Origin of the sequence: Nocardiopsis gilva YIM 90087, from assembly GCF_002263495.1 — a bacterium.
Taxonomy (GTDB): domain Bacteria; phylum Actinomycetota; class Actinomycetes; order Streptosporangiales; family Streptosporangiaceae; genus Nocardiopsis_C; species Nocardiopsis_C gilva.
In genome coordinates, this window is record NZ_CP022753.1 from 729,079 (window position 1) to 786,749 (window position 57,671).

Annotated in this window: 43 protein-coding genes and 1 pseudogene (2 of these 44 only partly in view); 25 read left to right on the plus strand and 19 right to left on the minus strand. The window is 69.5% G+C overall.

Annotation, left to right across the window (positions count from 1 at the left end; translation table 11 throughout):
- Positions 1-46, minus strand: the beginning of a protein-coding gene (locus CDO52_RS03650; RefSeq protein ID WP_017621424.1) for a CPBP family glutamic-type intramembrane protease. Its footprint begins 758 nt before the window's first position; only the first 46 of its 804 coding nucleotides appear in the window; the start codon lies at positions 44-46; its stop codon lies beyond the left edge, outside the window.
- A 218-nt stretch (positions 47-264) separates the two neighbouring features.
- On the opposite strand from CDO52_RS03650, the gene CDO52_RS03655 reads away from it, so the two are divergent.
- Positions 265-978: a Mut7-C RNAse domain-containing protein gene (locus CDO52_RS03655; protein ID WP_017621423.1), complete on the plus strand. Its 714-nt coding sequence runs from the start codon at positions 265-267 to the stop codon at positions 976-978.
- Between the two features lie 456 nt (positions 979-1,434).
- Here the strand turns inward: CDO52_RS03655 and CDO52_RS03665 are convergent, their stop codons facing one another.
- A complete protein-coding gene (locus CDO52_RS03665) occupies positions 1,435-2,502 on the minus strand; it encodes a hypothetical protein (RefSeq protein ID WP_017621421.1) in 1,068 nt (355 codons plus the stop codon).
- 996 nt (positions 2,503-3,498) lie between these two features.
- On the opposite strand from CDO52_RS03665, the gene CDO52_RS03670 reads away from it, so the two are divergent.
- Positions 3,499-4,776: an MFS transporter gene (locus CDO52_RS03670; protein WP_094932201.1), complete on the plus strand. Its 1,278-nt coding sequence runs from the start codon at positions 3,499-3,501 to the stop codon at positions 4,774-4,776.
- A gap of 85 nt (positions 4,777-4,861) precedes the next feature.
- Here CDO52_RS03670 and eccCa read toward each other — a convergent pair whose 3' ends face one another.
- Positions 4,862-8,785: a type VII secretion protein EccCa gene (gene eccCa, locus CDO52_RS03675; protein WP_232524468.1), complete on the minus strand. Its 3,924-nt coding sequence runs from the start codon at positions 8,783-8,785 to the stop codon at positions 4,862-4,864.
- Between the two features lie 276 nt (positions 8,786-9,061).
- Between eccCa and eccD the strand changes: the two genes are divergently transcribed.
- On the plus strand, positions 9,062-10,399 hold the full coding sequence (eccD, locus tag CDO52_RS03685) for a type VII secretion integral membrane protein EccD (protein ID WP_026126152.1): 1,338 nt from the start codon (positions 9,062-9,064) through the stop codon (positions 10,397-10,399).
- Between the two features lie 38 nt (positions 10,400-10,437).
- Here the strand turns inward: eccD and CDO52_RS03690 are convergent, their stop codons facing one another.
- On the minus strand, positions 10,438-11,676 hold the full coding sequence (locus CDO52_RS03690; protein ID WP_198345823.1) for an MFS transporter: 1,239 nt from the start codon (positions 11,674-11,676) through the stop codon (positions 10,438-10,440).
- 152 nt (positions 11,677-11,828) lie between these two features.
- Between CDO52_RS03690 and CDO52_RS03695 the strand changes: the two genes are divergently transcribed.
- The gene (locus CDO52_RS03695) at positions 11,829-12,806 is read left to right on the plus strand and encodes a GlxA family transcriptional regulator (RefSeq protein WP_017620614.1); all 978 of its coding nucleotides are present in this window, start codon (positions 11,829-11,831) and stop codon (positions 12,804-12,806) included.
- An 88-nt stretch (positions 12,807-12,894) separates the two neighbouring features.
- Here CDO52_RS03695 and CDO52_RS03700 read toward each other — a convergent pair whose 3' ends face one another.
- The 3 genes from CDO52_RS03700 to CDO52_RS03710 all read right to left on the minus strand — a co-directional run bounded on the left by CDO52_RS03700 (position 12,895) and on the right by CDO52_RS03710 (position 15,934).
- Positions 12,895-13,671 (minus strand): LuxR C-terminal-related transcriptional regulator, encoded by a 777-nt coding sequence (locus CDO52_RS03700; RefSeq protein ID WP_094932203.1) that lies wholly within the window; start codon positions 13,669-13,671, stop codon positions 12,895-12,897.
- A gap of 497 nt (positions 13,672-14,168) precedes the next feature.
- Positions 14,169-14,897, minus strand: a complete 729-nt coding sequence (locus CDO52_RS03705) for a hypothetical protein (RefSeq protein WP_157745402.1) — start codon at positions 14,895-14,897, stop codon at positions 14,169-14,171.
- Entirely contained in the window at positions 14,894-15,934 is a 1,041-nt protein-coding gene (locus CDO52_RS03710) for a DUF6895 family protein (RefSeq protein WP_017620617.1), read from the minus strand. Before CDO52_RS03710 ends, CDO52_RS03705 begins: the two co-directional genes overlap by 4 nt.
- A gap of 508 nt (positions 15,935-16,442) precedes the next feature.
- Here CDO52_RS03710 and CDO52_RS03715 point away from each other — a divergent pair.
- Positions 16,443-17,138, plus strand: a pseudogene (locus tag CDO52_RS03715) (class I SAM-dependent methyltransferase).
- A 184-nt stretch (positions 17,139-17,322) separates the two neighbouring features.
- On the opposite strand, the gene CDO52_RS03720 reads toward CDO52_RS03715, so the two are convergent.
- On the minus strand, positions 17,323-18,453 hold the full coding sequence (locus CDO52_RS03720) for a glycosyltransferase family 4 protein (RefSeq protein WP_094932794.1): 1,131 nt from the start codon (positions 18,451-18,453) through the stop codon (positions 17,323-17,325).
- A 150-nt stretch (positions 18,454-18,603) separates the two neighbouring features.
- Between CDO52_RS03720 and CDO52_RS03725 the strand changes: the two genes are divergently transcribed.
- Both CDO52_RS03725 and CDO52_RS03730 read left to right on the plus strand, forming a co-directional pair.
- Complete coding sequence (locus tag CDO52_RS03725) at positions 18,604-19,809, plus strand: glycosyltransferase (RefSeq protein ID WP_094932205.1); 1,206 nt, start codon at positions 18,604-18,606, stop codon at positions 19,807-19,809.
- A 61-nt stretch (positions 19,810-19,870) separates the two neighbouring features.
- Positions 19,871-20,911 carry a lysylphosphatidylglycerol synthase transmembrane domain-containing protein gene (locus CDO52_RS03730; RefSeq protein ID WP_017620622.1) on the plus strand — a complete coding sequence of 347 codons (1,041 nt, stop codon included), beginning with the start codon at positions 19,871-19,873 and terminating at the stop codon, positions 20,909-20,911.
- On the opposite strand, the gene CDO52_RS03735 is transcribed toward CDO52_RS03730, so the two are convergent.
- On the minus strand, positions 20,871-23,003 hold the full coding sequence (locus CDO52_RS03735) for an MMPL family transporter (RefSeq protein ID WP_017620623.1): 2,133 nt from the start codon (positions 23,001-23,003) through the stop codon (positions 20,871-20,873). The two genes, CDO52_RS03730 and CDO52_RS03735, sit on opposite strands and share 41 nt — an antisense overlap.
- Before the next feature lie 454 nt (positions 23,004-23,457).
- Here CDO52_RS03735 and CDO52_RS03740 point away from each other — a divergent pair, with 454 nt between their 5' ends.
- Genes CDO52_RS03740 through CDO52_RS03755 form a run of 4 tightly spaced genes read left to right on the plus strand, consistent with a single transcriptional unit; the run spans position 23,458 to position 27,824 of the window.
- A complete protein-coding gene (locus tag CDO52_RS03740; protein WP_017620624.1) occupies positions 23,458-23,745 on the plus strand; it encodes an acyl carrier protein in 288 nt (95 codons plus the stop codon).
- Between the two features lie 43 nt (positions 23,746-23,788).
- Positions 23,789-24,916 carry a hypothetical protein gene (locus tag CDO52_RS03745; RefSeq protein ID WP_017620625.1) on the plus strand — a complete coding sequence of 376 codons (1,128 nt, stop codon included), beginning with the start codon at positions 23,789-23,791 and terminating at the stop codon, positions 24,914-24,916.
- Positions 24,913-26,649, plus strand: a complete 1,737-nt coding sequence (locus tag CDO52_RS03750; protein ID WP_017620626.1) for an AMP-binding protein — start codon at positions 24,913-24,915, stop codon at positions 26,647-26,649. Before CDO52_RS03745 ends, CDO52_RS03750 begins: the two co-directional genes overlap by 4 nt.
- Entirely contained in the window at positions 26,634-27,824 is a 1,191-nt protein-coding gene (locus tag CDO52_RS03755; protein ID WP_017620627.1) for an aminotransferase class I/II-fold pyridoxal phosphate-dependent enzyme, read from the plus strand. The genes CDO52_RS03750 and CDO52_RS03755 overlap by 16 nt, the downstream gene beginning before the upstream one ends.
- Positions 27,825-27,835: 11 nt before the next feature.
- Here CDO52_RS03755 and CDO52_RS03760 read toward each other — a convergent pair whose 3' ends face one another.
- Positions 27,836-28,597, minus strand: a complete 762-nt coding sequence (locus tag CDO52_RS03760) for a phosphatase PAP2 family protein (RefSeq protein WP_083920040.1) — start codon at positions 28,595-28,597, stop codon at positions 27,836-27,838.
- 9 nt (positions 28,598-28,606) lie between these two features.
- Entirely contained in the window at positions 28,607-29,668 is a 1,062-nt protein-coding gene (locus CDO52_RS03765; protein ID WP_017620629.1) for a MupA/Atu3671 family FMN-dependent luciferase-like monooxygenase, read from the minus strand.
- A gap of 44 nt (positions 29,669-29,712) precedes the next feature.
- Between CDO52_RS03765 and CDO52_RS03770 the strand changes: the two genes are divergently transcribed.
- From CDO52_RS03770 to CDO52_RS03785, 4 genes are all read left to right on the plus strand, one after another.
- Positions 29,713-30,699 (plus strand): NAD-dependent epimerase/dehydratase family protein, encoded by a 987-nt coding sequence (locus CDO52_RS03770; RefSeq protein ID WP_017620630.1) that lies wholly within the window; start codon positions 29,713-29,715, stop codon positions 30,697-30,699.
- A 370-nt stretch (positions 30,700-31,069) separates the two neighbouring features.
- Positions 31,070-31,516, plus strand: a complete 447-nt coding sequence (locus CDO52_RS03775) for a MarR family winged helix-turn-helix transcriptional regulator (protein WP_017620631.1) — start codon at positions 31,070-31,072, stop codon at positions 31,514-31,516.
- 17 nt (positions 31,517-31,533) lie between these two features.
- Complete coding sequence (locus tag CDO52_RS03780) at positions 31,534-32,955, plus strand: MFS transporter (RefSeq protein WP_017620632.1); 1,422 nt, start codon at positions 31,534-31,536, stop codon at positions 32,953-32,955.
- A gap of 112 nt (positions 32,956-33,067) precedes the next feature.
- On the plus strand, positions 33,068-33,658 hold the full coding sequence (locus tag CDO52_RS03785) for an isochorismatase family protein (protein WP_017620633.1): 591 nt from the start codon (positions 33,068-33,070) through the stop codon (positions 33,656-33,658).
- A 247-nt stretch (positions 33,659-33,905) separates the two neighbouring features.
- Here CDO52_RS03785 and CDO52_RS03790 read toward each other — a convergent pair whose 3' ends face one another.
- Complete coding sequence (locus CDO52_RS03790) at positions 33,906-35,303, minus strand: MFS transporter (RefSeq protein ID WP_051060880.1); 1,398 nt, start codon at positions 35,301-35,303, stop codon at positions 33,906-33,908.
- A gap of 114 nt (positions 35,304-35,417) precedes the next feature.
- On the opposite strand from CDO52_RS03790, the gene CDO52_RS03795 reads away from it, so the two are divergent.
- The gene (locus CDO52_RS03795) at positions 35,418-35,726 is read left to right on the plus strand and encodes an ArsR/SmtB family transcription factor (protein WP_017620636.1); all 309 of its coding nucleotides are present in this window, start codon (positions 35,418-35,420) and stop codon (positions 35,724-35,726) included.
- An 11-nt stretch (positions 35,727-35,737) separates the two neighbouring features.
- On the opposite strand, the gene CDO52_RS03800 is transcribed toward CDO52_RS03795, so the two are convergent.
- Positions 35,738-36,466, minus strand: a complete 729-nt coding sequence (locus CDO52_RS03800) for an ArsR/SmtB family transcription factor (RefSeq protein ID WP_026126156.1) — start codon at positions 36,464-36,466, stop codon at positions 35,738-35,740.
- A gap of 121 nt (positions 36,467-36,587) precedes the next feature.
- On the opposite strand from CDO52_RS03800, the gene CDO52_RS03805 reads away from it, so the two are divergent.
- The 5 genes from CDO52_RS03805 (at position 36,588) to CDO52_RS03825 (ending at position 43,309) form a co-directional block, all read left to right on the plus strand.
- Complete coding sequence (locus CDO52_RS03805) at positions 36,588-37,466, plus strand: ThiF family adenylyltransferase (RefSeq protein ID WP_017620638.1); 879 nt, start codon at positions 36,588-36,590, stop codon at positions 37,464-37,466.
- Complete coding sequence (locus tag CDO52_RS03810) at positions 37,463-38,455, plus strand: methionyl-tRNA formyltransferase (RefSeq protein WP_161627265.1); 993 nt, start codon at positions 37,463-37,465, stop codon at positions 38,453-38,455. Before CDO52_RS03805 ends, CDO52_RS03810 begins: the two co-directional genes overlap by 4 nt.
- A 164-nt stretch (positions 38,456-38,619) precedes the next feature.
- Entirely contained in the window at positions 38,620-40,707 is a 2,088-nt protein-coding gene (locus tag CDO52_RS03815) for a molybdopterin oxidoreductase family protein (RefSeq protein WP_026126157.1), read from the plus strand.
- On the plus strand, positions 40,704-42,092 hold the full coding sequence (locus CDO52_RS03820; protein ID WP_094932206.1) for an FAD-dependent oxidoreductase: 1,389 nt from the start codon (positions 40,704-40,706) through the stop codon (positions 42,090-42,092). Before CDO52_RS03815 ends, CDO52_RS03820 begins: the two co-directional genes overlap by 4 nt.
- Positions 42,089-43,309, plus strand: a complete 1,221-nt coding sequence (locus CDO52_RS03825; RefSeq protein ID WP_017620642.1) for an NAD(P)/FAD-dependent oxidoreductase — start codon at positions 42,089-42,091, stop codon at positions 43,307-43,309. Before CDO52_RS03820 ends, CDO52_RS03825 begins: the two co-directional genes overlap by 4 nt.
- Before the next feature lie 481 nt (positions 43,310-43,790).
- Here the strand turns inward: CDO52_RS03825 and CDO52_RS03830 are convergent, their stop codons facing one another.
- The 5 genes from CDO52_RS03830 to CDO52_RS03850 all read right to left on the minus strand — a co-directional run bounded on the left by CDO52_RS03830 (position 43,791) and on the right by CDO52_RS03850 (position 53,659).
- Positions 43,791-47,630, minus strand: a complete 3,840-nt coding sequence (locus tag CDO52_RS03830) for an ABC transporter ATP-binding protein (RefSeq protein ID WP_232524373.1) — start codon at positions 47,628-47,630, stop codon at positions 43,791-43,793.
- On the minus strand, positions 47,630-48,811 hold the full coding sequence (locus CDO52_RS03835) for a lanthionine synthetase LanC family protein (RefSeq protein WP_232524374.1): 1,182 nt from the start codon (positions 48,809-48,811) through the stop codon (positions 47,630-47,632). Before CDO52_RS03835 ends, CDO52_RS03830 begins: the two co-directional genes overlap by 1 nt.
- Positions 48,808-52,260, minus strand: coding sequence for a lantibiotic dehydratase (locus tag CDO52_RS03840; protein WP_094932208.1), 3,453 nt, complete (start codon positions 52,258-52,260; stop codon positions 48,808-48,810). The genes CDO52_RS03835 and CDO52_RS03840 overlap by 4 nt, the downstream gene beginning before the upstream one ends.
- A 17-nt stretch (positions 52,261-52,277) precedes the next feature.
- The gene (locus tag CDO52_RS03845; RefSeq protein ID WP_232524375.1) at positions 52,278-53,273 is read right to left on the minus strand and encodes an LLM class flavin-dependent oxidoreductase; all 996 of its coding nucleotides are present in this window, start codon (positions 53,271-53,273) and stop codon (positions 52,278-52,280) included.
- Between the two features lie 206 nt (positions 53,274-53,479).
- Positions 53,480-53,659 carry a hypothetical protein gene (locus tag CDO52_RS03850; protein ID WP_017620645.1) on the minus strand — a complete coding sequence of 60 codons (180 nt, stop codon included), beginning with the start codon at positions 53,657-53,659 and terminating at the stop codon, positions 53,480-53,482.
- 363 nt (positions 53,660-54,022) lie between these two features.
- On the opposite strand from CDO52_RS03850, the gene CDO52_RS03855 reads away from it, so the two are divergent.
- Positions 54,023-54,844: a lipase family protein gene (locus CDO52_RS03855; RefSeq protein ID WP_017620646.1), complete on the plus strand. Its 822-nt coding sequence runs from the start codon at positions 54,023-54,025 to the stop codon at positions 54,842-54,844.
- A 137-nt stretch (positions 54,845-54,981) separates the two neighbouring features.
- Here the strand turns inward: CDO52_RS03855 and CDO52_RS03860 are convergent, their stop codons facing one another.
- Positions 54,982-55,833, minus strand: coding sequence for a TetR/AcrR family transcriptional regulator (locus tag CDO52_RS03860; protein ID WP_026126159.1), 852 nt, complete (start codon positions 55,831-55,833; stop codon positions 54,982-54,984).
- Between the two features lie 193 nt (positions 55,834-56,026).
- Here CDO52_RS03860 and CDO52_RS03865 point away from each other — a divergent pair, with 193 nt between their 5' ends.
- The 3 genes in view from CDO52_RS03865 to CDO52_RS03875 are tightly spaced (each overlapping or abutting the next) and all read left to right on the plus strand, a layout consistent with a single transcriptional unit that may run on beyond the window.
- Positions 56,027-56,707, plus strand: coding sequence for a GTP cyclohydrolase II (locus CDO52_RS03865; RefSeq protein ID WP_017620648.1), 681 nt, complete (start codon positions 56,027-56,029; stop codon positions 56,705-56,707).
- Entirely contained in the window at positions 56,700-57,515 is an 816-nt protein-coding gene (locus CDO52_RS03870) for an inositol monophosphatase family protein (protein ID WP_017620649.1), read from the plus strand. The genes CDO52_RS03865 and CDO52_RS03870 overlap by 8 nt, the downstream gene beginning before the upstream one ends.
- On the plus strand, positions 57,502-57,671 hold the start of the coding sequence (locus CDO52_RS03875; protein WP_198345825.1) for a CDP-alcohol phosphatidyltransferase family protein. The gene runs 625 nt beyond the window's last position; 170 of the gene's 795 nt are visible here — the first part of the coding sequence; the start codon lies at positions 57,502-57,504; its stop codon lies off the right edge, out of view. The genes CDO52_RS03870 and CDO52_RS03875 overlap by 14 nt, the downstream gene beginning before the upstream one ends.

A 57,671-nucleotide genomic window follows, 5' to 3' on the forward strand; every position in this document is an offset into this window, starting at 1 on the left:
ACCATCCGGGCCGGTCAGCGGTGGTCGCTGGAGGTCTGTCGGTCATCGGGCCAGCATAGGAACGCGGCAGTTGGCCGAATGGCGCCCATTGACCAAGGAGCCGCCATGTTCTCCTCAAAGATCGGGCAGAACCCGTGTCCCCCGCGGGTGCGAAACTGAAAGACGAGTCGAACAGGTACCCCCGCGACGCCGATGCGACGTGGCATCGGGCTCGGGACGGAACTCCGAGGAGCGGCAAAGAGAGACAAGAAGGAGGACGCCGCGATGACCCTCACGCTGCGCTTCGCCGCGGAGCTCCGGTTCTTCCTCGCGCCTCGGCACCGTGCTGGCGTGGTCCGCCTTGACCACGACGACACCGCCAGCCTCGGCCACATCGTGCAGTCCCTGGGTGTCCCCCTGACGGAAGTCGGCACCCTCCGCATTCGCGGCCGCGAGGTCGGCGCTGACCACCGCCCCCGTCCCGACGACCTCATCGACGTCGGGGTGCCCGCTCTCCCGCAGCCGCTCCCGGTGTGGCCCCCGCGCTTCGTGCTCGATGTGCACCTCGGGACCCTGGCCCGGCGTCTCCGCCTTGTCGGCGTCGATACCGCCTACCCCGACGACTTCGACGACGACACCCTGATCGACCTCGCCAACGCCGAGCAGCGCGTCCTGCTCACCCGCGATCGCGGCCTGCTCTTCCGCCGCTGCCTGCGTATGGGAGCACATGTCCGCGCCCATGCCCCCGACGCGCAGCTCACCGAGATCCTGGAGCGCTTCAATCCACCGCTCCAACCATGGACCCGCTGCCTGGCCTGCAACGGTCGGCTCAACGGAGTCGCCAAGGCCGAAGTGACCGACGAACTGATGGCGGGCACGCGTGCCACGTACGACACCTTCTCCCGCTGCACGTCCTGCGGCCAGGTGTACTGGCCCGGTGCCCACCACCAGCGGCTGCAGCGCATCGTCGAGCGCGCCCGGCGCGCCGTTGCCAGCTAGCGCGGAAATACATGGGTTCCCGTTCGCGAACCTCGCGGCACCCGACCGTGCTCCCTTCGGAAGGCGCTGGCCGAGGTCGGTATACACACCAAATTTTCGCGTTCCGTAATCGCATGACGACCGTAAGCAGTATTGTTCAAGGGTCATCATGTCCTGCTGCTCTGCACCGGGAGGAATCCCCCCATGAAGAACACGATGCTGCGAAGCGCGGTACTGGCTGTGGCCGCCGCAGGGGCCGCCCTCGTCGCTGTTCCCGCCGACGCGTCCCCTTTCCCTCACGGCGACATCATCCCCGTCACAACCAACGTCACCACCTGCGATACGTATCTCCCGGTGGTGTCCGTCCCTCTCATCAACCGGAGCGCAGAGGGCTGCGAGGGAGAGAATTGGGACGCTGACTAACGCTTGGTCAGGCGGCGTGCTTCCCGCTCCCGCGAGCCGTCCTCCGGGAGCGGGTCAGGTTGCCCAGCCCGCGACCAAGGGATAGCCGTCCATCGAGGCGTCGCGCGGCGCGGGGAAGTTGGCCGCCCGGCTCGGCTTTCCGCCCTTCAGGTCGACCCGGTACCAGGTCGAGTCGGTCTGCAGCAGCACCCCGTCGCGCTTGGGCGCGGGCGCGTACTGCACCACCACCCCGTCACTCGCGTCGAGCAGCTGAGTGGTCGTGTAGCCTTGGCCGGTGTCATCGAGGGTGACGAGCCGCGCCCCTCCTTCGCCGTCCGGCACGCCACTGCCCTGGTCGGCCGGGCCGACGACGATGTTGCCCTCGCCCCAGACGGGGGCGGAGTCCAGGCTCTGCCACTGCTGTCCGCCCGCCGCGAGTGTGGCGTTCATCAGGTGCGCGCCGTTCTTGCGGACGGTCAGCGAACTGCCGTCCTGGCCGGTCATCTGCGAGATCGGCACCTGTTCGCGGATGTGCACCGCACCATCGGGCGTCAGCTCCCAGGAGGCGGGCTTCCCACCCTCACCGAGGGGCAACTGCCCGGCCTGCTTCGGCGACGCGGTCGGGTCGTCCAGCGGGACCGACATCACCCGCGCGCTCTGCGGGTTCCCCGGCGTCCGAGCGGAGAACCAGATCCGGTCCCCCTGGATGCGCGGTTCACCCCACTCCTCCGAGGCCTGCGGGCTGATCGCCGTGACCGGCTCATAGGCGGTCTGATCGGCATTGAGCCGGGCCAGCTGCACGTCTTTGGCGTCGGGCGCCGAGTAGACGAAGTACTGCCAGTCGTCCGAGAACATCGAGTACGCCGGAATCCCCGACACCATCGGATCCAGCGCGCGCTCCGGCAGTGTGACGGCCGCCTTTTCCTTCCCGCCGTCGGGATCGACGAACACGAGCGCCTGACTCTCCTCAGGATCGCCCCCCTCGTACCCGCGAAAGACCAGGGCCAGCCCGGTCAGCTTGGTCTCCTTCGCCGAGCCGTTCCCGCCGCCCCCGCCCGTCGTCCCGGCGGTCCCGCTACAGGCACTGGTGAGCAGCAACGCGACCGCAGCCGCAACCCCGACCAGCGCACGCGCGCGACGCATACATCCGCCTTTCCGAACGAGGAACCTCAGAGCTCCGACCCTCGACACCCGAGGGAGGAGGAGACCAGCGGAGCCGCCACCTGGCAGCGCTCCGCCCCCAACGCCTCAATGAGACCAGAGAGTCCAGTATGACCGTGCTCCCTGACAACCGACGAACTCGCCAGGAATCCGCCATGGCCGGTGACTCTCGACCAATCGACCACCGGCCGCTGTTCTGGGAGTCGACACCAGCTGAGGCCGTGGCCGCATCAGGCCACACCACGACGTGCGTGGTTGCGCGCACGACATGAATCACCGCCCTTCCAATGCGGCGTCATCGCTGACGCCCGGCGGGGTTGACAAAGGGTGGCGAACACTAATGCGCACAGCCATGCTGGAATGCTGGGCTTCGAGACTCCGAAAGCGAGCAGAACTCGAAGGCCGACGCGACTCCCCCGGCTGGAGAAAAATCCGCCAGCAGCTGATTGGCGCCGACGCGTGAATGGGTGAAGCGGTTTTCGTTGACTTCGTGAGTATGAGTCCGCTCTTCTCATGGCCGGATTCGGCCATGCCTCAGGTGGAGCTCGTCGGCCGCGTGTCGCTCGGGTGCTGAGTCCCCCGGCACGGGTCGCCGTGGGACTGGTGCTGGCCTCGGGATTCTGTGGTCGCGTCGCACGACTGTGGACGGGGTTCGCCTCTGTCTTGTCAGGTCAGGCGCGATTATTTTGCGTTTTTCCTGGTCAGTCGTATTCCTTTGATGGCGGCTGGGGTCGATTCTTGTGACCTGTTGCACATTTTCTTGTGCTGCGGGACGTTGAATGCTGGAGATGTCCAAAATTGTCGTGTAGTGTCACTTTCAATCGAAAGGTCGAAGTTTGCCGCGCGTCAAAGAATCCTCGTGCTGCCCTCGGGGGTTTCGTGCGGCCAGATGAATGCTGACTGGGAGCACAACGATTTCCCCCAACGTTCCTCGGGATCTGTTCAATTTGTATAACAGGATCCTCGGCCGGGTGCTCGATGCGGGCTGACGGCCACACGTGGCGGTGGGCCGGATACACGGCCCTGACGGCGTGCTTCCTCATCGGGTTCTTTCACCGGTTCGCACCGGCGACGTTCGCGGACACCATCGCCGCCAGCCTCGGAGCTTCGGCCACGGGGCTTGGGATTCTGGCGGCCGGCCACTTCTGGATTTACACCGCTGCGCAGATACCTGCCGGAATGGTCCTGGACCGGTACGGCGCACGATCCAGCGTGGCGGTCGCGTCGGCCCTGGTCGCCCTCGGATCGGTCCTCCTGGCCACGGCCGGAGGCCTGGTTCAGGCGACCTGCGGACCGATCCTGACAGGGCTGGGGATGTCGGCGGTGTTCGTCGGCGTGATGCGCTTCAACGCCGAGGCGTTCCCCGCCCACAGGTACGGGCTGGTGACCGGCGTGACGATGCTGATCGCCAACGTCGGCAGTATCGCTGCCGGGTCACCGGCGGCGCTCCTGTTGGAGCACTGGTCGTGGCGGACCGTGTTCGGCGTCGCCGGGCTGGTGTCGGCGGTTCTGGCGGTCCTGGTGTGGGCGGTCGTTCGGGAACCGCGGGACCATCCGAGCGCGATCGGCGTCACAGCGTCTCCAGCTCTCGCAGAGGAGGACGCAGGGACGGCAAGGCGGTCCGCGCGGGCGGCATGGGTTCCTCGTGGAGTGTGGCCGATCTTCTGGGCGACCATCGGTACCAACGGCACCTTCTATGCCTTCTCCGGGTTGTGGGGCGTGCCGATGCTCACCGACGGATTCGGGCTTTCGGTCACTGAGGCCGCCGCCTACACCACACTCGCCCTGACTGTGTACGGGCTGGGCGCGTTCGCCATCGGTGCGGTGTCGGACCGCGCCGGTGTCCGTAAGCCCTTTGTCGTGGGGTGTTCGGTGCTCGCCTTCGCGGCTTGGGCGCTTCTGGCACTGGCACCATGGCAGCCAGGCTGGAGTGGCTTCCTCCTGTACGCCATGACCGGCCTCGCCGCCTCCCAAGTGACGGTCTCCTTCGCCACCCTGAAGGAACTCGTGCCCACACGTGTGGCGACGGCGCTCGCGGTTGCCAATACCGGTGTGTTCGCGGCGTCGGCCGTGATCCAGCCCGCCTTCGGGTGGGTCCTGGACCACACATCGCGTGACCTGGGTGGGTACCAGGTCGCTCTGGCGCTGCCCATCGCGTTGGCCGCGGCCGGGCTCGTGGCGGCGTGGACAACGACAGAGACGCACTGCCGCGAGCAGACCGTCGGCGTCTCGGACTCGGCCCGACGATCGCCCTGAACCACGCTGTGCAACGCGAACCCGCAGGGTGCAAGCCCACCCTGCGGGTCGGAACGGCGTCCTCGCTTTGAGCCCCGCGGCGCGCCTACTCCGGCGGGTCGCTCCACGGGGCCTGGAGTTGTTCGGGGCGTTGGCCTCGACGGGCGAGGAGGGCGCGGCCGGGGGGGAGGGGGCGGGAGGCGACGCCGTTGGCGAGGCGGCCTTCCATGCGGTCGCCGGAGAAGAGGACGCCGGTGGTGGCCGCGTCGGTGAGGGCCTGGGGGATGGGTTCGAAGAGGGCACGGCCGGCGCCGCCCGTGCGGCGGGCGGCGATGAGGTGGAGGCCGAGGTCGGCGCCCTGGGGGATGAACTGGGCCAGCGGGGCCAGGGGGTTGCCCTGGCGGTTGCTGATCAGGTCGAGGTCGTCGACCACGACGAACAGTTCCAGCCCCTTCCACCAGCTGCGTTCCCGGAGCTGCTGCGGGGTGACGTCGGGGCCGGGCAGGCGCTCCTTGACCGAACCGGCCAGCTGGCCGGCGATCTGCTGGGTGAACTGCGCCTCGGTGCAGTAGGCGAGCAGGTGCTCCTCGCCGACCACGCCGAGGTGGGCGCGCTTGAAGTCGACCAGGACGATGCCCACCTCCTCCGGCGGGCGCTGGGTGAGTTGCCGCAGGAGGCCGCGCAGCAGGGTGCTCTTGCCCGTCTGCGGGTCGCCGAAGACCATCAGGTGCGGCTCCTCGGACAGCTGCAGCAGGGCCGGTTCCAGGGTCCGCTCCGCCATTCCGAGCACCAGTTCCGGGCCGTCGTGCGTCCGCGTCAGCTCGTCCAGCTCGACCAGGTCCGGCAGCGTCCGCACCTGCTGCACGGCCCGCGCGGTCCAGCGCTTGGAGACCTGGGCGACGAGGTCGCGCACGCCCTCGCCCAGGTCCTGGTCGTCGGCGACGCCGTCGACCCGCGGCAGGGCGATGTGGGCCATGTTCTCGTCGGCGAGAAGCGCCCGCCCCGGGACGTCCTTGGGGATCTCCTCGGCGACCTTGCGGCCGATGCCCGAGTCGAACGGGTCGGTCAGCCGCAGCTCGATCCGGCCGCCGAAGAAGGCCGCCAGCTTGCTGCGGACCTGCGAGCTCGCCGCACCCGTGAGGATCGTGTGCACGCCCAACGACGGGCCGCGGGTGACGATGTCGAGCAGCACGTCGTCGGCGTCCTCGAAGTTCTCCCGGACCGACGACCACCCGTCGATCATCAGGAACACGTCACCGGCGATGCCCTCGGGCACCTTCCCCTCGGCGCGGGCCTTGCGCAGCCCGGCCGGGGAGTCCAGGCCCACGCTCCGGAACACCTGCTCGCGCTGGTCGAGCTGGGTGGACACGTCGGAGAGGATGCGCTGCACCCGCTCGGGGTCGGCCCGGCCGGCCACGCCCGCCACGTGCGGAAGCCCCTCCAGGGCCGCCAGACCGCCACCGCCGAAGTCGACCGCGTAGATCGCCACGCGGCCGGGCGGGTACCGCCACGCCAGACTGGCGATCATCGTGCGCAGCAGGGTGCTCTTGCCGGTCTGCGGCCCGCCGAGCACCACGATGTTGCTGTCGCCGCCGGTGAAGTCCACCGCCGTCGGTTCCTGCCGCTGGTCGCGCGGGATGTCGGTGAGGCCGATGTAGGCGCACATCTCGGCGGCGTCCGGTTCGGCCTCCTCCTTGTCGGCCGCGCTGCCGTCCTCAGTGGCGACCTGCTCGAAGAGCGTGTCCAGGGTGAGTGCCGTCGGCAGCGGGGGCAGCCACACCGGGCGCACCGGCTCCGCTCCGGCCGCGACCAGGCGGTCCACGGCGACCTGCAGGACGCTGCGGGACGATGACCCGTCGCCGCCCGACTCGTCGGCGTCCTCGCCCACGAGGTCGGACAGGCCCAGCAGCGCCCCGACCCCGTTGTAGGAGATCACCGGGAGCACCGGGTCATCGTCGTTGGTGGCCTCCGCGGGCGGGATATAGGGGCCGGAGACCATGGCGGCTTTGAAGCGTTCGAAGACCGAGGTGTCGACCTTGAGGTAGCCCGATCCGGGTTCGGGGGGCAGGTGGTAGGCGTCGCCTACGCCGATGGCCTCGCGGCTTTCGGACTCGGAGAAGGTGCGCAGGCCGATGCGGTAGGACAGGTGGGATTCCAGGCCCTTGATCTTGCCTGATTCCAGGCGCTGGGTGGCCAGCAGCAGGTGGACGCCGATGGAGCGGCCGATGCGGCCGATGGCCACGAACAGCTCGGCGAAGTCGGGGTGGGCGGTGAGCAGTTCGGAGAACTCGTCGATGATGACCAGGAGGTGGGGCAGGGGCTCCAGGTCGGGCTGCTGGGCGCGCAGGGCTTCGTAGGCGTGGAGGTTGGGCAGGTTGCCGGCGTCTTTGAGGAGTTGCTGGCGGCGGGTGAGTTCGCCGTACATGGCCTCGCGGAAGCGGGCGACGAGGGTGTCGTCGTCGGCGAGGTTGGTGATGAGTCCGGCGCTGTGGGGCAGGCGGTCGGTGTCGGCGAAGGTGGCGCCGCCCTTGAAGTCGACCAGGAGCAGGGCGAGGTGGTCGGGGGCGTGGTTGATGACCAGGGAGGCGACCAGGGTGCGCAGCATTTCGGATTTGCCCGAGCCGGTGGCGCCCACGACCAGGCCGTGGGGGCCCATGCCCCCGAACGCCGACTCCTTCAAGTCCAGCAGCACCAGGTTCCCCGAAGGCCCGATGCCGATCGGCACCCGCAGGTAGTCGCTGGTGCTCCGCGGCCGCCATGTCTGGCGCGCGTCGAGCTGGGCGACGTCGGGCACGCCCAGGATCTCCGGCAGGTCGACGGTGCTGTGCAGCGCGTCGGCGCCGTCGGTCGCGGCCAGCCGCATCGGCGACAGGGTGCGCGACAGGGAGGTGAGCAGAGCGACGCTCGCCTGGTCGGCGGTGCCCTTCAGGGGAGCGCGCGGCGCCTCGGGCTCATGTCCCATGGCACCGCTGCCACCGGCGCTGTTGGCGCCCTGGGCGGAGTCGTCGGTGTCCTCGGTGAGCTCCCCGTCCGCAGTCACGTACAGCCGCATGTCGACCTGCTCGGGCTCCTCGCGCCGTTCGCCCAGCAGCATGATCAGGTGGATGCCGAGGTCGGCCAGCGAGGCGACCGGCGGCTCGGCGGACAGGCCGGACAGCGTCGCCTGGAACTCGCCGTCCACGATCATGACCAGCCGCTGCGTTCCCGGACCCGGCGGGCGCCCGCGGCGGCGCTGCATGTCGATGGTGCGCTGCTCGATCTCGGCCGACAGCAGCTCCGCCATCTCGACGGTGTTGCCCGCGACCAGCCGCGCCGGGAGCGGCCCGTCGGTGATGTCGTCGTGCGCGTTGTGCGGCAGCCACTTCAGCCAGTCCCACTCGGGCAGCAGGCGCGCGTGGCGCACCACGCCCACCCGCACGTCCTCGGGCGCGGAGAACGTGGCGAGCTGGGCCACCAGTGAGCGCGCCAGTGCCCGTCCCGCCGCCCGGTCGCCGATGACCGACACGACGCCCAGCTCGCGCAGCGGCATCACCAGGGGTTCCTCGGGCACGTGTGCGTAGAGTTCGACGAGCTGGTCGGCCAGCCCTTGGCACACGGGGTCGTAGACGACCAGCGGATTGGAGGCGTCGACCTTGAGGCTGAGCGGGCGCGCCAGGGGCCGGGTGCCGGTGCCGACGCGCAGGTGCAGGAAGTCGGGGTCGGACGCCCGCCGCTCCCACCGGCGGGCCGGAAGCCGGGCCGGCTCGGCGAGCAGGTGCGGCGCGGGGTGCCGGAACGCGCTGCCCTTGCGCTGGGTCGCGGCCACGTCCCGGACGGTGTCGCGCAGCTGGTCGAGGTAGTCGAGGTAGCGTTCGCGCTGCTCCCGGATGCGCTTGCGCGGCCCGTTGCGCTGGGACAGGAACATGGTGACGCCCACGGCGATGCTGGCCAGCATGACGAGCATGGCCCCGGCCGCGTACAGCGGACGGTTGCCCATGGTGACCGCCATGAGCAGCGACCCCGACCCGCTGATCACCGGCATCAGCATCATCGACATGGAACTCGAGGCCGGGGGGTTGTCCGGCAGTTGCGGCGGCGCGGCGATGACGAGGGGATCGGACCCGGGGTTGGGAACGGAGTGACGTGCGGGGCGGTGGACAAGCGTGGTCGCCAAGGCGATCTCTCCGGTGCACCTGAGAATTGAGAGGAGTGGGAAGTTGCTACGGTAATGATCCCGCAACCAGGTGGAATCGCCTAATCGGGTTCCGAGGGCGGGAACCGCCGCATACGCACGCTAATCACCACGATCACGAGGGATAACACGGACGTGAGTGGATACTGCCGAGTGACGGTCACCGGGCCGCAGCGCTGGGCCGACCTCGCCCTTCCCGGGACGGTCCCGGTAGCCACCCTCCTCCCGCAGGTGATCCGGGTCATCTCCCCCGACACCGAGGGCACCGAACCCGCCGGATGGACGCTGACCACCAGCGACGGCGAGGAAGTCCACCCCGAGGCCTCCCTGGAGAACGCGGGCATCGGCGACGGCGACGTCCTGCTGCTGGAGCGAGTCAGCGCGCGTGGCCGCCCGGCCCACATCGACGACGTGCGCGGCGCCGTCGAGGACGAGATCGACGAGGCCGCCCGCTTCTGGCGCTCCTCCACGACCTTCGCCTTCGGGATGCTGCTGGCCGCCATCGGCCCCTTGATCGTGCTGGGTGTCATGACCTATGTCCGGCCCAGCCCCGGCAACCTGGCGATCTCCGGCATCGGCGCGCTCTACACGCTCGCCCTTGTCATGTTCGCGACCCGCCGCTCCATGGCCGGAGTCGGTCACGTGCTCTTCGGGGCGGCGTGCGCCTGGGGCGCCGCCATGGGCATGTTCGCGGTGCACGTGGTGAGCCCGAACGCCGACTTCCTGGTCCTCGCCGCGTTCGGCGGTGTGGGCGCCCTCCTCATCGCCGGTATCGGATGGATGATCAACGCGCTGGGCCTGTCCTACCTGGCGGCGCTCGCCGTGGTCACCGTCGCCGGCGGCGTGGTCAGCGCCGTCGGCATGTTCGTCGACGGGGCCCAGGGGGTGCGCGCGCTGGCGGTGCTCCTGGTGCTGGGCGTCGGCGCGCTGCCCCGCATCGCCCTGGCGATGGGCGGGCTGTCGAGTCTCGACTACGAGGTCCGGCACTCCGGCCAGGTGGACAGCGAGCGCTTCGAGGAGAGCCTGACCAGCAGCGACCGCCTGCTGCTCGGCGCGGTCCTGGGCTTCGCGGTCAGCGCCGTCGGCACCGTGCCCCTCCTGGTGTTCATGGGCCGCGGCCTGCCCGACTTCCTGCTCGCGGCGCTGCTGTCGCTCCTGCTGATCCTCCGCTCCCGGCTCTTCGACCGGATCAGCCACGTTCTCCCGCTGCGTGTCGGCGGGGTGGCGGGCCTCGGGATCACCCTGATGGCCTCGATCAAGCTGCTCCCGGCCCTGGGGCCCTGGATCCCGGCCATCGCGTTGGTCGTCGGTGTCGCGGTCTCGGTCCTCAGCTGGATCCGCCTGGCGGATGTCCCGCGCGCCTCCCTGCGCCGGGTCATCAACGGTGTGGAGATCGTCGTGGTCGTGGCCCTGTGCGCCACCACCGCCTGGGCCATGGGGCTGTTCGACCTGGTCACGTCGTTGACGGCATAGGAATCGCCGATGGAACCCCGCCCTGCGCCGGAGCGCCGTCAGGACTTCGCGAGGTCGCGGGGGCGGTCATCGGCGCGGTCCTCAGCCGGGGTGGCGGCGCGCGGCCGTCGCCCCGCGGCCTTCGGCCCGGTCGCCAGGGTCCCCACCGCGACCGCCGACGCGATCAGGAACGCCGTGCCCGTCCCCACCTGGTCGGCGGCGGCCCCGAAGACCACCGGTCCGACCACCGTGCCCACACCGAGGAAGAACACGGTGGCGCTGAACCCGGCCGAGGGGCGCTCCGGGAAGACCCGGTGGCTCCAGACGGCCAGCAGACCGGATATCGCCATGAACGCGGCGCCGTAGGCCACGGCCGACGCGGCGACGGCGGCCACCGATCCCGGCGCGATGCCGACGAGGGCGACCGCCGTGGCCAGGGCGCCGAACAGGACGGTGTGGGCGCCGCGCAGGCCGGCACGGTCGATGAGCCTCCCGGTCAGGACACCGGCCGTGCCCGCCGCTCCCATGAGAGTCCAGAACAGGGCGGCGGTCCCCGACCCTGAGTCCGGAGAGCCGGACACCGCCTCGACGGCGAACGACCAGAAGACCGCGCCGACCAGCCCGTAGGAGAGGGCGCTGGCGTACAGTGGCGCGGCCGGTCGGCGCATCAGCCAGGCGAGCCCGGTGCTGGAGCGATCGATCGCGGGCCGAGCGGGGTCCGGGCCGCCGGGCAGCACCCGCGCGTTGTAGGCGGTCACGGCGACGGCCGCCACCGCGAAGAACACCCACACCCACCGCCACGCGGCGCCGGGAACCGTGAGGGCCAGGACACCGGCGACCACGGTGGCGAACGCCGTTCCCGTCGGCAGCAGCGCCAGCACGCCCTGCCGCCGCCGCAGCGGCAGCATCCGGTCCACCGCGTCCGAGTAGGGCGCCCACGCCCAGCCCGAACTGGTCCCGGCCAGCACCAGCCCCACCGTCAGGACGACGACGTCCTGGGCCAGGGCGACCAGGCCCATCCCCACCGCCGCGGACAGCCCGCCGATGACGATCAGCGGGCGCGGCCCGGTGCGGTCCGCCAGCACGCCCACCAGGGTGAGGGCGGTCAGGTAGCCGAGGTAGGTGGCGCTGGACACGGCCCCCACCAGCGTCAGGGACAGCCCGAACGCCGTGCGGATCTCGGGCAGGAACAGGCCGTAGCCGTAGCGGGCGAACCCGAAGGCGACGCCGATGCCCATAACGCCCGCCAGGGCGAGGCGGACGTGTGCCGTCGCCTCGTACTCGCGCTGATCTTCCACGGTGGCCGTCCCCCATTGACTCGCATCGGTCGTTGTGCCGATGACCAGCATCGGGGTCGGTCCGCCGCGCGACCATTGGCAAAAATGTCAGGTACCACTAGATTTGCGCCATGCGCGATGGAACGGGAGACGGTGAGCGGACGCGCGGGGCGGTGGAGTCGGCGGGGATCCGCACGGTCGTGCCACTGCTGGCGGACTGCCCGCTCTTCGAGCTGGCCGTGCCCTGCGAGGTGTTCGGCAAGCCGCGGATGGGACCCGACCACGGCTGGTACGACCTGACCGTGTGCGCCACGGGCCCCGACCCGCAGCCGGGGCCGGACGGGCTGGCGGTCGCCGCGGAGCCGGGGCTGGACGCCCTGCGCACGGCCGACCTCGTGGTGGTTCCGGCCTGCCGCATACCCCACTACCGGCCTCCCGGCGCCCTCATCGCGGCCCTGCGGGAGGCCCACCGGAACGGCGCCCGCATCGCCGGCCTGTGCTCCGGGGCGTTCGTCCTCGCCGAGGCCGGACTGCTCGACGGCCGGGCCGCCGCCACGCACTGGATGTACGCCGAAGAGCTGCGGCGCCGCCATCCCGCCGTGCGCGTGGACGGCGACGCGCTCTACGTCGACGAGGGCGACGTGCTGACCAGCGCCGGGTCGGCCGCCGCCATCGACCTGTGCCTGCACATCGTCCGCTCCGACTACGGGGCGGCCGCCGCCGCGGAGGTCGGCCGCCGCATGGTCATCGCGCCGCACCGCGAGGGCGGCCAGTCGCAGTACGCCCCGCCCCCGCTCGCACGCGCTCGGTCCGGGCTGGCTCCGGTCCTGGAGTGGGCCGTGGACCACCTGCACGAGCCGCTGACCATCCCGCGGATGGCGCGCGAGGCGGGGATGAGCACCCGCACCTTCGGTCGGCGGTTCAGCGAGGAGGTGGGCACAACCCCGCTGGCGTGGCTGAACCGACAGCGTCTGGCCCGCGCCCGGGAACTCCTGGAGACGACCGACCTGCCCGTGGCGGCCGTCGCCGAGCGCAGCGGACTGGGCTCCGAGGACGGTCTGCGCCAGCACTTCCAGCGGGGAGTGGGGACGACGCCGTCGGCCTACCGCCGCACGTTTCGACGGCCATCAGTTCGCGGTTCCGGCCAGTGAACATGTTCTACCGGGAGAAATGCAGTGATTCCGTGCACGAGGGAAGACAGGAGGGGAGAAGGGCGCGCACTGGTCTCCCAGGGCGTCGTTATCCCTCGACGGCGGGTTCCCGACCCGAGGGGTCGGACCCCAGCAACGGCCGCGCCACGGCGCCGTCCGGCTGCTGGTCCGGCACGACGGCTCCGGTCTTGAAGGCCCGGACCACGAGCTGCACCCGGTCGCGGAGCCCCCACTTGGCCAGGACGTTGGAGACGTGGGTCTTGACGGTGGTTTCGGACAGTCGCAGGATGCGGGCGATCTCGGCGTTGCTCCGCCCGGAGGAGATCAGCGCGACCACTTCGCGCTCCCGCGACGACAGCCCGGTGTCCCAGGGGGCCCGCTCCATGGTCTGGTACGTGGGGGTGGCGGACGCCAGCCGCACGAACTCGTCGACGACCCTGCCGGTCACGGCGGGGTCGAGCACGGTCCGGCCGTCGCTGACCGCGCGGACCGCGTCGGCGAGGCTGGCGGGCTCGCTGTCCATGAGGAGGAATCCGCTGGCTCCGGCGCGGAGGCTCTCGAAGAGGTACTCGGGGTCGTCGCCGCGCGCGCGGTGTGCGGTGTCGTCGGACATGGTGACCACCAGGACCCGTACCGAGGGGGAGGACAGCGCCGCCAGCTGGCGGATCGTGGCGATTCCATCGGCTCCGGCGTGCCGTACGTCGATGAGGACGACATCGGGGCGCAGCTCCGCGGCCCTCCGGACGGCGCTGTCGCCGTCGCTCACCTCCCCGACCACCTCGATATCGTCGGTGGCGTCGAAGACGGCCCGCAAGCCCAGGCGGGCGACAGCCTGTTCGTCCGCGATGAGAACACGGATCCTCACTGGACGCACCTCATTCGCAAGGCCCCCTAATGCGTGCACAGCGGTTTTGGTTAAGTGTCGTGCCCGTAACGTGACCGACCCCCGAACAGGTTTCAATGCAATCGGTGATCTTGTCAATCCGCCAGATTGGGGTGGCCGAACTCGGCCAAAGGCTACGGAATACGTTTGTCGCCGACATTGTGTTCTTGCTCACGATGCGAGTTTTTACTCTCTCTTGACTGGCTGGCCACGATGGTTACGCGGCGCGACATCACGCCCCGAAATTAACGCTCCGTGGTCGATTGCGGGGTCATTTCGGGGGCAAGCCGGAGATTCATGGGTTCGCATGGCCATGTTTATGTAATTATCCGGACAAGGGTGGAATGTCCTGAGTGAGAAAAAGGTAAAGACACGATTCGTGATGGGAATCGTGTCCATGCCATTCGCGACCGGGTGGCCGGTGGGGAGATCTCGCCTGAGTTACGGGTCAGCGTCGATCTCTCCTTTCCGCGCAGCCGCTACCGGGCGAACGCCTCGGCGGTGACTCCGGGGCGCCGCAGCTCGGCCAGCGCCCACACGCAGCTGACGGTGAGGGGCAGCCGGACCGCGGCGTCACCGGGTGCCTTGGCCTCCGCCGCCGCGCCCCCGAACCCGCCGTCGGGCCGTTGGCGTGCCGTGAGAAAGGCCCCCGCCCCCTGCGTCGCGGCATGGTCGGCCAGGCCGAGGAAGACGCTCGCCCGCAGCAGCGCGGCCCCGGCGTCCAGATCGTGCCCGCGCACCGCCGTGGCCAGCGCGATCGGCAGCACCTCCGACCACGCTGAGCGCGTGTCGTCGGCCATGCGGCCGAGATCCGTACCGAACGCGGTCGCGGAGCCGACCTCATCGGCGGCGCGCAGCAGAACGGCGGGGTCGGCGCGGAGGGCGTCGAAAGGGTGGCCGAACGCGGAGCGCCCGCCCTCCGGAGCCGTCTGGAGCGCGGCGAGCACCTGCCGACGCAGGCCGCCTGTCACCGGCGCTGCGGAGGTCGGACGTGATCCCGACCGGTCCTGCCCGTGCGGCGGGGCCGGGCAGGACCGGTCGGCCAGCCAGATGCCGACCGCACGCTGCGCCGCACCGGCGGCATCCGTGTCGGCGGGCGGCCAGGGCCCTGCCGACAGCCAGTGGCGGCCCCGGGCCAACGCGCGTTCCGCCGCGCGGTCGCTCCAGCGCCCCGCCGTCACCGGCCCCGCGTCTCCGCCCGCCGTCACAACGTCTCCCGATGTGCCGCGGCCAGCGCCGTGACCAGTGTCGTGTGGTAGCAGGTCCGGAACACGTAGGCGTCCGCGGCGGCGCCGGTCCGCTCCGCGAGCACGGCTTCCTGGAACGGCGGACCGGGTATCGAGCCGTCCTCCCGCTGGGCGGCGGTGATCCGCCGCCACGCGTGCCGCACCAGCCCGTCGGAGACATCCCCCGCGATCTCGGCGCACATCACCAGCTCCGCCGCGAGGTCGTAGTGGTCGGTGGCCAAGTGCACGCCGAGTAGCGTGTGCAGGGCCTCTCGCAGCCGACGTTCCGCCTCCTGCCCGCCGCAGGGCGGTGCCGGCCGCCCGCCGAGGTCGGTCGCGTACAGGAGTGCGTGGGTGAGCGCGTACACCTGGTTCTCGGTGGCGCTGAACGGATCGACCCGGTGTACGCCGCACGCCGCGTAGAGCTCGTCGGTGCTCGGCAGGGAACCGGGGATCTCGGCCAGATCGAGGATGTAGCGCAGTTCGAGGAGGTGCGGCATCGCCCAGTCGATGCCGCTGACATCGCCGCCGCGCGCCTCGACCAGTTCGCGGGCGACGGCGAGCGGGCCGGACACCGGTCGGCCGAGCCCGTGCAGCAGGGCGAGCAGCCAGACGCGGTAGCCGAAGTCGGCGTCGGCGCGGTAGAGGTCCTCCAGGAACGCGGGGCGCTCCACCATCTCCTGGGCGACGTCCGACGCCGCCTCGATGAGGTCGGCCGACGCTTCCGCGCGCGGGCCACGGCGCAGCACACGGCACAGCAGCAGGAGCTCCAGCACCGTGGCACCGGGGAAGTCGCGCTGCGGGAAGAACTCGTCCCACTTCGGCCCGAACCACGCGACGTGGGAGGTCAGCCAGTCCAGCGCCCGGTCGAGGACCTCGGTGGAGCCGGGCAGGGGGCCGGTGGGCGGATCGCAGACCGGAGCCCACGCGGGGAAGCCCTCGACGCTCCCGCGAAAGCGGTCGTCCGGCCGCAGCCGACCGGGAAGCGCGCCGGGCGGCGACGCGCCGCCAGTCATCATTGCACCCTTTCGTTGATCTGCCGCGCGGCCGCGGAAAATATGGATGCGCTGTGCACGGATAAAACCCTAGAGCGAACATTGTCTACCCGCTTCGGTCCGGAGAACCAATTTCCGCCCCTTCCGATGGATCGTTCGGCAACGGTACGTGAGGAGGAGCCTCCTCCTTTCGTAGGAGCCTGCGAGAGAAGTCCCGGTGGCGCGGACTCTTCGGAAGGGGAGATGGCCCTGAGGGCGTCCGATGGGAGCCGTCTCCGCCCCCCGGAGTTCGGAGTATCGAATGCGGGGCGGAACGCGGTGAAATGTCGAGCGCATTCGCTCCGTGAAACGACAGGCGGCAAACGCGTGCCGTCCGACCTTGCCGCGGTGTCGGCCGACGAATAGCGTGAGCGGGGCGATAATATCGAGGCGGCCGGTTGATCCGGCAGCGGTCGCGGTACGCGGCGCCGATGGGGCGGCCGCCGGGAGCGGCGCCCGCCCGGTCGGAGGAACACTGGTGAATGGGGGTCCGATGAAGCGGATCGATCTCGACCTGCTCGGCGAGCTGTACCGGAAGTACACCGAACCGCTGGCCAAGGTGCGCGACCAGCAGCGCGCCTTCTGCCGCGACATGCGGGGGAAGATGACACCGCAGCTCGACGACCTCGAAGCGGAGATCACCTACCTGCTCCTGCGCGAGCACCGCCCCGCGATCGTCATGGAGCTGGGGACCTTCCACGGGTGGTCCACCAGCTGGATCCTCTCCGCGCTCCGCGACAACGGCACCGGCCACCTGCACTCCTTCGACATCGTGGACAACGTCGTCTCCAACGTCCCCGCCGAGCTGTCGGCCGACCGCTGGACGTTCCACAAGGGCGATGTCCGTGAGAACGTCGACGCCATCCCGGCGGAATCGAGTACCTGTTCGTGGACGCCGCCCACAACGGCCGCTTCGCCCGCTGGTACATCGACCACCTCTTCCCCGCGTCGCGGCCGGGACCCGGTGAGCGTGCACGACGTCTTCCACCAGAGCTTCGCCCTCCCTTCACCGAGGGCCGGGCCGTACTCAAGTGGCTGGCGGAGAAGGAAACGCCCTACTTCACCCCTCCAAGGCCAAGGCCCCGACACGTACCGCGCGATCCATGCCATCAAGCGCGATCTCGGACTGGACGAACCGGTGCGCACCGGTAAGGACAACCCGATGATCTACTTCCACCTCCCGGCGTAGAGCCGTGACGGGGGCGGCGCCGAGGATGGAGGGAGCTGGCTGCGCCGTTCTCCTCGGGACGCGGCCGGGGCCCGAATGCGGGATAGGCGCTGTCCGGAACCTCTGCCGACGATGATGAGGCCGCACGGTGGTCAAGCGTCTCCGGAGAACGAACCGCCAAGCACGTCCCGACACGCGACAGATGTCAGCCTTCCAGCAGAGCAGCGAGCCGGGCAGCGGAGGTGTCCCAGGACCACTGGGAGACGGCCCAGTCACGACCGGCAGCGCCCATCGCGGCGGCACGAGCCGGGTCGGCCAGCAGCCCGGCCACGGCGGTAGCGATGGCGTCCGGACTGCGACCGTCGACGACCTGTCCGGTCACACCCTCGTGCACCGCCTCGGGAGCACCGCCGGAGCTGCCCGCGACCACGGGTAGACCGCTCGCCGACGCCTCGAGGTACACGATGCCCAATCCTTCGAGATCCCAGCCGTGGCCGCGGGTACGGCAGGGCATAGCGAACACGTCGCCGGCGACGTAATGGGCTGGAAGTTCCTCCTCCGCCACGGCACCGGTCAGGACGACATCGCGGCCAAGTCCGGTTTCCCTGATGATGCGTTGTAGTCGGCGCCGGTCGGGGCCGTCGCCGACGATCAGGAGCGCGGTGTCCGGCACCCGTCGCCGGATCGACGGCAGCGCGCGCAGCAGCATGTCCACCCCCTTGCGCCGGACCAGCCGGGAAACACACGCCACGACAGGCCGGGACTCCAACCGGTACCGGCGGCGCGTCTCCCGACCCGACACCGTATCCGGCCGGTATATCCCCGTATCCACTCCGGGCGGTAGGTACTCCAGGTCGGCGTGTGGGCCGAAGGCCGACGCGAACTTGGAGTGTGTGTAGCTGCTGACGTACGTCACAACGTCGACTGTGGACCCCATGCGGCGCAGCGCCCGCCGAGTGCCGGGGAGCGCGGACCAACGCACTTCGCGGCCATGGGTGCTGGCGAGCACTCGCTCTGCTCCCGCCTTCCGCAGGGCCGGTGCCAACAGGGCCAGCGGGGCAGCGGAGCCGAACCACACCGCGTCGCACCCGTAGGCCCCCACGATCTCCTTGGCCCGGTGCGTCACCCGCGGAGTAGGCAGGATCAGCGTGCCCGTGTGTCTGATGACCGGAAACGGCTGTTCTGCGTCGAAGTCATCCGTGCCTGCACCGGACCACTGTGGCGCGTACACCACGAGGCCCGCCGGTGGTAGGCGCAGTGCAAGTGCGTGCAGATAGGTCTGAATACCGCCGGGGCGCGGCGGAAAGTCGTTGGTTATCAGGAGGGTCCGCCGCACATCGGTACGGTACATCTGCCCAGGACGACGTGCTTCGCAAACGCCGGATATTCAACAGCCTCTCCTTTTTCGGCAGAGGGCATAAGGGGCAATTCCGCCGGATCGATTAAAACCCGACCCTGGTTGGCGAATCGAGGCTAGCATTGCCGTATGTCGGAGAAAATACGCGTCCTACTTCTTCTGTGGTCGCTCCAAGGCGGGGGAGCGGAACGAATGGCTGTCAATTTGATGAACCACCTTAACCAAGAAGAGTTCGATGTAAGAATGTGTCTGCTGAGGCGCTATGGACCCTATCTTGATCTTGTGGACAATGATTTCATTGATTCACCTGGGACTGATGGTGCGTTCGCTTTTGACCACCTTGGAAATCGCGCCGTATTCAAGCCCGGGCGGCTGATTCGAGGCGGCCTGCTGGCACCCGTATATCTCGCCCGGATGATGCGAATCCATCGGCCGCACGTTGTTATCAGTTTCTGCAAGGGAACGAGTATTGCAACAATGGCCGCAACCTGGATTTGTGGGGGTAGGAAGTTCCAATGGATCGTTCGCGAGGGAAACAACACGGAAGCCGTTATATCTGACGAACTGCAAGCCCCGCTCTCTCGGCAGGCGCTGAAGTGGCTGACCTACCGCTGCTTCTCGTCGGCGGACTGTCTCTTGACCACCTCCCATCAGCTCGCTGATCACCTGCGGAAGCACATGCCACGACAGCCGAGGAGGCTGCGGACGATTCATAATGCTGTCGATCTGGATTTCATTGATCAGAAAAAGATCGAAGAGTTGGCGGGTGCGCCGGGCAAGCCATATTGCATAGCGGCGGGAAGATTGCAGCACCAGAAAGGTTTTGACATTTTAATTTCGGCCTACGCGAAGATGAAGGGCAACAAGGATCTCGACCTCGTTATTCTCGGCGTCGGTCATGATGAAGAGCAGCTGAAAGGGCTGGCCGAAAAACTCGGTGTGGCGGATCGCGTTCATTTCACGGGCTGGCAGGATGGTCCGTGGACCTGGTTTGCGAGGTCAAGGTTTCTGGTGCTGCCATCTCGCTGGGAAGGTTTTGCCAACGTTGTCACTGAGGCCATGTCCTGCGGAACGCCGGTCATCGCGACCGATTGCGGTTTTGGACCTCGGGAAATCATCCGGAATAACGTCAATGGTCTGCTGTGTCCCGTCGAAGATGATGAGGCCTTGAGCTTGACGATGGACCTGCTGGCTTCGGATGAAAAGTTGCGGGACAAACTTGTCAAAGCAGGATTCCGGCGAGCCAAGGATTTTGACATCAGAAATATCGTCAAGAAATACGAAAACCTGATGCGCGAGCAGGTTCACGATGCGGCGCTTGCAAATCTTGGCTGATCAGCGAGTTCGCACCAGGCGCCAGTAGGATCCACTCTGCCCTGAGGAGGCGCCGCAGCCGATGAGCGAGGCAGCGAGCGGCCGAAGTCGCACTGCGCGAACGATTGGTTTCTGTGTCACTGGTGCTGTCTGCATAGGTCTTACGGCACTCGCCGTCGACCGGATCGACTGGCGAGAGGTCGCGACGGCCATCGTTGGTTCCAACGTCGTCTGGATATTGATCACGATGGGGATCACCGCGGCGTCGGCGACGCTGCGGGCACTCGCGTGGGGTGTGATACTCCGGGCCGCTGCCCCTTTCCCGATACGTCGGCGGGACGTCGTCTCGGCAATGATGATCGGAATACTGATGTCGGCGACATTGCCCGCACGTCTCGGCGAGCTGGGACGGTCGGTGGTCCTCGCCCGCCGTACCGGCCGGATGAGTGAGTCACTTCCGATGATCGCCGGTACATGTATCTCTCAGGCGATACTGAACATCCCCGCTCTGGTCATCCTGGGCGTAGCCACCCTCGTGTCCACGGGTCTGGTTCAGCTGAGCGTGGAGCGGCTGTTCGCGGTGAACCTCCTCCCGCTGATCGCGATATCGGCAATCCTGCTTGCCCTGCTCGCTGTGGTGAAGAGTCACTCCCCACGCCTGGCTCGTTGGCTCGCGGTCGTGCGAGATCAGGTGGTCAGGTTGCGCGAGGGCCTGGCGGTGTTCCGCGCCCCCCGCAGTGGCGTGCTCGCCGCGCTCACCCAACTTTCCTCGTGGGGAGTGCAGGTGCTGGGGTGCTACGCGTTGTTCGCGGCGATGAACCTGGACACGCACGTGGGGATCGGCGGAGCCGCCGCGGTCCTGTTCGCGGTCAATGTATCCGCGGTCATCCCGCTGACACCGTCGAATATCGGCATCTTTCAGCTCGCCGCCGTCAGCGTTCTGACAACGGCCTTCGACATCAGCCCGAGCACTGCTCTGGCCTACGGCGTGGTGCTGCAGGCGCAGGGGCATGTCACGGCTGTGCTCCTGGGCGGGTCCGCGCTCTTCGTTGAGGGCGTGACCTGGTCTGAAGCGCGTACCCTCACCGCAACTGCCGGGCTGGCCGGCCCCGAACGTGGCTGAGGTCGTCGTGGAGGCGGCGCAGCGGAGCGGGCGCCCACCAGTTCCACCTGCCCAGCACCGTCATCGTGGCCGGTACCAGCAGACAGCGGACCAGCGTCGCATCGACCACCACGGCGATCGCGAGCGCAACGCCGAGCTCCTTGGTGATGATCATTTTTCCGGCCGCGAAGCTGAGGAACACGATAGTCATCAGTGTCGCGGCCGCGGTGATGATCCGTCCGGAGCGCTGCAGGCCGACCTCGACCGCCCGGTCGCTCTCCATTCCGGAGTCATACAGCTCCTTGATCCGGGCCAGCAGGAACACCTCATAGTCGGTGCTGAGGCCGAATGAGAACGCGAACACGACAACCGGCAGCCAGATCTCCACCCCTCCAGGTGGGGTGAATCCCAGCAGACCCGCACCATGGCCGTCCTGGAAGACGAATACGAGGGCGCCAAAGGCGACGCCGAGCGACATGGCGTTCATCGCCAACGCTTTCACCGGTAGCAACAGCGATCCGGTCATGAAGAAGAGCAACACCAGCGTTGCCAGCGCTACCACCACGGCGGCCCAAGGACCGTAGGTGACCAGCTCGCGCTTGAGATCCAAAAGTTCGGCCGCACTTCCGGTCACCCAACTCTGCCCCGGAGGTCGGTTCGCGCGCAGCTCCTTCACCACTGCCTCCGCAGCGGACGCCTCGCGCGGGGTCACGTTCACCACCGTAAACTCGCCCATGCTCTCGGTTGCGCCAACCGCAGCCACATCGGGGCGGCCGCGCCATTGACGGGCCCACTGCCGGACCGCGCCGGTGTCTGCCGTGGCCACGACGATGACGGGTTCGCTGCGCAGACTCGGAAAACGCTCGACGGTCACTTCGGCGGCCTGTCGGCTCTCCAGGTTCGGCGGCAACACCGTGAGATGGCTCTTGTAGACGAGCGTCATGTGCAGCAGCGGCAACCCGGCGACGAGCAGCAGGGCGGCAACGCCGACCATGACCAGCACGGCTCGCCGCCGGGCGAAGCGGGCCAGCCGGGCGAAGTGGCCGTCGTCCTGTCCCGGCGCGTCGCCCAGCTGGTGTCGTGCCGGACGGATTCGACGCCGCAGTAGCCCGAGCACGGCTGGAGTCAGCGTCAGCGCGGCGGCAAGTGCGACCATGACGACGCCGACCCCCGCCGCCCCGATCGACACGAGCACCGGGCTGGGAAAGACAAGGAGACCAGCCAACGCAGCGGAGACCACAAGCCCGGAGAACAGGACGGTGCGCCCAGCCGTGGCCCCCGTTCGACGGGCGGCCTCCCGCGGGGTGGCTCCGACGGCACGCTCCTCCCGGAAGCGGCTGACGAACAGCAGCGAATAGTCGATAGCCAGACCAAGGCCGAGCACGGTGGTCACCGACAGCACCGCCGACTCGACATCGATGAAGTAGGTGAAGGCGAACAACGTGGCCAACCCGCCGGCGATCGAACCCAGTGCGGCGAGGACGGGCACCACGGCACCGGCCAGGCCACGGAAGAACACCACCATCACCACGAGGGTGATGGGCAGCGCGATCGCCTCACTGAGCCTGGTGTCCGCCGCGACCTGCTTGCGGGCTTCGTGGTGCGCGAGTACGCCACCGACGAGAACCCGGGAACCGGGGAGATCAGTGGTGATCGCGTGGAGGCGATCCTTCACCGAAGACGCGACGGCCTCGGCGTCGGACTGGGACATGTCCTTCTGCAGACGCACGATCACCGCCACGGCATCGCGGTCAGCGGCCACGAGCCGGTCGTTGGCGTGCCGTGATCCCATCGCCTCTGGCGTTGGGGTGATGACCTGGGCAACGCGGTAGTTGGCGGCCAGGTCGGTGCGGACCCGCTCGAGTGCGCTGAACAGCTGTGGTGAGTCGGCCGGTACGCCGTCCACAACGGCCACGACCTCCGCGCCGTGCGAACGGGCCTCCCTGATCCTGTTCAAGCCCGCGGCCGACTCGTGTGAATCCGCGGCGGGCGCCGGAGCCAACCGGTCGGTGATCTCGTTTGCTGCCACCATGCACACGACGAACAGGACCGCCCAGATGGAAACGACCGCTTGACGATGGTCGAAGCACCACTGACCGGTCCGTGCGAGCACGCTGCACTCCGTTCGTGATCTCCATTGCGTCGGGCGGTGAAATCCGATCGCCTCAGGGGCGTAGTGGTGTCAATGTGGCTGCGGGGTCCAGGCAGGACAAGACTTCTGAGTGGCTCCGCCGATTCCGGACAGGTATTAGTTGCTAATTTCAGTCGGCCAGGCGCAGTCCCTGGTGCGCCGCATACGACTCGGCGGTGTCAATTCGTGGAGGTACTACCCTCAAGGGGTGGGTGTTGCACCGCTGGCATTTCGCCTTCTGTGACCGCAATGCGCCACTGGTGGAGAGGATTGGCCTAAAGCTGGATAGGTGATGGACCGAAAGTCGCGAAAATAGGCGTGAATAGTGTGATCGGTCGATCATTCTATGGATTCCTGCCACAGGTGATCCCCATTATTGCTAAGGTCCCCATTGACAGCGGTCTTGCCAATTGCGAGGGGCGCGGTGCACGATCCCATGACGTCGAATCCCGATCAGTACGCCCCGAGTCGAATCAAGAAGATCATGGCTGACCGGTTGAAGGTCAGCCCGGACTCGCTCGGCGACGACATGTCGCTTGAGGCCCTTGGCCTGAACTCGTTCGCACTCGCCGAGATGCTCTCTGCCGTGGAGCAGGACTACGGCACGCGGCTCGACATCGACTCCCTGGCGGAACGCGTGACCCCGCTGATGTCGTTGCGGGATCTGCTCACGGAGATCTCCTTGACGCTCGCGCACCCCCGCGCGGCCGAATCGGACTGCTGACAGGTGATGAGAGATGGGGCCGACCACAGGTAGCGCCCCGCGGGTGTCGACGGGTAACTCGGCACGGAACCTGCGTGACTTCACCCGGTTGTGGGATGTCATCTACCGCGGCGACCCGCACGCCGTACGGCCGTTCCGCAAGGAGGTCACGGAGGCCCTCGGCGGCTCCGATCCGTTCGTCCGCCGCGGTGACCGGGAGGTCTTCGTCGTCACCGCTGACGACGGCAGCCCACTCGCGCGGGCCGTCGCCTGGTACACCCCGGCCAGCGACCAGCACCGTGGTGCGCCCACCGGCCTCTTCTCCCACTTCGAGAGCGTGAACTCTGACCAGCCCGTGGACCTACTGCTCGACGCCGTACGACGGTGGCTTGCGGATCGAGGTGCGGTGCACATCACCGGGCCGATGTCCCCCAAGAGCTCGGAACCGGTCGGGGTTCTGGTCGACGGCCCGGGCCGCCCGGTGTACGGCATGCCGTACAACCCGCCGTACTATCCCGATCTGCTCGCGGGGGCCGGGCTGACGGCGGCCCAGGACCTGCTGCAGCAGACGGTCCGGCTGTCCGGTGACTATCCGCGCCTGCGATCCGTGGCCGCACTGGCCCGCCGACGATTCCCACAGCTGCGCGTGCGGGGTATCGATCTGGCGAACTTCGAGGCCGACGTGCGGCATCTGGTGACGTTCCACAACTGCACCAACCGTGACACCTGGGGTTTCATGCCCATGGACTTCGACGAGGTCTGGGCGGTAGCGAAGCAGTTCCGGCCGTTCTACCGCCCCGAGTACGGACTGATCGCCGAAGTGGACGGTGAGATCGTCGGCATGGCCATCGCCGTTCCCGACGCCAACCAGGTGCTGCACCGGATGGCTGGGCGGTTGTGGCCGTTCGGCTGGTGGCACCTGCTCACCGGAATGCGCGGCATCCGCGAGCTTCGGGGGCTCTACATCGGGGTGGAGCCTCGGTTCCGGCTGACCGGAATGGACGCGCTCGTAATGTCCGAGTGGCTGGACAGAGCGGTGTCACGCCACGGCATCACCCACGTCCACCTCGGCTGGACTCCCGAGTCGAACACCCGGCTGCACCGCCAGGTCGAACAGGAGGCGGGTCCGGAGAACGTCACCACGAAGCGATTCCGGGTGTACCGCGGCGAGGCAGGGGGAGGCCGGCGATGACCCGCCACCGCACCGTGGTCGACGCGATCCGCCAGCACGCCCTCGACGGTTCACAGAGGACCGTCGGGTCACTGGAACCAGAGCTCATCGACCTGCCCTACCCGGCGTACTGGTCCCGGGTGTCCCGGTGCGCGCAGGAGTTGCGGTCCCGAGGAGTGCGGCCGAACGACCGGGTCGCCGTCTCCATGTCCACCTCCATGGACGTGCTCATCGCTACGGTCGCGGTGTGGGCCGCAGGCGGCGTGCTCGTGCCACTGCCCGGTGCCTCGCGGCTGCGGCCGGGCAGTATCAGCTGCCAGCGGGCAGCCACGGTACTGGCGCTCAGCGGGGCCCGCTGGTGCCTCACTCCGGAGAGCGCCCTGGCCTCCTATTCGGACGTGGTTCGGGAAGCGGATATGCCTGCCGTCGTGCTCCCGTTGCCCGAATTCACCATGGACGGCCCACCCACCTCGTCCGTGCTGGTGGAACCGTCATTGAATGATCCGGCCCTGATCCAGTTCAGCTCCGGCAGTACCGCGCAGCCGCGGGGCATCGTGCTGACCCATCGCAATGTCGTCACGCAGGTGGACGACCTGACCGCTCGGCTGGGGCTCGACGGGCACGCCCGTGGAATGGGCTGGCTGCCGCTGTCTCATGACATGGGTCTGATCGGTTGTTTTCTGAGCTGCCTGTACGGTGGTTCCGCTTGGCGGGCGATGGCGCCACGGTCATTCGTGGTGAATCCGCTGCGCTGGATCGAGGAGTTGTCCGCGTTCGGGGCCACTCATACCGCGGGACCGACGTTCGGGTACGCGTTGGTGACGCGGCTGGCCGAGCAGAACCCGGACCTCCTCGCCTCCTGGGACCTGTCCGTCCTGGAGTCCGCCAGCATCGGGGGCGAGCACATCGCCCCCGAGATCTGCGAGCAATTCGAGCGGGTGTTCGCCCAGCTCGGTCTGCGCAGGCACGTGCTGAATCCGGGATATGGCCTCGCGGAGAACACCCTGGGCGTGGCCGCGAAGGTTCCGCTGACGCCCACCACGGTACGGGCGTTCTCCCGCTCCGCACTTACCGCGGGACGCCTGTCGCCCGTCGGCGACGACACAGCGGAGGACCACCTGGCGCTCGTCGGCCACGGCGCCACGTTTCCCCGAACGACCGTGCGGGTGGTATCCACCGACGGCGCCGTCCTCTCCGAAGGCGAGGTGGGCGAGATCCAGGTCGGTGGACAGTCCGCGACCTCGACGATCATCGACGCCCACCGGGAGCGCCCGGCGCAGCAGGACGGCTTCGTGCCCACCGGGGACCTCGGTTCGCTCCTGGACGGACAGCTGTACGTGGTGGGGCGGCTCAAGGAGATCTTCAAGTTCGGCGGGCAGACCTTCGCCCCCACTGACCTGGAGGCCGCGATACGTGCCGTCGACCCTCCAGGTGTCATGGAAGTGGTCGCAGTGGCCGTCCGGCCTGATGGGGCGGCGACCGAGGAGCCGATCGTCTTCCTGGGTCTATCGACGCCCGAGACGGCCGAGGCCGCGGCCGAGACCGCGCGCCTGGCCCTGCTCCGCGAGTTCCAGATGCCGGTACGCGAAGTGTTCACCGCCGAACCGGGCGCCCTGCCACGCACCACCAGCGGCAAGTATCAGCGCACCCAAATCGCCGCCGCCTACCTCGACGGAACCCTGCGCGAGCTTTACGGGGTGCGGCCGACAGGCCGAGCCGAAGGGCGAGAGGAATCCCAGTGGACTTCGGCGTGATGCTGGAGACCGTGCTGACGACGGTCGAACGGTGGCAGGCGCAGGACGTGTACCCACTTCTTCCGGTACTCAGCACGACCAGTCCCACGCGAGCGCGGCTCGCCGACGGGCGAGAGGTCACCGTCTTCGGTACCTGTGACTACCTTGGCCTCAGCCAGCATCCCGACGTCGTGAACGGTGCGCTGGAAGCGACCCAGCGGTACGGCACCAATACCTACGGCACCCAGATCCACAGCGGACACACCGAAGTCCACCGTGATCTCGAAACATCCCTGGCGGCCTACCTCGACCGGCCCGCCGCGCTGCTCTTTCCCACCGGGCTGACCACCAACATGGGTGTGATCGGCACGCTCATGGGTCCCCGAGACGCGATCTTCACCGACCGCTTCAACCACGGCTCGATCGCCCTGGGGGCACGCCTGTCCGGCGCCCGCGTCGTGACGTTCGCGCATAACGACACCGAGGACCTGGCCACGAAGCTGGCCGCCTGCAGCGATGCGGAGCGGCGGCTGATCGTGGTCGACGGGCTCTTCAGCACGAGCGGGGACTACGCGCCGCTGTGCGAGATCGCCGACCTGGCCGAGCGACACCAGGCCCTGCTGATGGTGGACGAGGCGCACTCGATGGGGACGGTCGGTACCGGTGGCCGCGGTGCCGCCGAGCTGGCCGGTGTCCTGGAGCGGGTCGACATCATCATGTGCACGATGAGTAAGGCCTTCGGCAGCGTCGGCGGCTTCGTCGCCGGAAGTGTGCGTCTCGTCCGGGCGCTACGCCACAGCGCCACGGCCTACCTGCTGTCCTTCGGGGTGCCACCGGGCACGGCGGGAGCCTCGCTCGCCGCGCTCACGATCCTGTCCGGTCGGCAGGGAACCGCTCGACGGGAGCGCCTCGCGCACAACGCCGCCATGCTCCGGGAGGCGCTGTGCGCTGCCGGTGTGGACATCGGCGTCACCACGAGCCACATCGTGCCCGTGATCATCGGGCCTACAGACCGCACCGCGCGGGTGGCGAGCTGGCTCCTGGACCATGGTCTGCTCACCGCGCCCATGCTGCCCCCGGCCGTGCCGTTCGGCTCGGGTCTGCTCCGGCTCGGAGCCACCGCTGAGCACGAGGACAACGACATCGCCACGGCGGCTCGGCTCATACCTGCTGCCCTGCGGGCCGTCCCCGAATGACCGGCGCTGGTTCACGTCGCGGACAGCGGCGCATCGTGCTTCGCCGGAACCAACCGGTCCCACCAGGCGACCAGCGCGTATGCCATCGGAACGGCCGCCCAGCCGGCGAGTATGTCGACGAACCAGTGCTCACCCGTGTACATCAGCGTGAGCGCCATCGACACCGGATACAGCAGGAGGAGCGGCCACCATCGGCGGCGTATCAGGGGGGCGAAGAACACGGCGGCGAGCAGCGCGGCGCCGGCATGCAGGCTCGGCATCGCGCCGATCGGATTGCTGGCCCCCTGGCCGGACGAGATCAGCTCCGCGACGCCCGGCAGGTTCAGGCCCTGCCAGCCATGCGTGGAGATACGCGAGACCGCTGGTATCAGTCCGGCACGTGCGGCCCACCACGGCGGCGCGGCCGGATAGAGCAGGTAAACGGCGACGCCGACCAGTGCCAGCACGAGCCACATCCGCACGTAACCCAAGGCCAGGTCGCGGTCCCATAGGTACAGCCCCAGCGGTACCACCATGACGGCCACGAAGTGCGAGGCGTAGACGAGGCAGGCCAGGACGTCCCACCAGCGCACCACCCCCGGCTCATAGCCGAGCGACTGCAGCCACACGACCGGAGACCGCCCGCCGGACCACCATCCCAGTAGCGCCGCGTCCGCTGTGATCAGCTCGTGGACATGCGGAGGCCGACCGGCGCTGGCCAGCCGACCGGCACTCGCATAGCCCGCGACCACCAACCCCAGCAGCACCGCAGTGCCCGTCCCCGTCCGCCACACGTCGCCGGGTTAGCCTTGCGCCGTCGCCCGCGCGCCGGGCGGGTTGACCTGCTCCATCAGCCTGCGCAGCGGGCGGAGGCCGGCCAGGACCGTGTCGGGGTCAATGCCGAAATCGATGAGACAGGCGATCTCGTTCACCCCCGCCTCGCGGAAAGCGGACACCGTCCCGGTCACCGATTCCGGAGTACCGAACAGCGCCGCCGTGCGGGCGTAGCGGTTTACCGCGAGGGTGAGCATGACGTCCCGCTCGCGTGGGCTCTGCTCGTGAAAGCGCGCCTCCTTCTGTCCCCACAGCCCCACGGAGCTCTCCAAATAGGATCGGAATGGATCTCGGGCCGTTGCCAGCGCGGATGCCTCATCCGCACCGAGGAAGGTGTGCACCATGAGCGTCACGTGGCCGCTGTCGGGGTCGAAACCCGCCGCTTCGCGCGCGGCCCGGTAGCAGGCGACTTTGCGGGCCAGCTCCTCGACCGACTGGAAAAGCAGACCCGTCAGCACGTTGGCGCCGAGTTCTCCGGCTCGGGCGAACATCGCCTCGCCCCCGGTACAGGTGAGCCAGAGCGGGAGTTCGCCCTGCCGGGGCAGCGGAGCCAGGCGGACCTCCGTCTCCTCGCCCGTCCCGTTGCGGTACCGGACGGCTTCGCCGCGCCACAGGCGCCGCAGCACGTCGATCCCGGTCACCGTGACATCGGTCCGCGGGGCGTAGTTGTCGGGTGCCAGCACGAAATCGTTCGGGTTCCACCCGCGTGCGATCGCGAGATCGACCCGGCCGTTGGACAGGTTGTCGACGACCGACCACTCTTCGGCGACACGAACGGGATGGTGCAGGGGCAGGACGACGCTGCCGGCCCGCAATCGAACGCGATGTGTGGCCGTGGCGAGCGCGGCGGCTATGACGGAAGGGTTCGGATAACTGCCACCGAACTCATGGAAATGCCGTTCGGGAATCCAGATTGCCCGCAGGCCCTGCTTGTCGGCAAAGCGCGCGGCCTCGATCAGAAGCTGGTAGCGGTCCGGTCGATACTGCGGTTCTTGACTGGGGAAGAACAGCAGACTGAAGTCCATGCGCATCGACTCGCATTCCGGATTTCGCTGGTGTCAGTAGCCTAGCGATCATGCGCTTCCTGGTCACCGGATCGACCGGATTCATCGGCGGTCATCTGGTGCGTTATCTGGTATCCCGTGATCATTCTGTTACCGCGTTGGTCCGCGACCTGACACGTGCCGGCGACCTGACGTCCTCCCGGGTGAACCTCATCGAAGGTGATCTCGTTCTCGGTGCCGATCTGGCCGACTCGCTCGATCAGGTGGACTGCGTGCTGCATCTGGCAGGGGCTACGATGTCGGGGGCCGAGCAGGGGTACTTCCGCGTCAATGCGACCGGAACCCGGAAGCTGTGCGAGGCACTTGCCCGCGTGCGGCGGCCACCACGGCTGGTCTTCTGTTCGTCACTCGCCGCCGCGGGGCCATCCGTTCCCGGCCGCCCTCGCAAGGAAGACCAACCGGTCGCCCCGGTTTCGGCGTACGGGGAGAGCAAGCTTGCGGCCGAGCACGCGGTACGCGGGTTCGCAGATCGCGTGAGCGCCGTAGCCGTGCGTCCACCCATTGTGTACGGGCCCGGAGACCCTGCGTTCGTGCCGACGCTGCGCACGATGGTGCGGTGCGGCGTGGTACCGAAACGCGGTTTCGGTACGCGCGCCTACTCCGTGATCCACGTCGATGACCTCTGCGCGGCGCTGCTGGCCGCAGCGGAATCCGACGTCCGCCTCCACCCCGAGGACCAGGTCGCCGGCGTGTACACCGTCAGCGACGGATTCGAGTACCGCCTGGAGGACCTTGCCGCGGCGATGGCCGAGGCACTCGGGAGGCGTGCTCCGGCGGTCGTTCCGCTGCCCGGCCCGATGATCGGCCTCGCCGCGCTCGCTGCCGAACTGGCGGGCCGACTGCTGGGCACGGCGCCGACATTCAACCGCGACAAGGCGCGCGAACTGCGATGCCCCGCGTGGACCTGCTCCACCGAGAACGCCGTCCGGGACCTGGGCTTCCACCCGACGATCACACTGCGGACCGGCCTGACCCGCACGCTGGAGTCGTCCTCCTAGGCCCACCTCCGCCGTGCCCCTCCGTTGATCTCGGAGATATTGGGGTCTCACGAGCGATTTTGACCCCAATATCTCCGAGATCAACGGAGGGACTGTGACTTCGGTGGTGAAACGTCAGGAGCGACCCTGGCCTGGCGCGCCGTCCACATCGTGTGGATCTGGGATGTCTCCGCGTGGATATCGAAAGCTAAGCGAATGAAAATCGCGCGAGATTACGCACTCCTCAAGTCTGTCACTTGTCGATGATCGGATGGCCATGATCTGCAGTATGTCGATCTTCCTCATGCCAGTATCGGTGCTGAGCGTGCCGGGCGACGGGGTTGTTCACTTGACGAATAACCAAGCCACACTTATAAGATAGGCTTCGTGCATGACCCAGGAGACACCAGAAGCCGACCTGCCCATCGCCCTCGCCCGGCAGACCCGCGACAGCGTGTCCCGGCTGGCCCGGCGCATGCGGCAGGAGCGCCCAGCCGACACCCTCGGCATGACCAGCGTCTCCATCCTGAGCAGGCTGGAGCGTGGCGGCGGACTCAGCCCGAAGGAGCTGGCCGACCACGAGCGGGTTCAGCCGCAGTCCCTCACCCGCGCCCTCGCCGGTCTGGAGGAGCGCGGTCTCATCACCCGTGAGGCACACCCGCGTGACGGCCGACAGGTGATCATCGAGATCACCGATGAGGGCCGTGCCCTGGTGGAGTCCGACCGGAGGCTGCGGGACGAGTGGCTGGCGACGACCATCGCCGCGCGGCTGACACCGGTCGAGCGGGAGGTCCTCGCCACGGCGAACAGGCTGCTGGACATGCTGTCGCAGACGTAGCCGACCGAGAGGACGCCGTGCCGAGAACAGCCCTCGAATCCGCGCAGGACAGCCCCGGCACGACGCGCATCCCCTTCGTCGTGCTGCTGCCCATCGTGCTCGGCACGCTGCTCAACGCCCTGAACTCCTCGATGATCGCGGTGGCCCTGCTGGACATCCAGCGGGCCTTCGACGCCGGACCCGCCGTCATCTGGCTCGTCTCCGGCCTCTACCTGGCCACCGCCGTGGCGCAGCCCACCATGGGTCGGCTCGCCGATACGCTCGGCGCCCGTCCGGTGTTCTGTGTCGGTTTGGTCCTGGTCCTGGTCGCGGCGGTCGCCGCCCCCTTCGCCCCGGGGCTCGGCTGGCTCATCGCCGCCCGGGTGCTGCTCGGGGTGGGCACCTCCGCCGCCTACCCCGCCGGAATGTCCATGATCCGGGCCTGGTCCGCCGCGCACAGCACCCCTGGGGCCGCCCCGATCGGCGGGCTGGGCGCGATCTCGGCGGCGTCCCAGGTCGCGGTCGCTCTGGGGCCGCCGCTCGGTGGTGTGCTCGTCCAGTTCGCCGACTGGAGCGCCATCTTCTGGATCAACGTCCCGATCACGCTGACCTCGCTCGTCATGGCCCTGATCTGGCTCCCCGCGGACGCGCCGGACCGTCGGCCTGGCGTCGGAAACCTGCTCAGAGAACTCGACCTGCTCGGCATGGCGCTGTTCGTCGGCCAGCTCACCGGCCTGATGGCGTTCCTGCTCTCCCTGTCCGAAGAGCACCCCCGCTGGTGGGCGCTGGCCTGCTTCGCCGTGCTGCTGATCGCCCTGGTGCTGTGGGAGCTGCGCCGCGAACGGCCCTTCTTGGACCTGCGCATGCTCACTGGCAATCTCGGGCTGACCGGCACCTACGTGCGCTGCGCCGCGACGTACGTGGTCTTCTACGCCATCACCTACGCGCTGCCGCAGTGGCTCCAACTGGGCCGGGGGCTCTCGGAGGCCCAGTCCGGGCTGGTCATGCTGCCCGTCGCGGCACTGGGCTTCCTCACCACCGTGTGGGCCACCCGGCTCACTCACCGCAGGGGTCTGCGCACCGTGCTCGTCACCGGCTCCATCGCCCTGTGCGTCGGCAGCGCGGCGCTGATCGTCACGGGAAGCGCCGCACCCCTGTGGGTGATCGTCCTCATCGCCGCCGTTCTCGGACTCCCGACCGGCTTCAACAACCTCGGAAACCAGACCCTGCTCTACCGGACCGCGCCGCAGGACCAGATGGGCATCGCCTCAGGCCTCTTCCGCACGTCGCAGTACATCGGCGCCAACCTCGCCGCCGCCCTCGTCGGCGTGACCCTCGGCGGCTCGGCGGACGATTCCGGCCTCCATCTCCTCGGCGCCGCCATCACGGCAATCAGCCTTGGGCTGCTGGTCAGCTCGGTCCTGTCCCGGCACGCGCGCGACACCGCGTCGGACGGCTGATCCCGATCACGTCCCTGGCGGTCCCCTGCCCCTGGACCGCCACGGGCTTCGGCCCGCTCACCTCGGCGTGCGCCCGCGCGCCCGAGCCCCCTCACCCGGAAAGGAACCCTCCATGCCCGTCACCGACCTCAAAGCCCGCTGCGCGCTCGTCGTCTTGGACGTACAGCAGGGCGTCGTCTCGCTGCCCCTCCAGCCGCACCCCGCCGAGCGGGTCGTCGGCAACAGTGCGCGTCTGGCAACGGCGTTCCGCGCTGCCGGGCTGCCCGTCGTCCTCGTCAACGTCGCCCACGGCCCCGACGGCGGGGCCGCACTGCGGCCCAACGCCGACGTGTCGCCCTACCCGCCCTCCCTGGACCCCGAGTTCGAACGGCTCGCTCCCGAACTCGCGCCGGAGCCTGGCGACCTGCTGATCACCAAGCGGCAGTGGGGCGCCTTCACCGGGACCGAACTCGACTTGCAGATGCGCCGCCGCGGTATCGAAGAGCTCGTCCTCACCGGCGTCGCCACCAACCTGGCGGTTGAGTCCACCGCCAGGTTCGCCTACGAGCTCGGCTTCGACGTCGTCGTCGCCGAGGACGCGACGAGCACGTTCTCGGCCGAGCACCAGGACTTCGCCATCCAGCGAATCCTGCCGATGATCGCTCGCGTCGACACCACCGACGCCGTGCTCAAGGCTCTCCCGGCGGCCCCGGCCAGCAGCTGACGCCGCGCCCACCCCGACCCCCGCAGCCCCCCGCTCCACATCGCAAGCAGTCTGATGAGACAGGAGTTGCGGTTCCCACGAGCGTGAGCACGTCCTGGCAGCGGCCGCGACCGGCGGGCTGGGCGCCTACGCCGTCCAGATCGTCGAACTTCGGGGCCGCCCCCCGGCCACGGACGGTTTCCCCACCCTGTCCGTGGCCGAGGCGTCCGGCGTGTGCGAACCGCGGCTCGACCTGTACTGGGATGGCTCACTCGGCATGAGACCCTGTCCGATCGCGCAACTCGGCCGGTCGAGGGACGGTCAGCAGGGTGAGAGCGGCCGCGATCAGCCATAGGGCGACGGACAGCATGCCGACCAGGTGAAGTCCGGACGTGAAGTCCGCAGGCGCCGACGGATCGTGAACCATGGCGCCGAACACGGCGATTCCCAGGGCGCCTGCGGCCTGGCGAGCGGTGTTGTTCACGCCGGAGGACAGCCCTGGCCGCTCCGGGGGGCCGGCCTGGAGGGCTGCCGCCACGACCGAGGGGGTCAGCAGGCCCATGCCCAGCCCGATGCCCAGCAGTGCGGGGGCGAGCACGAGATAGGAGCTGTCCGGGCCGATCAGCGGCAGGAATGCGGCCCCGACGGCACCGAGGACCAGGCCGCCGAGCATCGGGGGACGGGGGCCGTAACGCGCGGCGAGACGACCGGTCAGTGGGGCGCAGACGGCGAGGGGGAGGAACAGTGGCAGCAGCATGGCTCCGGCGGTCAGGGGGTCGTGGTGCTGGACTCCCTGCAGGTACAGGGTGATCACGAAGACCGCGCCGATGCCGACGAAGTTCATGATGGCGGCGACCACGTTGGCGCCCACGAAGTCGGCCTTGCGCAGCAGGGCCGGGGGAAGCATCGGGTCCGGTGTCCGCCTCTCCCACAGCGCCAGAGCGACAGCGGCGCCGATGGCGACCAGAGCCGACCAGAGCGTGGAGCTGGAGACCCCTGCGTGCCCGGTGGTGATCACGCAGTACACCAGGGCCGTCAGAACGACCGCGGTCCCGATCGCGCCGATCGCGTCCAGCCGGTGCCCTCGGGCCGGTCGGTCCTTGCTCACCAGCTTCTGCGTGAGGTACAGCGCCACCGCGACAACCGGCAGGTTGATCAGGAAGACCGCGCGCCATCCAGCGGCAGTGACGAGGACGCCTCCCAGTAGGGGGCCTGCCGGCAGGGCCAGCGCCGAGACGCCCGCCCAGATGCCCAGGGCACGGGCCTGTTCCGCGCGTTCGGGAAATGTCGTGTTCACTACGGCCAGGGTGCTGGGCAGCAGCAGGGCGGCAGCCAGTCCTTGGAGTGCGCGAGCACCGACCAGTGTGGCGGTTCCCGGGGCGAGGCCACACAGCAACGAGGCAACCCCGAACAACCCCAGGCCCGTGAGGACAACGGTCCTGTGCCCCAGCCGGTCCCCCACCACACCTCCCAGGAGCAGGAAAGCGGCAAGGATCACGGTGTAGGAGTCGACGACCCACTGCATCCCCGCAAGTCCGCTGTGCAATGCCGTACCGATGTGCGGAAGGGCCACATTCACCACGGTCACATCGAGCTGCACCAGGAACATGCCCGTGCACATCACGGCCAAGATCCATCGACGTGCCGCGACCGACGTGGTATCCATGCGGTCAGGGCGGAGCCGGGAAGTCGAAGAAGTCGTCGATGACGTCATGGGCGACATCGTCGCGTGTTAACCGTTCGGTATGAACCGAAATATCCAAGAAATCGGGACTCAGCCATGCCTCCCCTCCGGAATCAGTCGAAGGCCGGACTGAACCTGGCCACAGCCGCAGCGCAGTTTGCGGTGCCCGCCCGTGTGGAGATACTTCTCGCCCTGACCGACGGCGAAAAACGAACAGCGGGTGAGCTGGCGGCGATTGCCGAAATCTCCCCCTCCACCGCCAGTGGTCATCTGTCCGGCCTGCTGGACAGCGGTTTGCTCACGCTCGAACGGCGCGGACAGCGCCGCTTCTACCGACTGGCCGGGCCGCAGGTGAAAACGGCACTCGACTCTCTGCGGTCGCTGGCTGAATTCGGCCGGGTATGAAGAACCGCCGTTCACGCCGGTGCCAGGGCCTGAAGGGTGGAGTCATCGAAGTCGAACACCTCACGCATGCCGTGCAGGCCGACATCGGTCACCACAATGGCACGTTCTTTCTCCCGACGACGCTGGATCCACCCCAGGTCGAACATTCTGGCGGCCAGCTTCGCACCCAGCGCTCCGGCCAGGTGATGTCGGCGCACTGTCCAGTCCACGCAGCCTCGGGCGAGGGGACGTCGTCCTTTCCGCGCGGCGTCACAGGTGACGTCCAGAGGGACGTGGGCATCCCATGCCGCCTGGTCCACCTCCAAGGCTGCGTCCCGTTCGTAGAGCAGGCCCCGCTGCCGTAGGGCATCGGTCACGGCAACGCCCAGGTGGCCTGCCAGATGGTCGTAGCACAGCCGGGCCCGACCCAGCTCCTCGTGCCGCCGCACCGATCGCAAGGAGTTGGGTCTGCGCTGCGGCGCGATCACCGCGAGCGCCTCCAACGCCCGTCCCACCAGGGGATCCGCGACACGGTAGTAGGTGTGTCGGCCACAGCGCTCCGTATCCAGCAGACCGCTGTCGACGAGGCGCGCGAGATGCTCACTGGCCGTGGACTTGCTGACGCCCGCGATTCTGGCGAGTTCGGTGGCGGGCAGGCGGAGGCCGTCCATCAGCGCGGTGACCATGGCTGCCCGGGAGGCGTCACCCAACAGAGCCGCGACAGACGCGATGTCGGAACCGTCGCCCACAGTTCGGTTCATGCCGAACACCGTACTCGCTACCGTGTTTCTACTCGGCTGTCCCCCACTATGGGCCGCCCAAGGGCCATCCTCCGACAGAAAGTAAATAGATATCCAAGCGCTGGTAAGGAGCGGCTGAAGCATGGCCGTGAAGGTTATTCAGTACCGCGGCGACTACGACGAGAAGCTGTACTGGGAGCGCGTCGACCGAAACCTCGGCTGGCTTGGCGACACGGAGCAGGAGCAGAGGGAACGGCAGGAGAAGCTGCGCGAGGCGGTCATCGGGATCGTCGGCACCGGCGGTATCGGCGGCGCGGCGGCCACACGCCTGGTGCGGTTGGGGGTGCGGAACCTGAAACTGGCCGACCCGGATGTCTTCGATATCACCAACATTCAGCGGCAGCTCGGCGCCTCGCTCGACAACGTCGGCCGGAACAAGGCGGAAGTCGTCGCTGAGATGGCGTTCGACCTGGCCCGGGACGTGAACATCGACGTCTATCCCCAGGGGATAACCCCGGAATCCGCCGAGCACTTCATGGACGGCTGTGACTACGTCATGGACCAGATGGAGTTCTATCAGGTCAAGAACCGCTATGCGCTGCACCGGGCATTCCGCGAGAGCGACCGCTGCCGGTTCATGTTCAAGATCCCGACGGTCTCGCACAAGGTGTTCGTGTTCACCTACACGCATGACTCGATGCCCATCGAGGAGGTCTACGACCTTCCCGAGGACGCCCCCGTCGATGACCACGCCACGCGTCGTCTGATGGAGCGGATCATGCCGGAAATCCCGGAGTACCCGGGCGCGGAGATGCTGGACAAATGGTTCGTGCACATGCGGCGAATGCCGATCTTCGGTGCGTGTCCTCCACTGGCCGAAGGGCTCCTCGTGGAGCGTCTCGCTCAGGAGATCATGGATATCCCCGGACGCGCGAAGTTGCCTGTCCAGCCGGGCTACGCCGTGTTCGACTCTCTTACCTGGGAGTCCAAGATCGTCGACCGGGCTTGGTGGGCCAAGTGACGCGTCCCGCCAGAGTCGTCCTCCTCTCGGAGGCGAACTCGAAATTCGGAGCTCCCTTACTGGCGGATCTTCTGGCGCACCCTGACGTGGAAGTGGTCGGACTCCTCACCCGCAGCCCTGGGGTGTTATGCAGCTACTACCTCGACGAGCCAGACCCTGTCGACCTGGCGGAGCAGGGAGCCCGCGCACGGATCCCCGTCCTGCGCCCGAAGAACGTCAACGACCCGGAAGCGATCACGGCTCTCAATGCCCTAGAACCGGACTACCTGCTGATCGCTAATTTCCAGCAGATCCTCCGGGAACCCGTACTCGCCCTACCCCGCCGGGCGGTCATCAACTTCCACCCCAGCCCCCTTCCGCGCTATGCGGGTCTCGCGCCGTTCTTCTGGATGGCGCTGAACGAAGAGAAGGATGCCGGCGTCACCGCGTTGATCACCACGCCGGGGGTAGATGAGGGACCTGTACTCGCCCAGCGTCCCGTTCGGCTCAACGGCACGGAAACCTCGGGGGAGATCCGCGACCGGCTTTTCACGGAATCCCGCAGCCTGCTCCATGATGTGGTCCCCCGGCTGGCAACGGGAGAACTCACGGCGGTTCCCCAGGACACGCGACAGAGAAGCTACTTCTCCAATCCGAGGCCTGAAGACACCGTCATCGACTGGTCCTGGACGGCGGACCGCGTGATGCGCGTGGTGCGGGCATGTGCTCCCCAGCCCGGTGCCCTGATCGCCATGAACGGTGGCGAGATCCGTATCCACGACGCGCGCATACTCTCCGAAGCGAGGGCTCCGGCGCCGGTGGCCGCTCCGGGCACCGTCGGGTCCGACGCTCGGCATGGGTTGGCCATCTCCTGCGCGGACGCGTGGATCGAAGTGGTTTCGCTGAGTTGGCACCCCGAAACGGTGCTGACCGGCCATCACCAAGGGCTGCGCGTCGACCACCATCTCTCCCCAGACCTGGCGGGACTCCTCGCGTCTCGCGGCGAATAGCCCTCGAAAAGGTCGGCCGTGACTGATTCCCGGAGCCGGAAGAATTTGTGAATCGCCACGGTCGGGGGCATCCGGGAATGCTGCGGCTGGAATTTCCGCCCTATATTCATCCCCCTTCTGTTCCTCATTCGCGTAAGACGCCTTTGTGCTTAGGGAGAATTCCCGTGCCTGACCGACAGTCGACCGCTACGCACTGTCCTTACTGCGCACTGCAGTGCGGAACCCACCTGCGTCACTCGGACGGCGTGACGACAGTGCAGCCATCCGACTTCCCGACCAACCAGGGCGGGTTGTGCACGAAGGGATGGACCGCACCGAGTCTCCTGGACACCGCGTCCCGCCTGCGCTCTCCCCTGGTGCGCGGTCCGGACGGGGAGCTGGCGCCGTCCGACTGGGACACCGCACTGGATGTCGTCTCCGACCGCATCGCCCGGATCAGGGACGAGCACGGCCCGGACGCGGTTGGCGTGTTCGGCGGAGGCGGCCTGACCAACGAGAAGGCGTACCTCCTGGGAAAGTTCGCCCGGGTCGCACTGGGAACAAGCCAGATCGACTACAACGGGCGCTTCTGCATGTCCTCGGCCGCCGTTGCCGGCACCGCCGCGTTCGGCGTCGACCGCGGGCTTCCGTTCCCGGTCACCGACCTCGGACAGGCGGAGACGATCCTTCTCGCGGGCGCGAATCCGGCCGAAACGATGCCACCTCTGATGCGGCACCTGTCGCGGGCGAAGCTGATCGTGATCGACCCTCGCCGTACCCGTACGGCCGAGAGCGCCGCGCTCCACCTGCAGCCCGTGCCCGGGACCGATCTCGCCCTGGCGCTGGGGCTGCTGCACCTGACGGTCACCGAAGGCCTGCTCGACAAGGACTACCTGGCCGAGCGCACCACCGGCTTCGAGGACGCCTGGGAGCGGGCGCTGTCCTGGTGGCCGGAGCGGGTCGAGCGGGTCACGGGTGTGCCGGTCGCCGAGCAACGCGAAGCGGTACACATGCTCGGCGCGGCTGAGCGGGCCTATGTTCTGACCGGTCGCGGCGCCGAGCAGCACAGCAAGGGCACCGACACGGTCGCCGCGTTCATCGATCTCGCGCTCGCCTTGGGCCTACCAGGCCGCGAGGGCAGCGGCTATGGCTGCCTCACCGGCCAGAGCAACGGTCAGGGCGGGCGCGAGCTGGGCCAGAAGGCCGACCAGCTCCCCGGCTACCGGTCGATCACCGACCCCGAGGCACGAGCCCGGATCGCCGAGGTGTGGGGCGTAGCCCCCGAGGCCCTCCCCGGTCCGGGCCGCAGCGCCTACGAGCTCTTCGACGCACTGGGTACAGCAGGCGGGCCGCGTGCGCTGCTGGTCTTCGACTCGAACCCGGCCGTCTCGGCCCCGCGCTCCGACCGTGTCACCGAACGGCTCGCCTCCCTGGACCTGCTCGTGGTGGCCGATTTCGTGCCGTCGGAGACCGCGCAACTGGCCGATGTGGTCCTTCCGGTGACCCAGTGGGCAGAGGAAGAGGGCACCATGACCAACCTGGAGGGCCGGGTGCTGCGGCGGCGCCGACTGCTGTCCCCGCCCCCCGAGGTCCGCAGCGACCTGGACATCCTGCACGGCCTCGCGGTGCGCCTCGGCGAGCCCGGACACCGCTTCCCCACCGAACCGCGCGAAGTATTCGCCGAATTGCGCCGCGCCACCATGGGCGGCAAGGCCGACTACTCCGGCATCACCTATGACCGGCTCGACGCCGGTGAGGCCCTGCACTGGCCATGCCCGCTGCTCCCGGAGAGCCGCGCGCCGCACCCCGGCACACCGCGCCTGTTCCTGGACCGCTTCGCGCACCCGGACGGGCGCGCCCGGTTCGCCGCGGTGGACCACCGAGCCCCCGCTGAGACGACCGACGACGCCTACCCCTTGTACGCCACCACCGGGCGAGTCCTGGCCCAGTACCAGACGGGCGCGCAGACCCGCAGGGTTCCCGAGCTCAACGAGGCCGTGCCCGAGCCGTTCGTCGAGATCCACCCCGACACCGCCGAACGAGCCGGGCTGCGCCACGACGATCGGGCCGCGGTCATCTCGGCACGGGGCCGCACGGTGGCTCGCGTCCGGCTGGACGGCAGTCTTCGTACGGACACTGTCTTTCTGCCGTTCCACTTCCCGGGCGACGGCCGGGCCAACCTGATCACCAATACCGTCCTGGACCCGCAGAGCAAGATGCCCGAGTTCAAGGTCTGCGCGGTCCGTATCGAACCGATTTCGGAGCCGGCATGAGCGACATCCTGATCATCGGCGACGGTCCCGCCGCCCACCGTCTCGTGGAGCGACTGCGCCACCACGGCCACCAGGACGCGGTCACCGTCCTTGGCCGGGAACCCGGGCCGACGCACAGCGGCGCGCCGCCGTTACCGTTCTCCGGCCACTCCTCGCCGTACCAGCACGGCTTTCCGGAGGGCACGCGAGTACGGCGCGGTGTCACCGCCACCCGTATCGACCGCGCCCGTCGTCTGGTGCACACCGACGATGGCACGGCGCACGGGTACGACACCCTCGTACTGGCCACTGGCGCGCGTCCCCGCGTCCCGGATATCCCCGGTGTGCTGACGGCCGAAGGTCGGCTCCACGCCTCAGTGTTCACGCCGCGTTCGCTCGCCGCGCGCGAGTGCCGTCCCGCGGGCAGCGTGGCCGTGCTCGGTGCCGGGGCCGGGGGTGTCGAGGCGGCCCTCGCACTGCGCCGGGCGGGCCGCGAGGTCGCCCTGGTCGACGCCGCCTCCCACCCCATGAAGGACCGGCTGGACGACGCCGCGGGACGATTACTCGCCGGGATTCTGCACGACGAGGGTGTGGAGACGCACTTGGGCCACGTGGCGGTGGCGTTCGAGCCGGGCAAGCTGGTCCTGGACGGCGGACGAGTCCTGGCCGCCGACGTCCTGCTGCTGTGCACCGATGCCGCGCCCGAGACCGGCCTTGCCCACGGCGCCGGGTTGTCCGTGGACTGCGGGGTGCTCATCGACGACGAGATGCGTACCGACGACCCCCGTATCCGCGCGATCGGAGGCTGCGCGCGGCACCAGGAGGGCGGGGGTGAGACCGCGTACTCCCTTCCGCAGGCCTGGGACCAGGCCGACACTCTGGCCCTGCTGCTGACCGGCGGCCGTCCGCACTACCGCGTCGCGGCGCCGATCACTCGCTCCCGGACCCCCGGCGTCGACGTCCTCTCCCTCGGCCCGCCGAGCGCGCTGGACCACGCGGCCGAGCTGGTGACGCTCTCCGATCCGAGCCGCCGCCGCTACGCGAAGCTTGCGCTGCACGACCACAAGCTCACCGCCGCGATGGTGATCGGCCTGCCCAAGGCCATCGCGAGCCTCGTCCAGCTCTACGACCGCGGCGTATCCGTGCCGTCCGACCGGCTCGCTCTCCTCCTCGGCACATCCAGTGTCGGTTCCGGCACCGTCGAGCTGCCCGACGACGCGGTGGTCTGCAACTGCAACAACGTCACCAAACGGTCCTTGGCACAGGCGTGGCATCAAGGTGCCCGCGAGGTCGCGGAACTCGCCGAAGCGACGCGTGCGACCACCGGCTGCGGCACCTGCGCGGACGCCGTGCGCCGCATCTGCGGTGTGCTCGAAAAAGCCTCTGGAGAGGGTGATGCCTCATGACGCGCACGCTCGTGGTCGTCGGCCACGGCATGATCGGCCACCACCTCGTCGAGATGCTGCGCGCCCACGACCGGGCCAACACCTGGCGGGTCATCGTCCTGGGCGAGGAACCGCGCCCCGCCTACGACCGGGTCGCGCTCTCCTCGTACCTGGAAGGCAAGAGCTTCGACGACCTCGGTCTGGTCAGCCACGAGTGCCTCGGCGACCCGTGGGTGGAGCTCAGAACCGGCGTCACGGTGACCGGGATCGACCGGCAGGAACAGAAGGTGACCTGCGCCGACGGCACGGAGGTCAGCTACGACGCGCTCGTGCTGGCCACTGGCGCGCGCCCGTTCGTGCCTCCTGTCCCCGGACACGACCTCCCCGGCTGCTTCGTCTACCGCACCCTGGACGACGTCGACGCCATCCGCGCGGCCGCCGTCCCGGGGCGCCCGGGCGTGGTGATCGGCGGCGGTCTGCTCGGCCTGGAAGCGGCGAACGCTCTGCGCTTGCTGGGGATGCGCCCGTACGTCGTCGAGATGGCGCCGCGCCTGATGCCGATGCAGGTCGACGAGGGCGGCGGTCAGATCCTGACCCGGCTCATCGGCGACCTCGGGGTGACCGTGTGCTGCGGAGTGAGTACCGCCTCCATCGACGCGGGCCCGGACGGCCGGGTGCGCGGCATGACCCTGGCCGACGGCACCACCCTGGAGACCGACCTCGTGGTGTTCTCCGCCGGAGTCCGCCCGCGCGACGACCTGGCCGGCCTCATGGGTCTGGACACAGGCGACCGCGGCGGCTTCCTCGTCGACGACGACTGCCGCACGGCTGACCCCCGCATCTGGGCCATCGGCGACTGCGCGGCAGTGCGGGGCCGCTGCTACGGGCTGGTCGGCCCCGGCTACCGAATGGCCGAAGTCGTCGCCGAGCAACTCCTCCAAGCCGATGACGGCCGTGGCGGCCGGACGCGTTTCACCAGTCCCGACACCTCCACCAAGCTCAAGCTGTTCGGTGTCGAAGTCGCGAGCTTCGGCGACGCCCACGCCCGGACCGATGACGCGGTGGAGTTCATCCGCGAGGACACCATGGCAGGCACCTACGCCAAGCTCGTCATCGATTCCAGCGCGACGACCCTGCTGGGAGGTGTCCTCGTCGGTGATGCGCGCGCCTTGCCCGTACTGCGTTCCCTCGTGGGCCATGAGCTCACCGCGTCACCTGATCAGCTGCTCGCGTCCTGACACGGGATCGCGTCGTCGCGCACGAGGCTGGGCTCGGACACATAACGCTTTCGAACCCCATGAGTGGAGCGCACGGAGCTCCACCACCGAAGGGGACGCCACAGTCGTAGCATCGCTTCGGGCCTCTTCCGCACGTCGCAGTAGGTCGGCGTGACCCTCGGCGGCTCGGCGGACGACGCCGGCCTCCATCTCCTGGGCGCCGCTTTCACGGCACTCAGCCTCGGGATGGTGGCGTTGGCCGCCGTGTACGCGCTACGGGGCCGCGCAGCCCGCGTCCGCGCGGCCGCCCTGGCGGTCCCGGCCGCTGGGGCGGTGCTGTGCCTGGCGACCGACAACCACGGGGCCGCCCTCGTGGCGGGCGCTGCGGTGGGGGGTGCTGCTCTTGGTGGTGCCCGGGCAGGTGCGAGCAGGCGCTTGGGCGTCGACGAGGGTCCGCGTGTAGCCCCTGGCGGCGGCTCCCGCGGGGCGCTCGGGCCACTCCTCAGCCGATGGCGGCGGGGTCGGTGCCGTAGCGCCACAGGCGGGCGTAGTGACCCTCTTGGGCGCACAGTTCGTCGTGCGGGCCCACCTCCACCACGCGGCCTTGGTCGAGCACGACGACGCGGTTGGCGCGTGCCGCCGACGCCAGGCGGTGGGCGACCACGAACGTGGTCCGCGACCGGGCCAGCCGGTCCCCGGCGGTCAGGACGGCGGCCTCGGTGGCCGGGTCGAGGGCGGCGGTGGGTTCGTCGAGGAGCAGGAGGTCCGGATCGGCCAGCTCCACGCGGGCGAGCGCGATCAGCTGCCGCTGCCCTGTGGACAGCCCCTGCCCGCGCTCTCCGACCCGGTGCCGGAACCCGCCGGGCAGTGCGGCGATGGCGTCGAGCGCACCGATCGCCCGTACCGCCTCCTCCACCTCGGCGTCGTCGGCGTCCGGGCGCCCGTAGCGGATGTTGTCGGCGATGTCCCCGGTGAACAGGTGCGGCTCCTGCGGCACAATGCCCAGGCGTCGCCGAAAGGCCTCGGGTGCGTAGTCGCGGACGTCGACGCCGTCCACCAGCACGCGCCCCGCGGTCACGTCGTAGAGGCGGGCGATCAGCTTCACCACGGTCGACTTCCCCGCGCCTGTGGCACCGACGAGCGCGATCGTCTCGCCGGGCCGTACGTGCAGCGTCACGTCCGACAACGCGGGCTCCTCGCTTCCGGGGTAGCCGAACCCCACCACCGCGAGTTCCACCTCGCCGCGCAGCCGGGGCGGGACCGGTACGGGGGTGGCGGCCTCCGGTACCGACACCGGCGTGCGCAGCAGCTCGCCGATCCTGCGCACGCCGACCCGCGCCTGCTGGTAGCTGTCGAAGACGACCGAGAGCTGCTGGAACGGCGCGAAGAACAGGCCGAGGTAGAGGAGGAAGGCGACCATGACGCCCACCGTCAGGGTGCCCGACGCCACCCGGTAGGCGCCCACACCCAGGACCACGGCGGTCGCGATGTCGCCGAGGAAGGTGACGAACGGGAAGTAGAGGGCGATGTAGCGCTGGGCGCGCAGCCGCGTGCGCCGGTAGCGGTCGGACAGGTCGCTGAACCGCTTCTCGGCGCTCTCCTCCCGGCCGTGGGCCTGCGAGGTGCGCGCCCCGGCGATGTTCTCCTGCAGGTCGGCGTTGACGTCGCCGATCTCCTCGCGCGACCGGTCGTAGGCGAGCGACGAGTAGTGGCGGAAGACCAGCGTCGCGACGAGCAGGACCGGCAGCACCGCGAGCCCGGCCACGGCCAGCTTCGCGTCGATGACCAGCATCGCGACCGCCATGCCGAGCACCGTCGCGAAGTTCACCACGGCGATGGTCAGCCCGCTCTCCACGAACGTGGACAGCGCGGTCACGTCGGTGGTCATCCGGGTCATGATCCGGCCGCCCGGCTCACGCTCGTAGTAGTCCAGTCCGAGCCGCTGCAGGTGCCGGTAGCTGCGCAGCCGCAGCGCGAACAGGGCGCTCTCGCCGGTGCGCGTGGTCACCCGGGGCTGGGCGCGCAGGACGAACCAGTTCGCGGCGACGATCAGCAGCGCGAGGCCGGAGACGGCCGCGATGTCGGTCATGTCCCCGTTGACCACGCCCCGGTCCATCCCGGAGCGGATCATCGCGGGAAGGACGGTGACGGCGAGCGCGTCGGCGGCTACCAGCGCGATGGCCACGGCCAGCAGCCGGCGGACCGGCCGCAGGACCCACCACACCCCGGCGGATCGGTCGCCGCCGCCGGACGCGGCGCCGGTCCCGTTTGCGGTGGCATCGGCCCGAGGCTCGGGCTCGGATCGCTTCTCGGCCAGGCGCGGGTCGGGCCGATCCGTGGCGGCCGGGAGGCGGCGGATCCGCTCCCGCAGCTCAGGGAGGTCCACGTTGCCGGGCAGCCCACCGGCATGATCGAGGTCCGCGCCTTCGGCCGCACCGGTGTCCGGCCAGAGCAGGGCCGCACCGGGCGCCTGTTCGGTCGCGCCCGTCACGGGCGTGCGTTCGTCGATCGACTGGTCCGGCCCGGCCAGCAGCTCCGCGAACAGCGGGCAGCGGGTCAGCAGCTCCTCCTCGGTCCCGACGTCGACGACCCTGCCGCCGTCGAGGACCGCGATCCGGTCGGCCAGCCCCAGCGTGGAGCGCCGATGCGCGATGAGCACCGTCGTCCGGTCGGCCGTCACCTCCCGCAGTGTGGCGGTGATGGCCGCCTCTGTGGCGGTGTCCACCGCCGAGGTGGCGTCGTCCAGCAGCAGCACACGCGGATCGGACAGCAGGGTTCGGGCCAGGGCGACGCGCTGGCGCTGGCCGCCCGAGAGCGTCAGCCCGCGCTCGCCCACCCGGGTGTCGTACCCGTCGGGCAGCGCCGAGATGAACCCGTCGGCGCCCGCCGCACGCGCCGCGGCCCGAATCTCCTCACGTGTCGCGTCCGGGTGGCCGTAGGCGATGTTGTCGGCGATCGAGCAGGAGAACAGGAACGGCTCCTCGAACACCACCCCGACCGATTGGCGCAGCGAGCGCAGCCGCGTGCGCCGAATGTCGACCTCCGCGCCGGGCGGCCCGATCCGGATCGCGCCGTCGTCCACGTCGTAGAACCTGGGGATGAGCAGGGAAACCGTCGACTTGCCCGAACCGGAGGGGCCGATCACCGCGACCGTCTCCCCGGGCTCGACCCGCAGCGACATGCCCTCCAGCACCGGTTCGTCACGCGTGTAGCCGAAACGCACGCCGTCCAGCTCGACCCCGATCGGTCCGTCGTCGGGCACGTCGACGGCGTCCGGAGCGTCGCCGATGTCGGACCGCACGTCGGTCAGGTCGTAGACGCGCTCGGCGGCCGGGCGCACCAGCTGCGCCGTGATGACCAGGTTGGACAGCACTCCGGATGGCGCGGTGAGCGTGACCATGTATCCCGCGAACGCCACGAGCGTCCCGATGGTCACGTCACCGCGCAGCGCCAGCCAGCCGCCGAGCAGCAGCACCGCGATCTGTCCGACGTAGGGGAGCACCCCCAGCGTGGCGCTCGGGGTGGCCTGCATACGGGCCACCCGCATCCGCTCGCCGAACAGAAGACGGGCCTGCTCGGTGAGGCGATCGGTTTCGCGCCGCTCCTGTCCGAAGCCCTTGACCACGCGGACCCCGGTCACGGTCTCCTCGATGTGCTGCGCGATCTCGGCGGTGCGCTGCTGCACCGCCCACGTCGCCGGGAACATGCGGCCGCTCGCCCGCACGGTGACGACCACGAACAGGGCGAGCACGACCAGCGCGATCACGGTCAGCGGCGGCGAGAGCCACAGCATCGCGGCCAGCGATGCCACGATGAGCACGCCGCCGCCGAGCGCCTGCGGCGCCATCGACAGCAGCCCCTGCACCAGCTGCAGATCGATGTTGGCACGCGACATCACCTGCCCGGTGCGCAGCGCGTCCTGCTTTCCGCCGTCCAGCCGCTGAACGGAGGCGAACGCGGCGGTGCGCAGGTCGTGCTGGACGCTGAGGGCGAGCTTGCCCGCCAGGAACTGGCGGGCGAACGACCCCGCGAACTGCAGCACCGCCGCCGCGAGCAGCAGCGCGATGAGGGCGCCGATGTGGTCGACGCGTCCGGCGACCGCGCCGTCGATGGCCACCTGCGTGACCAGCGGCCCGATCGCTCCCAGCCCGGTCCCCAGGACGGCGGCGAGGACGACGGCGCCGGTCAGAGCGCGGTGCCGCAGGCAGCTGCGGAGCAGGCGGGTGGTCCAGCGCGCCCGGAAGGGGGTCGGGCGCGCTGGACCACCCGGCGTGGCGGACCGCTCAGCCGACGGCCCGGTCGTCGACGCCGCCGACGTCATCGACGCCTTTCGGGCGGCCACTAGGCCCCCGCGGTGATCGGGGTGGCGAGCACGAGCTGCTCCCACACGGGGGTCACGCCGGTGGCCGTGTACAGCAGAGCGAGGGCCACGCCCGCGTCGCCCTCCAGGAACGACGCGTCGCGCACCATGCCCTCGGGGCCGAAGTAGGTCAGGTGCCCGGCGGCGCGCTGGTCGGCCAGATAGCGCACCCACCGGTCGGCGAACTGCCCGGCCCCGGCGATGCCGAAGCGGTCCGACATGTGTCGTCCGAACCAGCACAGTCCGGCGGCGCCGTGGCAGACGCATCCGTCCATGACGCCGCAGTCGCCGTCGGGGCGGGCGATGACCGCCTCCGCTGTCCGGCGGGCGGCTGACGCGGCCCCGGGCGACCCCGTGGCCTGGGCGGCGACCGACAGCGCGAGGGCGACCCCGGGGTCCCCGGAGCACCAGGTCGCGCGGGAGGGGGCGTAGCGCATCTCCACCCGGTGCGGGAAGACCGAGCCGTTGACGTCGGACCCCTGGCTCAGCAGCCACCGCAGCGCGTCGTCGAGCAGCGCTCGGGCGCGCGGCCGGACCGACGTGTCGGAGCGCGACACCGAGGCCAGGTAGGAGACGAGCCCGGCGGCGCCGTGCGCCACCCCGATGATGCGGCACCCGGCGGACTGGTCGGCGCGGCGCGCCTCTGAGTCGGCGAGGCGGAAGAACAGGCCGTTCTCGTCGCGCTCGGTGCGGTTCTCGATGACGTCGAGGATGCCCGACGTCAGCTTCTCCCGGAAGCTCGCCTCCGGGTGGGCCAGGCCGTAGACGCCGAGTCCGAGCAGGCCCATGGGCAGGTCGATATCGAGGTCGTCGGGGAACGCGGTCGCCCACTGCAGCACGATGTCGTCGATCGGGGCCAGACCGCTCGCCTCGGTTCCGTGCTGCCGGGCGAGCTGAATCGCGACCCATCCGGCCTGCGCGGCGCCGCGGTACAGCCACGGGCCGACGTTGGACGCGGACCGCAGCAGCCCCATCGCCTCCCGGAAGGAGTCCCGCGCCGCCGTGCTCGGCGCCCCGTCGTCGCCGAGGGCCCGGCGGAACTCCATCGCGGTCAGCGCGTGATCGAGCAGCAGGGTGAAGTCGGGGTCGCGCGTGATGCTCTCGGTGGCATCGGCGTACAGCGTCCGGGCGAGCCCCACCTGGTCTTCGGCCGCGGTCATCATGCCTTCCCTCCCACGCCGTCCAACGCTTGCAGCTGGTGGATCCTGCGCTCGGCCAGCTCGTAGGCCAGGTACTCCAGACGGACGGCGTCGAAGGCGAACAGCCGGTTGCAGTGCAGGTGAAGTGCGGACCCGAACACCGACCAGCCGCGACGGCCGGTCAGGGTCTGGCGGACCGAGGAGGAGAGCGCGGCCAGCGCCTTGGCGACCTGCTCGTCTCCCTGGGCGTCGGCCAGATGGTCGCGCAGTGCCCGGTCGTGCGCGCGGTGGAACTTGCCCAGCGGGTTGCCCTTCTTGGTGAAGGAGAGGGACGTGCCGCTCTGGCAGAGGCGGAGGAACGCGCGCTGCTCGTCGGTGGAGTCGAACAGCGCCGAGCACCAGCCGACCGCGTCGGCCACCGCCTGGTACAGGCGCAGCTCCTCCGTGGGGCGGGCGGCCAGGAAAGCCGCCACCTGGTCGCTGGAGGCGGTGAACAGGCGCTCGGCCGCGGCCAGGTTGTCGGCGCCGCCGTAGCGGGACACCTCGGGAATGTAGTCGTCCATGACCGACCGGCCGATGAGCCCCTCGGCGCGGAGCGCGCCGCCGAGCGCGTCCATCGCGGCGACGACATGGGCGCGCGCCGCTCCGTCGATGGGCCTCATCCGCACCCGCACGTGGTAGCCGCCGTCGGTGTAGCGGAGGAAGAACCAGTCGGTGACCGCACCGGAGCGGTGGAGCTCGTCGGCGAGCTGCTTGGCCCGCGTGACGACGGCGTCGGCGGAGGCCTGCCCGCAGAAGTAGGAGAAGTACACCCACGCTCGGCCGCGGTCGGCGTCGAAGGCGTCGGCTCCGGTACCCGGTCGGGGCGGGGTGCGGTGAACGGGGCTGAAGGGGATGACGGCCTCCGCGACGTGGCCGCCGCTCGGCCCCCGCACGGCCGGGGCCTCCAGCTGCGGCATCTCGATGATCTTGACGGACGCGGTGTCCGGCCCCTTGGCCTCCTTGGCGAGCGCGGCGCCCACCGACCGCGCGGACCTTAGGTCGATCGGGAGCACGTGGTCGTAGTCGCCGACCCCCACCCAGCGGCGGTCGCCCAGGCCGGGGAGGAGCCGACGCAGGTGGCCGGCGGGGTCGGGGTCGTGCAGGACGTCGCGGATGTCCGCGCGCGCCAGGCGCCACTGCTCCGGTGCCACGACGACCGGACCGCAGGTCACCCGGGGCAGGTGGGACAGGTGCGCCAGCGCCCCCCACGACCAGCCGACACCGCCGGAGGAGGCGAGGTGGCCGAGGACCGCGTAGACCGGGTCGAGGCCGTGGAAGTCGACGTTGTGAGCGGTGTTGAGCTCTACCAGGACGGGGCGGCCGGTCAGGGAGTCGCGGAGGCGGAACTCGTCGCCGCGCAGCTGGATCAGCAGCCGGTCCAGGGCGAGGGTTCCGCCGGAGGCGCCGGTCAGCGCGATGGTGTCGTCGAGGAGGCGGGGGCGGATGAGGACATTGCCGATCCGGCCGCCGGGGTGGTAGACGAGCTCGGCGTGGATGGGGGCGGTGTCCGGGGCACCCGCCGTATCGGCGTCGGCGGTCGCGTTCGGACCGGTCGGGACCCCCGGTCCGAACACACCGGGCGCGTCGGAGGGGGCGCCCGCCGCCACCGCGTCGCCCACCATCTCCTCCGCGCCGTGCACCGCGTCGGACAGCCGCTGCCGCATGCCGTCGCGGTTCAGGCTGAAGCGGGCGAGCAGCGCGTGCGGCGCGCGGCCGACACCGCCGACGAGCATGCTGTGCAGGCCCTCCGGGTGGTCGCCGAGGAGGACCGCCAGCGCCGCCCGGGCGCCGGTGGTCGAAGCGGCGGGCGTGTCGTTTGCGCGCTCATGCTCCTCGCTCGCTGTACCGCCGACGCTGTGGGGCCTGCGGCCGTTGGGCGTCGACGCTTTCGCTCGTTCGTTCGCGTTCGCGTCGGTGTTTTCTGCGCGCTCATGCTCCTTACTCGCTGTACCGCCGACGCTGTGGGGCCTGCGGCCGTTGGGCGTCGACGCTTTCGCTCGTTCGTTCGCGTTCGCGTCGGTGTTTTCTGCGCGCTCACGCTCCTCGCTCGCTGTACCGCCGACGCCTTCGGGCCTGCGGCCGTTGGGCGTCGACGCTTTCGCTCGTTCGTTCGCGTTCGCGTCGGTGTTTTCTGCGCGCTCACGCTCCTTACTCGCTGTACCGCCGACGCTTTCGGGCCTGCGGCCGTTGGGCGTCGACGCTTTCGCTCGTTCGTTCGCGTTCGCGTCGGTGGGGATGTCGACCGGTGTGCCGTCGCGCGTCCACCGGTCGTAGAGCTTCAGCAGCTCCGGGTTGACCCGGGGGAGCGAGGATTCCTCAGGGGCTCGGACACCGGCGTTCACGGCCAGCTCGGAGACCGACCGGTGCCATGAGCGCAGGACGCCCGACTCCAGGTCGAGCGCGCTGAGCAGCGGCACCTCGGCGTCCTCGTAGCGCGCCCGAAACGCGTCGCGGAACTCGTCGATGCTGAACGCCGAACCGCCGGCCGCGCCGCCGCCGTTCTGGAGTGCCGCCACGCGCAGGATCGCCCGCTGCAGGTCGTCGCTCGAACGGCGGTCGAGTGTGGCCGCGGACATGTCCATCTCGGGGTGGACATCGAACCGCTGAGCCTGCTTGACCTCCGCGAACGATGGAATGTGGGATGCCGCCGCGCGCCACCCCGCGTCGAGCGTTCCGGTGAGGGCGGGGTCCAGGGGACGGACCCCGGTCGCGTCGGCGAGCAGGGTGCGCAGTGCGTCCGCCTGTTCGGTGGCGCCCATGGCCTCCAGGAGGTCGACGGCGCGTTCCGCGGGCTCCACGCCCGGCTCGATCAGTCCGAGCGACCGCTCGATGAGGCCGCCGTCCACCAGCCGGGTGAGGAATCCGGCCATCTGGTCCTCGGAGAACCCGGGATTGTCGGCCCGCAGCGCGGCGACGATGTCGGCGCCGATGACCTCGCCGTCGCCGAGGACGCGCAGGACCGCGGCGATGGCCGGGGTGAGGCGCATGCTGACGACGTCGGCGCTCGCGTCACCGGACTTCGCGAACCGGAGGACGTCGCCGTCGGCGCGGGCTATCGGGTTGGTGCGCAGCGGCCACTGCAGCGGGCCGACCGCGTCGGCCGCCGCGCGGACGGCCTCCTCCAGCGCCTGGACGTCGACGCGCACCCGGACACGGTGCCGGTCGCGTGGCCCCAGCGCGAGGTCGCGCTCCTCGCCGACGGAGACGGGAGCCGTACCGGCGAACAGGCCGTAGGGTGTCGCGCGGCCGCCCATCCGGGCCAGGTAGCGGGCGAGGGTGTCGCGGGCGCGCTGGTCGCCGGAGACGGCCGCGTCGCGTACGTAGGGGCCTGCGGCCAGGGAGACCGCCATGGTCGCGATGGGGTCCGCGACGTCCTCGTCGGCCACCATCCGGGCGGCCTCGTCGACACTGAACAGCGGCACGCGCAGCATGCCGCAGCCTTCGGTACTCAGCGTTCCTCCCCTCCCGTCGCCGCTCGGTCGGCCGGTCCGGCCGACCTTGGGCGGCCGCCCAAGCGCTCCGCGACCAGCCCGAAGATCTCCTTCAGCGCACGCAGGTGGTCGTCGGCGGAGCGGGACATCTCGGTGATGACGACCTCGTCCGCGCCGGTGAGCTCCAGAAGCTTGCAGACCGCGGCGGCGCACTGTTCCGCGGTGCCCGCGCAATTGACCTTTATTCCGGCGCGAATACTGTCGGTGCGCGCGATGACCGGATCATCATTGGCTACCAGTGCCGCGGCGACGGCGGTGCGTCCGTTGGGAAAGGCGGCGCGGTAGGAATTGAGTGTGCGTGTGCACGCGTCCACATCGACATTGAAGAAAAGGGCGTGGCAGTAATTGAATCCCATTTCTCCGGCGAGTTCGGCCGAGCGGGTCCCCGCTCCGTGCAGCCAGCGCTCGTAGGGGGTGTCCAGCGGATCGATCCAGTCGCGGCCGTCGTCCAGGACCGAAACGACGGTGCGGATGGCCTCGTCGGTCGCGTCGCCGCCCTTGCGGAGGTAGGCGAGCGCGTCGGCGGCGCTCCCGGCGACGTCGCCGCGGCCGAATCCGACGTCGAGCCGGTCGCCGCAGAAGAAGGCGGCGGACGCGACGTCCTCGGCGGTGAGGTGGGGGTCGCGGACGCGGATGAGGGTGACGGCGGTGCCGATGCGGATGCGCGTGGTGTGGCTGCCCAGCACGCCCGCGAGGAGGAGGGGGTTGGGGCTCGGCACGCCGGTGCTGTGGTGTTCGGGCAGCCAGAGCCGCTGGTATCCGACCTGCTCGGCGAGGAGAGCGGCCTCGAAGGCGGTCTCGCGCTTGGCGCGCACGGAGCGGTGGTCGCCGAGGTCGAGGTATTCGAGAAGGCCGAGGGGCGGCGGTGGATCCGCGTTCGCGGGTGTGCGGGCGGGTGTGGCCGTGGCCGTCGCCGAGGCCGCCGTCGGCGTCGTCGCCGTCGTCCTGTCCATGCCGATCTCCATCCGCAACGGCGGGCCGTCCCGCCTGGGGCCCGAGCGGCGGGTGGCGGCCGTTCACCGGTCGGCCGCCACCCGCCAGGGAGTGCGCGGACAAGCACCGCCGCACTCATCCCTCTCGGACACGCGGCCGGGTACGCACCGGGCCTCGCGTCCATCGACATTCCGCCTCGTTCACGAGGAACGAGAGCCGGCGTGTACTAGCAGGAGACGGTGTTGGCGCTCGGGCACGTGGTGCCCCAGCAGGTCGTGCCGAGGGTGATGGGGCCGCGGGCGTCGATGTTGTTCGCCGAGAGCTGGCCGCCACCGGGGGTGGAGAAGGTCTCCATGTCGATGTCGAGGTCGAATTCGACGTTGGCCTTGGCGTTAGGAGCAGTCATAATTGCACCTTCCGATTAAGGGATGCACGGCTGAGGAATATTTTTTATGCCGTGCAGAGTTCACCCTAGGGGTGGGCATTCCAATGCCGCTTCGGTCCGAGGAACCATTTCGCTGCCCTTCCGACGGATCGGTCCGTAAAGGTACGTGAGTTGGGGGTCCTCCCTTCGGAGGAGCGGCGCCTTCGGCGGGGCCCGCGGGTGCCCGGTGGTGTCGGCCACTGGGGGGATTCCTGGTCACATGACCTCTATGCGGCGTTCAGGCAGGTTCAAACTTTCCTCAAGCAGGGACGGACGGTGTTAGATCGTCACTCTCAGGAAACAAGTGGATGCGTAGGGTTATATCCACGCCTTGGGGGGATACGCATGACCACGCCTGTCTTCGAGCAGACGATCACGGGGTACTCACTGCGCAGCGCGCACGGGCTCGCACAGGCCTCGCAGCTCGCTTACCAGGACGAGGACCAGATCAAGACCACAACGGCCGTGTGGGGGATGCCCGAGTGCCGGTTCTTCCAGGTGGAGTTCGAGCAGCCGTTCCCAATCGATGACACCCAGGCCTATGTCGCGGCCAACGACAAGGTGGTCGTCGTCGCCTTCCGCGGCACCGAACTGGCGCAGTTGCGCGACTGGCTCTCCGATGCCAACGGCCTCCTGGCCCCGGACCCGAACGGCCAGGGCATGGTGCACATGGGCTTCAACCAGGCCCTGGACGCGGTGTATCCGCAGGTCCTCAACGCCGTATCGGAGATGCGCGGCAACGGCCAGTCGATCTGTATCACCGGTCACAGCCTGGGCGGCGCTCTGGCCATGCTGGCCGCGGCCCGGATGCGTTTCGGGGATTCCCGCCTGCTGGCGGACGGCGTCTACACCTTCGGCCAGCCGCGCACGTGCGACCCGCTGATGGCCAGAACCTTCGACCGCGAGTTCAAGGGACGCATGTTCCGCTTCGTCAACAACAGCGACATCGTTCCCCAGCTCCCGCCTGAGCCGCTCTACCATCACGTCGACGAGGAGAAGTACTTCGACGCCGACGGTCGGCTGCGGGAGAAGAAGATGTCGCTGCTGGGCGGCCTCACCGACAAGGTCAAGGGCCAGACGGCCGACCCGATGGCCCTGGGGACGGACCAGATCCGCGACCACGGCATCGCCCGCTACATCGCCAACCTGGAAAAGGCGATGGGCTGACCGCCGCCCCCACCACCGGTTGCCCGCCCGAGCCGTTGCCCCACCCAGTCGACGACGGCGCGGGCGGGCACGTTATGCCAGCCGGGCACGTCCCCCTCACCGGCGTCGAGTCGAGCGATCGCGGGGCCGGTGGTGGCTCAGCCCTCGCTCGCGAGGGCGCGCCGGATCTCCGCGATGCGGTCATCGTCGAACTCGGCGTCGGGATCGGCTTCGAGGAAGGCCGCGGCGAGGGCGCCGAGCGCCAGCCCGGGAAGCGTCCAGTCCGCCGGGTCGGGGGCGCCGAACAGGTCGGCCCGGACCGTCTCCTCGGACAGCGCCGGGGTCGTCGGAGCCATCACGACCAGCCCGCGCACCATGGCGTTCGCGAGCGTCGCCAGCGTCTCGAATCCGGTGCTCAGCGCCGGACGCAGGCGGAGGCCGAGCAGGGACGCCACGCGCTCGTAGGCGGCGGCGAGGCCGGCGGTGACGTTGCGCTCCGACTCGGTGAGGGCCGCCTGCACCTCGGTGCGGAGGTCGCCATCGGGCAGGCTCAGGAAGGTCGCGTGCAGCGCGACGTAGGTGCGCCATTCCGGCGAACGCAGGAAGGTCTGGAGCTCGGCCGGGGCACCCTGGCGCAGGATCTCGGTCGCCAGGGCGATGCGCAGTGACGGGGTCTTCAACCAGTCCAGGCGGTCGAGGATGGTCTGGTCGACCGCGCGCCGCGCCTCCGGGTTCTCCTCGACGATGGCCGGGCTGGTGCCGCGCGCGAGCTCTTTCAGCAGGTCGCTGAAGAACAGATCCTTGTAGGGCCAGCGGCGGTAGACGGCGCTGCGGGACACGCCCGCGTCGCGGATCACGTCTTCGAAGCTGATGTGTTCCAGGCTGACCGTCAGCCCGGCCCTGTTGACCTGGTCCATTGCGGCCTGGAGCATGCGTCGCTCGGTCTCCTGGTCGCTGAGTCGGCGCCTCCGCCGTGTCAGGCCAGTGGCCGCTTGGGAGTCCCCGCCCATGTTGCACCTTCTGCGCTTGGGATATGATGTCTCAAATTTTGAATACCAGGATCACAGTCTACTAAGCGTGACGGATCGCGTAACCAGCGAACGGTTGAGCGCGACGAGCCGTGTAACCAGTGAACGGTCCCCGACCAGGCCGCGGCCACGCCATTCAGCGCCCACACGGCCATCCCACACCCCAGGGGGGAAGATGCGTGATCAGGACACCGATCTCACCGATGTCGCCGAGTCCGACCTGACCACACGGCGCGGCACGTTCAGAGCCGTCGCCTTCCGCGATCCGCTCGACGGCCATGAACACATGGCCCTGGTGCTGGGGGAGGTCGTGGACCGTGAGGACGTGCTGGTCCGGGTGCATTCCGAGTGCATGACGGGTGACATCTTCGGCGCGACGCGCTGCGAGTGCGGCGAGCAGCTCACGTCGGCACTGGACGCGATCGTGCGGGAAGGCAGCGGGGTCCTGGTGTACCTGCGCGGCCACGAAGGGCGTGGGATCGGGCTGGTCGCCAAGGTGCGCACGCACATCCTCCAGGACGAGCAGGGGCTCGACACCATCGATTCGGCCACGTCCCTCGGCCTGCCGGTCGATGTCCGCGACTACGGTCCGGCCGCACGGGTGCTGCACTACCTCGGCGCCGCCTCGGTCCGGCTGCTGTCGAACAACCCCGACAAGATCGGTGCCCTGGAGGCGTACGGGATCCGGGTGTCCGAGCAGGTGCCGCTCCTCGCCCCCGCGCACAACGGCAACATCGCCTACCTCACCGCCAAGCGCGACCGGCTCGGGCACGACCTCCCTCAGGTCGAGGAGGTGTCGAGCGCGTCGCTGTGCGATAGCGGCGCCCGCGGCCAGGAGGACGGCGGACGTGGCTGACGTCGCGGGCGCCGCCTTCGCCGCCCTGCTGCCCGTCGCTCAAGAAGCGACGGCGATCGCGCGACGGATCGTGCGGGAGCACGCCCCCAGGGCGGTCACCGAGAAGGGCGAGCGCGACATCGTGACCGACGTCGACCTCGCCGTCGAGGACGCGGTCCGTACGTTTCTGGCGCGCGAAACCCCCAATATCGGCTTGCTGGGGGAGGAGCACGGACGCACCGGCGGGGCGGACGGGGAGCCCTGGTGGGTGCTCGACCCGGTCGACGGCACCGCCAACCTCGCGTGCGGGATTCCGCTGTGCGCCGTCTCCCTCGGCCTGGTGTGGGAGGGGCGGGCGGTGGTGGCCGTGATCGACCTGCCCTTCCTCGACACCGGGTACACCGCCACTGAGGGGGCGGGTGCCTTCTGCGATGGAGAGCGCATCCGCGCCTCCGGGCACAGCGCCCCCGCCGATGCGGTGGTCTCCATCGGCGACTTCGCCGTGGGGGAGGGCGCCGACGCCAAGAACAGGGTGCGCCTCGACCTGCTGGGGCGGCTGGGCGCGCGGGTGCGGCGGATCCGCATGCTCGGTACGGCCGCGATCGACCTCGCCTGGACCGCGCACGGCAAGCTCGACGCCGCGGTCATCCTGGCGAACCGGCCCTGGGACACGGCGGCGGGGGTTCTCCTGGTCCGGGAGGCGGGCGGTGTGGTCCTCGACCGCGATGGCAGCCCGCACTCGGTGGACTCCTCGGCGACCATCGCCGTCGCACCGGGGCTCCGCGAGCACATCATGTTGGAGGTGGCGCACGCGTATGGGATCGAGTGACGCACACGCTGCCCCGCTGTCCGCGGGCGTCCGCTTCCGAGTCACGTCCGCTTCCGCGGGTCCCGCCGTCGGCGCTGCCGCGCAGGCGGCCCTCCTGGCCGTCCTCGCCGCGGCCGCTGGCCTGGGAGCTGCGGGCTGGATCGCCGGATCGGCCTA

Coding starts and splice junctions, on each gene's coding strand:
- CDO52_RS03670 (WP_094932201.1), top strand. CDS start 3,499: ATGCGGGCTGACGGCCACACGTGGCGGTGGGCCGGATACACGGCCCTG.
- CDO52_RS03855 (WP_017620646.1), top strand. CDS start 54,023: ATGACCACGCCTGTCTTCGAGCAGACGATCACGGGGTACTCACTGCGC.
- CDO52_RS03835 (WP_232524374.1), bottom strand. CDS start 48,811: ATGATGACCGCGGCCGAAGACCAGGTGGGGCTCGCCCGGACGCTGTAC.
- CDO52_RS03770 (WP_017620630.1), top strand. CDS start 29,713: ATGCGCTTCCTGGTCACCGGATCGACCGGATTCATCGGCGGTCATCTG.
- CDO52_RS03840 (WP_094932208.1), bottom strand. CDS start 52,260: ATGCTGCGCGTGCCGCTGTTCAGTGTCGACGAGGCCGCCCGGATGGTG.
- CDO52_RS03775 (WP_017620631.1), top strand. CDS start 31,070: ATGACCCAGGAGACACCAGAAGCCGACCTGCCCATCGCCCTCGCCCGG.
- CDO52_RS03725 (WP_094932205.1), top strand. CDS start 18,604: ATGTCGGAGAAAATACGCGTCCTACTTCTTCTGTGGTCGCTCCAAGGC.
- CDO52_RS03730 (WP_017620622.1), top strand. CDS start 19,871: ATGAGCGAGGCAGCGAGCGGCCGAAGTCGCACTGCGCGAACGATTGGT.
- CDO52_RS03800 (WP_026126156.1), bottom strand. CDS start 36,466: ATGAACCGAACTGTGGGCGACGGTTCCGACATCGCGTCTGTCGCGGCT.
- CDO52_RS03860 (WP_026126159.1), bottom strand. CDS start 55,833: ATGGGCGGGGACTCCCAAGCGGCCACTGGCCTGACACGGCGGAGGCGC.
- CDO52_RS03805 (WP_017620638.1), top strand. CDS start 36,588: ATGGCCGTGAAGGTTATTCAGTACCGCGGCGACTACGACGAGAAGCTG.
- CDO52_RS03655 (WP_017621423.1), top strand. CDS start 265: ATGACCCTCACGCTGCGCTTCGCCGCGGAGCTCCGGTTCTTCCTCGCG.
- CDO52_RS03750 (WP_017620626.1), top strand. CDS start 24,913: ATGACCCGCCACCGCACCGTGGTCGACGCGATCCGCCAGCACGCCCTC.
- CDO52_RS03790 (WP_051060880.1), bottom strand. CDS start 35,303: ATGGATACCACGTCGGTCGCGGCACGTCGATGGATCTTGGCCGTGATG.
- eccCa (WP_232524468.1), bottom strand. CDS start 8,785: ATGATGCTGATGCCGGTGATCAGCGGGTCGGGGTCGCTGCTCATGGCG.
- CDO52_RS03710 (WP_017620617.1), bottom strand. CDS start 15,934: ATGATGACTGGCGGCGCGTCGCCGCCCGGCGCGCTTCCCGGTCGGCTG.
- CDO52_RS03785 (WP_017620633.1), top strand. CDS start 33,068: ATGCCCGTCACCGACCTCAAAGCCCGCTGCGCGCTCGTCGTCTTGGAC.
- CDO52_RS03665 (WP_017621421.1), bottom strand. CDS start 2,502: ATGCGTCGCGCGCGTGCGCTGGTCGGGGTTGCGGCTGCGGTCGCGTTG.
- CDO52_RS03795 (WP_017620636.1), top strand. CDS start 35,418: ATGCCTCCCCTCCGGAATCAGTCGAAGGCCGGACTGAACCTGGCCACA.
- CDO52_RS03820 (WP_094932206.1), top strand. CDS start 40,704: ATGAGCGACATCCTGATCATCGGCGACGGTCCCGCCGCCCACCGTCTC.
- CDO52_RS03765 (WP_017620629.1), bottom strand. CDS start 29,668: ATGCGCATGGACTTCAGTCTGCTGTTCTTCCCCAGTCAAGAACCGCAG.
- CDO52_RS03825 (WP_017620642.1), top strand. CDS start 42,089: ATGACGCGCACGCTCGTGGTCGTCGGCCACGGCATGATCGGCCACCAC.
- CDO52_RS03850 (WP_017620645.1), bottom strand. CDS start 53,659: ATGACTGCTCCTAACGCCAAGGCCAACGTCGAATTCGACCTCGACATC.
- CDO52_RS03865 (WP_017620648.1), top strand. CDS start 56,027: ATGCGTGATCAGGACACCGATCTCACCGATGTCGCCGAGTCCGACCTG.
- CDO52_RS03845 (WP_232524375.1), bottom strand. CDS start 53,273: ATGGACAGGACGACGGCGACGACGCCGACGGCGGCCTCGGCGACGGCC.
- CDO52_RS03740 (WP_017620624.1), top strand. CDS start 23,458: ATGACGTCGAATCCCGATCAGTACGCCCCGAGTCGAATCAAGAAGATC.